Below are 53,292 nucleotides of genomic sequence, written 5' to 3'. Positions count from 1 at the left end.
AAAGCACAGGCGCCTGCGGCGGGTGTGCCCCGCGCCCCAGCGCGGCGACGAGAGCGCCGCAGGCGCGTATCGCGCGGCGCGTACGTGTTCTGGCTCGCGGCGCTTGTTCGAACGGAGAGTTTGGCGTGCGCGCCAAACTCGCAGTGAGTTGCGCCGCGGGGGCGCGGGGTCGCCCGGCGCAGGGAATCCGGTAGGGCTGCGCGAAGCGCAGCACGACGGACGCCGTAGCGCGCGCCGCGGCCCGCCCACACGCAGCTTTGCCGCGGGGTCGTGGCGAGCGAACGTACGAGATGTGCGGTGACGGGTAAAGGACGCCCTGGATTCCCGCTTTCGCGGGAATGACGGGAGGAGGATGGTGCGACGGGGGCTGCGAGGGGGGCTGCAACGGGGGCTGCGACGGGCATGCGACGGGCATGCGACGGACGTGTGACGGGCCTGCGACGGGCCTGCGACGGGGCTGCGACGGGGCTGCGACGGGGCTGCGACGGGGATGCGGCGAGGCTGCGACGGAGGTGCGACGACGAGAGGCCGACGGCCTCCCGGCATTGACAGCACGACCGGTTGCGACTATCGTTCGTCTGATAGCGCTAACACACCCCATCCCCACCGCCCCCTTCCGGCATGCCCTCTCCACTTCCCACTCGCCGAGCGGCTCTGGCCGCCCTCGCCTGCGTGGCGTTCGCCTCGCCCGCGTTCGCCCAGCAGCCCGCCTACCCGAACCACACGATCCGCATCGTCGTGCCCTTCCCCGCCGGCGGCAGCACGGACCCGCTCGCGCGCCTCATCGCACAGAAGATGACCGAGGACTTCGGCCAGCCCGCGATCGTGGACAACCGCCCCGGCGGCAACACCATCATCGGCACCGACGCGGTGGCCAAGGCGCCCGCGGACGGCCACACGCTGCTCTACACCGCAAGCACGCACATCATCAATCCGCTGCTGATGGCAAGCCTGCCCTACGACAGCGTCCGGGACTTCCAGCCCGTGGCGCACATCGTGCGCAGCGAATTCGTGCTCGTCGTCAACCCGGAAGTGCCCGCGCGCGATCTGCAGGAGTTCATCGCGCTTGCCAAGGCCAAGCCCGGCACGATCAACTACGCGACCTCCGGCAACGGCAACCCAAATCACCTCGCGGGCGAATACTTCGGAATGATCGCGGGCGTGAAGCTCAACAACGTGCCGTACAAGGGCGGCGGCCCCGCGATCACCGACCTGCTCGGCGGCCAGGTGCAGGCGATGTTCTCCGTGCCCACGGCCGTCGCGGGCCACATCAAGACTGGCAAGCTGCGCGCGCTCGCCTACACCGGCTCGAAGCCCCTGCCGGGCCTGAACGTGCCGACCTTCGCGCAGGCCGGTCTTCCCGCGTTCGACATCAATTCCTGGAACGGCATCTTCGTCGCGGCAGGCACGCCCAAGCCCATCGTCGAGAAGCTCTCCGCCGAGATCGCGAAGATCCTCGCCATGCCCGACGTGAAGGAGAAATTCGCGGCGCAGGGCCAGGAGCCGCACTACCTCGACGCCGACCGGTTCGGCGCCATGCTGGAGGCGGATCGCCGCAAGTACGCCGGCATCGTCAAAGCCGCGCACATTCGTCTGGAGTAGACCGATGAGTGCATCCGCACAGGCACCCGCCCGCATCAAGCTGTTCTGGAAACCCGGCTGCTCGTCGTGCCTGCGCACGAAGGAATTTCTCATCAAGCAGGGCATCGATTTCGTTTCCGTGAACGCCATCGCCGAGCCGGATGCTCTGGAGGAGCTGAAGGCGCTCGGCGCGCGCGGCCTGCCGGTGATCACGCTCGGCAACCGCTTCACACTCTGCCAATCGTTCGGCGACGTGCTGAAGTTCCTCGATCTCAAAGTGCGTCTCGGCGACCCGCTGCCGCCCGAGCAGCTGTTCGCGAAACTGCGCACGATCCTGGACGTCGCGGCACGCATCACGCGACAGTTCCCGCCCGCGCAGCTGAAAGAGACATTCCGCGAACGGCCGCGCACGAAAGGCGCGCTCGCCTTCCACATCTTCCGCGTGGTGGAGATGGGCATCGACGCGGCCGAAGGCAAGGGCATGAACGTCGAAGGCTTTTCCGACGTGCCGCCGGACGACTGGACGGGCGAAGACATCGTCGCCTGGGGCACGCGCATTCGCGACCGCGCCCTGGCGTGGTGGGACGCGCAGACCGATCGCGCGCTGAAGTACAAGGTTTCCACCTACTACGGTGACCGCGAGCTGCACGACGTGCTGGAGCGCATGGTGTGGCACGCCGCGCAGCACACGCGACAGCTCGCCCTGATGCTCGAAGACGGCGGCACGAAGGCCGATCGGCCGCTCACGGCCGAAGACCTGAAGGGCCTGCCGGTGCCGGACGAAGTGTGGGGCTGATTCCGCCGGAAGTCGCTGCGCTCGTCGGCGTCTGGACGCAAGCCGAGACGGCCTGCGATCCGGTGGAAGCCGGCGCGGTGCGCCGCTTCGCGCAGGCGATCATGGATGACGACCCCGCCTACGCGGCCGATGCCGGTGCCGATGTGCATTCCCGTTACGGCGGGCCGATCGCGCCACCGCTCTTTCCGAATCACATGCTGCGCCGGCCGTACGGCACGCCCGACCGCCTGCACGAGCGCGCCGGGGCGGACCCGGATTTCGACGGCGTTGTGCCCGCGACGGAATCGCTGCCGCCGCTTGCCGCGTTCGCGCATCTGCCGGTCTTGAATGGCGGCTCGGAGTTCGAGTTCTACCGCTATGCGCGACACGGCGAGTCGGTCGCCGTGCGGCAGCGTTATGCATCGATCGAGGAAAAGCAGACCTCCAAGGGCTCGCTCATCGTCGTCGTGATCGAAGCGGAGATCCGGACCGCGGCCGATGAATTGCTGCTGCGCTCGCGGCGGACTCTGCTGAGACGCGTGCCGTGAAGTTCGAGGACGTTCCGGTCGGCGAGGAGTTCTCGCTCTCCAAGGGCCCGCTCACGACGATGCACCTCATGCGCTGGTCCGCGGCGATGGAGAACTGGCACCGCATCCACTACGACCGCGACTTCGCGGTCGGCCGCGACAAGTTGCCGGACCTGCTCGTGAACGGTTCGCTCAAGCAGCAGTTCGTGCTGCAGCTGCTGAAGGACTGGGCGGGTCCGGAAGGCTGGGTGTGGAAGGCCGCGTTCCGCTTTCGCTCGATGAACCAGGTGGGCGAGACCTTGCGCGTGTGGGCACGCGTGACGGAAAAGCGCAAGGCCGCGGCGTACGGATTGATCGATCTCGCGCTCGGCATCACGAACGAACGCGGCGTGGAGTCGACGCCCGGAACGGCGGTGGTGGCGTTGCCGTTTCGTGAGGGCGCCGCCTTGCCCTATCCTTTCGTGGCACCGGTTTGACCGCGGGCGTGCCCTCGCCTACCGCACCGCGTCGCCGAAGCGAAACTCCCGGCTCATCTCGTCGAGCTTTCGCATCAGCTCGGCATCGATCCGCACCTCCACGGACGCGAGCGAATCCGCCAACTGCGACGCACGGCTCGCGCCGATGATCGCGCAAGTCACGCCGCGTTGCGCCAGCACCCACGCCACCGCGAGCCGCACGGGGGCGATTCCCGCTTCGTTCGCAAGCGCGACGAAGCGCGTCACCGCTTCGAACTCGCGTTCGTGCCAGTAGCGATCCCGGTACATCTGCGCCGCCCCGCCCACCGTGAAGCGCGTGCCGGCATCGGGCGCGGAGAGGTCGCGGTGCTTGCCGGTCAGCAACCCGCCCGCGAGCGGGTTGTAGCAAAGCGTCGCGAGCCCCTCTTCCTCGCACATCGGGAACAGGTCGCGCTCGAACTGCCGGAACAGGAGGTTGTAGCGCGGCTGCACGCTCACCGCATTCGCGATGCGAAGCGCCTCGCTGCGACCGAGCGCGCGCGCGGTGCGCCACGCCGACCAGTTCGACAGGCCGACATAGCGCGCGCGGCCGCTCTTCACGATCGTGTCGAGCGCTTCGAGCGTTTCATCGAGCGGCGTGGAAGCGTCGTCGCGATGAAGCTGATAGAGATCGACATAGTCCGTCTGCAGGCGCTTCAGCGAATCGTCGATCGCCGACAGCAGGTGCTTGCGAGACGTGCCGCCCTGCCACGGCAGGCGGCCCATGTCGGAGCCGCCCTTGGTGGCGACGATGAATCGCTCGCGCCGGTCCTTCAGCCATTTGCCGATGATGCGTTCGGTTTCGCCGCGCAGTTCGCCGCTCGAGCCGAGCGGATAGATGTCGGCCGAATCGATGAAGTCGACACCGGCCTCGGCGCACGCGTCGAGGATGGCGAACGCTTCGCCCTCGTTCGCCTGCGTGCCGAATGTCATCGTGCCGACGCACAACCGGGATACTTGCAGGCCGGTTCGGCCAAGGCGCACGCGTTGCATGGTTTACTCCTTCCTTTCGGACCAGGTTTCGATCGATTTCACGAGCTCCGTCATGTCGCGCTGCATGCCGTCGGTACGGCCGGCGAAATTCCAGAGCTGCCGCACCGTGTTGCCGACCCACATGGGCACGCCGAGCGCCTCGCATTCCTCGATCGCCAGCCCGATGTCCTTGCAGACGCTTCCCACCGGAAAGCCGAAGTCGAAGCTGCGCGGCAGCACCTGCTTCATGAACTTGTCCTGCGACGCGCCGCTCCTGCCGCTGCCCGCGTTGATGGCCGACATCATCACCTGCGGGTCCAGGCCGCCCTTCACTCCGGCCACGAACGCTTCGGACGTGATCGCGAAGGCGGTGGAGGAAAGCATGTTGTTCAGCAGCTTCAGCAACTGCGCCTGGCCGGCCTCGGGGCCCACCATGAAGAGTTTACCGAAGGCTTCCAGCAACTCCTTCACTTCGGCCACCGCCTGCTCGCGGCCGGCCACCATCACGGCCAGCGTGCCGGCCTTCGCGCCCGCGGCGCCGCCGCTCACCGGCGCGTCGACGAGGTCGATGCCCTTTTCGCGCAGCACGGCCGCGGCATGCTTCGTCGCGCGCGAGCCCACCGTGGAGAGGTCGACGACGATCTTCACGGCCCGGCCGTCCTTCAGCTCCCGCGTGAGCACGTTCGTGAATACCGCCGGGCTCGGCAGGCTCGTGAAGACCACCGGCGCGCTGTCCGCGACTTCCACGGCGCTCGAGGCGCCCTTCGCGCCCAGCGCGACCATCGCCGTCACGGCCGCGTCGCTGCGGTCGTAGACGATCAGTTCATGCCCCTTGGCGAGGAGATGCTTCGCGATGGGGTTGCCCATCACGCCCACGCCGACGAAGCCGACCGTTCGCTTGCTGTCCGTTCGCTTGCTGTCCGTCATCTTGCGGCCCTTCCTTCAGATACCCATGTCCTTGAAGACTTCCCGCGCGACCTTGAACGCGCCCAGGCCCGCCGGCATGCCGCAGTACACGGCCACCTGCAGGAAGCATTCCTTGATCTCGTCCTTGGTGAGGCCGTTGTTGATGGCACCGCGCACGTGCAGGGCCAGCTCTTCCGGTTTGCCCTGGGCCGCGATCATCCCGAGGTTGAGGATGCTGCGGTCGCGCCGCGCGAGGCCCGGACGCGTCCACACTTCGCCCCAGCAGAATTCGGTGACGAGCTCCTGCATCGCCATGCTGAATTCGTCGGCGTTCTTCAGCGACCGCTCGACGTGCGTCTCGCCGACGACGGCGCGGCGCACGGCGAGGCCTTTTTCGAATAGTTCCTTGTTCAAGTGAGACTCCTTGTTTGAAGTGATGGATGTGAGTGTGCGCGTCAATCCCGCCCCGCGGCAAGCGCGGCGACCGCGCCCGCGTCGCTCCTCCCGTCGAGCGACCACAGGGCGTCGATGAGCGGATCGGCCTCGCAGCCGCTCGCACCCCACCGGCAGAGTTCACGCAGCTTCGATTCGAGCTCGGCGTCGGTGAGCGGTACGGCCAGGCTTCCGCGAGCACTCGCGATGCCGCGAGCCACTTCCTTGCCGTTTGCGAGGATGAGCCTCACGGAGGCCGACTCCACGCCCAGACTCGCGTCGTCGACGAACGCGAGCTTCGGCGCGAACGCGCGCAGGTCATCGCGCGCGGCGCTCGCGGCGCTGAATTCGTCGAGACCGGCGCGGCCCGTGGCGAGCGCGACGGCGACGGCATGCTGCGCGCTCACCTGCGCTTCGCGTCCCGATTCGGGATGCGCACGGTCGGTGCGCTGGCGCAGCAGCGGGTGCCCGCGCAGTTCGGCGTGCGACACGTCGCGCAGACGCACGCCCTCGTCCGCGTAAAGCGCGAGGCACGCCTCGATCACCGGATTGAGCACGACGCCGCACGGATAGGGCTTGTACGTGTTGTTCGCGAGTTCCCAGCGCTCGCCAAGCCCCTCGGCGATGGAATCCGCATCGGCTTCGTGGCCCATCACCTTCAGGAACCCGCGCGGACCTTCGATCGGAAGCGCCGGCCCCTCGAAGCCTTCCTGTGCGAGCAGTGCCGAGAGCAATCCGTTGGCAGCCGAGTTGCCGACGCCGATGCTCTTGGCCATGCTGCCGAGCGTTTCGACGAGGCCCGACGACTGGGCCGACGCATTGCCGAGCGCCCAGCGCATCCTTTGCTCGTCCAGGCCGAGCAGGCGAGCGCATGCCGCCGCCGCGCCGAAGACGCCGCAGGTCGACGTGATGTGCCAGCCGCGCTGGTAGTGCCAGGGCGACACGGCGTTGGCGAGGCGGCCTTCGACCTCCACGCCGACCACGAAGGCGGCGAGCAGGTCGCCGCCGCTCACGCGCCGCGTCTGCGCGAGTGCGAACAACGCCGGCGCGACAGGCGCGCTCGGGTGGAGGATGGTCGGCAGGTGCGTGTCGTCGAAGTCGAACACGTTGCCGCTCATCGCGTTCAGGGATGCGGCATGCAGCGCATCGGTTCGCTGCGCGCGTCCGATCACGGTGCAGTCATCGCTGGAACGAAAGCCGTCGAAGACCTTCGATGCGGCGGCGAGCGCCGGGTCCTCGCAGCCGGCCAGCGCCGTGGCGAAGAAGTTGACGAGCGAGCGCTTCGCCTCGTGCCGCATCGCCGCGGGAATATCCCCGGTGCGCGTGCGCACGGCGAACCGCGCGAGTGCCTCGCTCGGTGCGGCCATCAGCTCGCGAGCCAGCCGCCCTCGATGGGCAGCATGGCGCCGGTGATGTCGCGTCCCGCGGGGCCGCAGAGGAACACGAGCAGGTCGGCCACGTGCTCCGAGTCGACGAAGCGCTGGATCGGCTGCTTGCCGGCCAGGAACTGCCTTTCGGCTTCGTCGCGCGGCAGGCCCTTTTCGTCCATCAGCGCGAGCACGCGCGATTCGATGTTCGGCGTGAGCACCGAGCCCGGGCAGATTGCATTGCACGTGATGCCGTGGTGGATGGTCTCGATGGCCACCGAGCGCGTCATGCCGAGCAGCGCCGCCTTGGACGTGATGTAGTCGACGCGGTTGGGCACGGCCCGCGAGCCGTACACGGAGGTCATGTTGAAGACGCGCCCCCAGGCGCGTTCGCGCATGGCCGGCAGCGCGAGCTGGATCAGGTGGAACGCCGCGCTGACGTTGACGGCCAGGGCCTTGTCCCACTGCGCCATGGGAAACGACTCGATGGGCGCGAAGTGGCGCGTGACCGCGTTGTTCACGAGCACGTCGGGCAATCGGTGGCGGCGGCGCACCTCCTCCATGAGCGAGGCGATCGCAGCCGGGTCCGCGAGATCGGCCCGCAGATAGGCGACCTTCACGCCGCACTCGCGCTCGAGCGCGGCCTGCGCCGGCCGGACCGTGTCCGCATCCTCGATGCCATGCAAGAGGATGTCGCAGCCGGCACGCGCGAGCCCCCGGGCCATCGCATGGCCGATGCCCGACGTGGAGCCGGTGATGAGCGCCGTCTTGCCCTTCAGGCCGGCCGAGGTGGTGTCCATGGAGTCCGATCGATGATCGCGGGATGATAGCGGTAACATTGTAGCGCCTGGCGGGGCCGGCAGGCAAGTGCCGGGCCGCGACGTGACAATGCCCGAGGATCGGCCGCCTTTCGACGGCCGACCGCGCGACGCCCTTCGCCTGGCGACTCGCGGCTCAGGTGCTCTCGCGCTGGATCACTTCGAACCCAAGGTCGAGCCGCACGCGTTCGTGGTTGCCGTGCATGCGCTCCAGCAGCGCTTCGGCGCTGCGGCGGCCGATCTCCAGCCGGGGCAGGCGAAGGCACGTGAGCTTCGGCACGGTGTGCTGGAGGATGTCGAGATCGTCGAAGCCCGCGATCGCGATGCGCCCCGGCACCTTCCAGCCTCGTCGCTGGGCCTCGAAAAGCGCGCCGATCGCGAGCACGTCGCCCGCGAAGAAGATCGCATCCACGTCCGGCGCGCGCTGGATCATGGCGACCATCGCGTGCGCGCCACCGGTGAGTCCGCCCGCGGTCTCGATCACGAGCCGCTCGTCCTTCCTGCGGCCGAGCGTCTTCAGGGCGGCGAGGTAGCCGCGCAGCCGCTCGCGCGAGCGGCGGTTGTTCTTCGTCTCCAGGCTCGCGAATCCGATGCGGCGGTAGCCTCGCGCCGCGAGATGCAGCGTCATGGCCTTGGCGGCTTCGGCATTGGAATAGCTCACGACCATGTCGACCGGATCGCGCGGCATGTCGCCCGTCTCGATCACCGGCACGCCGGCGCGTTCGATCATCTGCAGCGCCTTGGGCGTGTGGTCGGTGTTGTGCAGGATGAGCCCGGCCACGCGCTGGGCGAGGAAGGCGCCGATCAGCGCTTCTTCTTCCTGCAGAGAATAGCCGCTGTCGGCGATGAGCAGATGCAGGCCCGCGGTGCGCAGCACGTCGGCCGTGCCCTTCACGGTGTCGGCATAGAGCGAATTCTGGATGCTCGGCACGATCTGCCCGACGACGTTGGAGCGGTTCGACGCGAGGTGGGCCGCGATGCTGTTGGGCACGTAGCCGATCTTCTGCACGGCGTCGAGCACCAGCTTGCGGGTTTCCTCCGAGAGCTTGTGCGGCTCGCGCAAGGCGCGCGACACCGTCATCAGCGACACCCCCGCGGCGTGCGCCACGTCGCGCATGCGCGCACCCTGCCCGCCGGGCCGGGTGCGGCCTTCGGGCGCATCGTCCTTCTTCGAAGCCGTCTTGCCAAGTCCCATGAGGGCTCATGATATTCGACCCGGGCATGGTAGCGTTATCATCCCAGTGGCACAATCCGGGCTGTACGCTGTCGTTCGCGCGCTGTCGTTCGCGCTTTCCCGAGGTTCCCTTGCCATGACGAGTCCTGCCGAGACCTATCGCGTCTACGCGATCAAGTACGCCCACCACGAACGGCGCTCCAGCGCCAACTTCCTTGGCGGCGACACGCACGACGTGCCGATGCCGCTCGACTATTTCGTGTGGGCCGTGGTTGGCCGGGACCGCTCGTGGCTGGTGGACACCGGCTTCGACCAGGCCGGCGCCGACAAGCGCGGCCGCCGCATCACGCGCCCGATCGACGAGGGGCTGGCCTCGGTCGGCATCCAGGCGGCCGACGTGCAGGATGTGATCATCACGCACATGCATTACGACCACGCGGGCAACCGCGACCTGTTTCCCAATGCGCGCTATCACGTGCAGGACGAGGAGATGTCGTTTTGCACCGGCCGCTGCATGTGTCACCGGCCTCTCTCGGTGCACTTCGAGCCGGAAGATGTGGCGAGCATGGTGCACAAGGTGTTCAAGGGGCGCGTTGCCTTTCATGACGGCGACGACGAGATCGCGCCGGGCCTCACGGTGCATCGCATGGGTGGCCACACGGCCGGGTTGCAGGTGGTGCGCGTGAAGACGGAGAAGGGCTGGATGGTGCTGGCCTCCGATGCGTCGCACTTCTACGCCAACATCGAGCAGAAGCGGCCGTTTCCGGCCGTGTACAACGTGGGGGATACGCTGGAGGCGTATCGGCGGATCTATTCGCTCGCGGATTCGCCGCAGCTCGTGATTCCGGGGCACGATCCGATGGTGCTGGAACGGTTTCCGTCCGCGGGCGAGGAGATCGTGCGGCTCGCGTGAGAGGGGCCGCGCCGGTCAATCGCACACGTCGTCACCGACAGAGCCACTCGTCATCCCCGGCAGCCCCTCGTCATCCCCGGCAGCCCCTCGTCATCCCCGACAGCCCCTCGTCATCCCCGACAGCCCCTCGTCATCCCCGCGAACGCGGGGATCCCGCGGCTTCTCCACCGCACGACTCTGGATCCCCGCTTTCGCGGGGATGACGACGGAGCGGGGCGGCGGGGCGGTGCGACGGAGCGGGGCGGCGGGGCGGTGCGACGGAGCGGGGCGGCGGTGCGGCGGGACGGGACAACCGAAATACGAAGGGACGCCGCGAGGCGCCCCCTTCGCCATCCACATCCACCAAAGCTCAATCCAGCTTCACATTCGCTTCCTTGATGATCTTGCCGAACTTCTCCATGTCGACCTTCATCTGCTGAGCGAACTTGTCCGACGGCATCGTGAACTTCTCCATCCCCGCGGCATCGAGCTTCTCCTTCATCTCGGGCAGCGCCATGATGCGGTTCACCTCGTTGCCGATCTTCGCCACGACATCCTTCGGCGTGTTGGCCGGCGCCAGCATCGCATACCAGATCCTCACTTCATAACCCGGCAGGCCCGATTCCGCCATCGTCGGCACGTTCGGCAGGATCGCCATGCGCTGCGGGCTCGTCACGGCCAGCGCATTGAGCTTGCCGGCCTTGATGAAGGGCAGCACGATGATCGGGCTGCCGAAGCTGAACTGCACCTGCCCGCCCACCAGGTCCTGGATCGCGGGCGCGCCGCCCTTGTACGGCACGTGCGTCGTCTTCACGCCGGCCATCATGTTCATGAGCTCGCCGGCCAGGTGGTTCGGGTTGCCGCTGCCGGCCGAAGAGAAGTTGAGCGCGCCCGGCTTGGCCTTGGCGAGCGCGAGCAGCTCCTTCAGGTTGTGCGCGGGCACCGACGGATTCGTGACCAGGATCATGTCGGCCGTGCTCACGGTCGCCACCGGCACGAAGTCCTTCAGCGCGTCGTAGTTCGTCGGCACGAGCTGCGGATTCGTCACGTGCGACGAAGCCGTGAGCAGCAATGTGTAGCCGTCGGCGGGCGCCTTGGCGGCGTAGTCCGTGCCGATCACGGTATTGCCGCCGGGACGGTTGTCGACGACCACCTGCTGGTTGAACGTCTTGCTCATCTCCTGGCTGATGAGACGCGCGAGCGGGTCCACGCTGCCGCCCGGCGGGAACGGCACGACGATGCGGATCGGGTGATCGGGGAACCTGGCGGCGCCCTGCGCGAACGCCGAAGCGAACGGCGAAAGGGCGATGCCGGCGGCGGCCACAAGCAATGCGGCCCGGCGGGACGGCTTCATGAATCTGTCTCCTGGATGATAGCGCTAACTTAATTCGGTGAGTCTAGGCCGGACGATGCCTCGTGTCAATCCCGTAGACCCTTCGACAAGCGGATATTCGACGGCCCGGACGTTCAACGGCGGATGTTCGTGGTGGACATGACCGCGCAAAGCTGGCCGAACTGATTGCGGAATTCCCGGCGGCTGGTGACGAAGCCCATCAGTCCGGACTTGCCCTGCTTCACGGAGGTTTCGCTCACCGCCGCGGTCATGGTGATGGTGTCGCCCACGATCATGGGTTCGTGGAATTCGTACGCGTCCCCGCCATGCAGCGTCGCGCGTCCGAAGTCGAACTTCAGCGGCGACGTGCGGCAGTTGAAGAACACGAGCCACAGCAGCGGCCAGGGCGCCACGATGCCGCGGTAGCCGCGCGCCTTCGCGGCCGCCTCGTCGTAGTGGATGGCATCGAAATCCTCCACGCACAGGGCCATGCGGCGCACCGCCATCGATTCGACGGGCATCGTGTCGGGCTCGCCGATCGGGCCGTGCATCGCGCGCAGCGACGCTTCGATCGCCGCGACATCCGGTTGGGCGTTCCCGCTCATCCGCCGCTCCCGTTCGCGCGCAGCGGCAGCTCGGCCACCAGCCCGCCGGGCGTGGTCGACTTGCCGTCCTGGTTCACGATGTCGCATTCGATGTCGAGCACGCCCTTGCCGCCTTCGATCCGCGCCGATGTCACGCGCGCGCGGATGCGCGCGAGGTCGCCCGGCACGGTGCTGCCGCTGTTGCGGTCCCAGAACGAAGCGATGCGCGCGTCGCGCCCCAGCCAGTGCGTGATCTCGGTGAGCATGTAGCTCGCCATGAAGGGGCCCGAGAGCACGAGCCCCGGCAGGCCCACTTCCTTCGCCGCGCTGCTGCTGTGATGGAACTCCGAGGCATAGTTGTCGCAGGCGCCCGCCCAGCGCACCTGATGGCCGGCAGTCATCGGGCCCTTGACGACTTCGGGCATTTCGCTGCCCTCGGGAAAATCCTCGAAGCAGCGCGCCGCCGGCTGCCTCGTCTCGACCTTGTACATGGCTGGCTTCTCCTCAGCGCGGCTTGAACCGCGGGATGGTGATCTCCGGCGTGACGGGATCGAACGTGACTTCGACGGCGTCGCCGATCTTCACCGCGTCGTTGGGCACGCCGACCACGTTGCTGTACATGCGCGGCCCCTCTTCGAGCTGGATCAGCGCCGCGTTGTAGGGCAGCGCCGCCTTGAAGCCGGGGTGGTACGCGTTGTGGAACACGACGTAGGAAAACACGGTGCCGCGCCCCGACACCGGCGTCCACTCGAAGACCGAGGAGAGGCACCGCGGGCAGAAGCGCGCGATCGGGTAGCGCAGATGGCCGCATTCGCACTTCTGCAGCTTCAGCACGCCTGCGCGGCACGCTTCCCAGAAAGGCCGGTTCTCGTCGGTGAGTGCCGGCAGGGGTTTGTCGTAGTCGGCCATCGCTTCAGCCCTTGCGCAGCACGAGCGCATTCGCGCAGTTGAGCGTCATGCCGCGGCCGGTGACGAGGCAGACCTCGGCTTCCTTCACCTGCCGCTCGCCGCACGCGCCGCGCATCTGGCGCACGCCCTCGACGATGTGCAGCCAGCCTTCCATGAACGACTCCGACAGGTTGCCGCCCGCCGTGTTGACAGGCAGCTCGCCACCCAGCCGGATGCGCCCGCCTTCCACGAATGCCCCGCTCTCACCGGGCGCGCAGAAGCCGCCGTGCTCCAGCCACAGCAGCACGCTGATCGAAAAATTGTCGTAGAGCTGCGCGACGTCGATGTCGCGCGGGCCCACGCCCGCCATGCGATAGGCGTCCTGCACGGCGGCCTTCTGATGCGGGGCGTACCACCAGTCCTCCTTCTCGAGGATCTGTGTGGTGTGAGCCTGGCCCATGCCGGAGAGGAGGACGGTCGGCTGCCTCATGTCGCGCGCGCGGTCGGCCTTCGACACGATGATGCACACGCCGCCGTCGCTCACGAGGCAGCAGTCGAGCAGGTGCAGCGGCTCGACGATCCAGCGCGAGGCCTGGTGGTCCTCGATCGTGATCGGCTTGCGCATCACCGCATCGGGGTTGAGTGACGCGTGATACCGGCAGGCCACCGCGACTTCGCCGAGCTGGCGGCTCGTCGTGCCGTACACGTGCATGTGGCGCGCCGCGGTGACCGCGCTGTTCGCGGCCGCCGACATGAAGCCCCAGATCGCCGACGAATCGCCCCAGCCCTGCGCGCGGTTGAAGACGCCGCCGCCCGTGGCCGCCGCGTCGCCGTACACGCACGCCACGTGCGTGGCCATGCCCGCATCGATGGCGAGCGCCGCCTGCTGCACCAGCGCACCGGCGGTGGCGCCACCCATGTACATCGTGCCGGTCCAGCGCGGGTTGATGCCGAGCGTTTCGCCGACGCGCAGGTAGTTCTGCTGGCCTTCGGGCGCGGTCTGGCCCGAGAAGGTGAGCAGGCCGTCGATGTCGTCCTTCTTCAGGCCGCTGTCGTCGAGCGCGCGCTTGAAGGCATCGACCGCGAGCGTGAGCGCGGTCGACCCCGGCAGCTTGCCTTGCGGCGTCGCGCCGACGCCCGTGATCGCGCATCGGTCGCGCATGCTCATCGAAGGACCTGCTCCGCTTCGAGCCGGTCGATCTCCGCATCGGGGATCTCGAGCAGATCGTGCAGGATCTCGCGCGTGTGCTCGCCCAGAAGCGGCGCGGGACGCTGCGGCTTCACCTCGATGCCCGAGAACCGGAACGGCAGGTTGTTGTAGAGGGACTCGCCCATCTCGGCATGCGGCAGATGCACCCAGTGGCCCCGATGCGCGAGCTGCGGATCGACGCGCGTCACGTCGCGCGCGTCCTGCACCGCGCCCGCGGGGACGCCGTTGGCCTGAAGCTTCAGCATCAGCGCCTGCGCGTCCTGCGAAGCCGTCCAGGCCGCGATCGATGCATCGAGTTCCTTGCGGTCGCGATAGCGGGAAGGCATCGTGGCCCAGCGCTCCTCCAAGGCCCAGGGAGGCCGCCCCATCGCATCCACCAGCGCAGCCCACTGCGCGTCGTTCATCGCCGTGACCGCGATCCAGCGGTCGTCGCCGGCGCACGGGTACACCCCGTGCGGCGCGGCCCACGGATGATCGTTGCCGCGCCGGTCCTGCAATCGGCCGTTCACGGTGAGATCGAGAAAGGTCGGCCCCATCAGCGAGAGCATCGGCTCGGTCTGCGCGAAGTCGATGAACTGGCCCCGGCCGGTGCGGCGGCGGTGGCGCAATGCCGCGAGCAGCGCGAACGCGGCGTGACAAGGATTGGGCAGGTGATCCGGATAGTTCGTGCCCGTGCCGGCGGGGATGCGATCGGGCAGGCCGCTCAGCGCCTGGATGCCGGTCAGGGCCGCGATCGAACTGCCGGTACCGCGGAAGTCGCGCTGCGGTCCTTTGGAGCCTTGCATCGACATCGCGATGTAGATGATGTCCGGCCGGATCGCCGCGCAATCCTCTGGACCGAGCCCGAACTTCTCCATCACGCCCGCGGCGAAGTTGTTGGCGACGATGTCGCTTTTCGCGATCAGCTTCCTGATGAGCGGCACGGCTTTCGGATGCTTCATGTCCACCGTGATGCCGCGTTTGCTCGTGTTGCGGTCCGCGAAATAGCCGCTGCGGTTCACGCCCGGCTTGCCGTCCTTGTAGGGGCCCGCCTGGCGCAGCGAGTCGAGGCGCGTGGCGGTCTCGATCTTGATCACGTCGGCGCCCAGGTCGCCGAACACCTTGGTCGTGTACGAACCCGCGCCGATCCAGCAGAAGTCCGCGATGCGCAGCCCCGCGAGCGGAAGTTTCGAATTGCTCATCCCGCCACTCCCATCGCGTACAGCCGCGCGAGGTCGTCTCCTGCGATCCCGATTTCCGAGAGGACTTCGGCCGTGTGCTCGCCAAGCCGCGGCGCGGGACGCCGCACCTGCCACGGCGTCTCGTTCATCACGTAGGGCGCGCCGGGCATCTCCGCCGCCTGCTTCAGCAGCGGATGCGTGAATGGCACGAACACGCCGCGCGCGCGCAGTTGCGGGTTTTCGACGAGGTCCGCGGGCGTGCTCACGGGCGCGAGCGGAATGCCGCGCTTCTGCCCTTCGGTGTAGAGCCACGCCTTGGTGTGCTGCATCGCCCAGGCGATGAAGAGCTCGCCGAACACTTCGCGCGCTTCATCGCTTTTCAGGTAGTCGAGGTCCGACCACTCGGCGCCGTGCAGGCGATCGGCGCCTTGCATCCCCTCGTCCCTGAACCACTGGAGGCTGCGCGACCACGCGGGGCTCGTGCCGATGCCGCGCGAGCCGAGGAAGATGTAGCCGTCCTTGCAGGGGAACAGCCCGTAGCCCGCGAAGCGCTGGTCGCCCAGCGGCCGTTTGCGGACCACGCCTTCGAGGTCGTAGGTCTGCGCCGCGTTCTCCAGCGCCATCGTCACGCTCTCCTGCATGGAGATGTCGACGTGCTGGCCTTCGCCGCTCAGCTCCGCCGCGGTGACGGCGAGCATCGCCGCGACCGCGCCGTACATCGCCGCGCACTTGAACGCCTGGTCGCCATGCGCCTGCGTCGGGGCGGCATCGCGGTAGCCGCCCATGTAGAGCAATCCCCCGAGCGCGAGGCCCACGAGGTCGGTCGCCTGCAGGTGCGCGTACGGTCCGGTCTGGCCGAACGGCGTGATGCTCGCAACGCTGATGCGCGGATTGAGCGCCTTCAGCGCTTCGTAGCCGATGCCGCGCGCGGCCATCCAGCCGGGCGGCTGCGTTTCGATCACGAGGTCGGCCTTCGCCGCGAGCTCGCGGAAGATGCGCTGGCCGCTCGCGGTGTCGAGGTCCAGGACGATGCCGCGCTTGCTCGTGTTCTGGTAGGCGTAGTTGAGGCTGCGTTCGACGCCGGCCACGTCGCCGATGAAGGGCGGCTCGTGCCGCAGCGCCGTTCCGCCGGGCGGCTCGACGAGGATCACGTCCGCGCCCATGTCGGCGAAGAGCTTGCCCGAGTAGTTGCCCATCGGGCCGGAAATGTCGAGGACTCGCAGTCCTTCCAGGGCATTGGCGGTCATCTCATCTTCCAGACGGGATCGCGCTTTTCCGCGAAAGCCTTGCGGCCTTCCACGCGGTCTTCGGTGTCCTTCAGGATGCCGTACATGTACTTGTCCATCTGCAGCGCATGCGGCAGCGGCACGTCCATGCCGCGCGTGACGAGCTGCTTCACCGCGCGCACGGCAAGCGGCGCGTTGCTCGCGATGCGGCGCGCGATGGCGAGCGCCGTGGGCATCAGTTCTTCCGGCGCCACCACCTTGCTGCACAGGCCCATGCGAAGCGCCTCGTGCGCATCGACCATGTCGCCCGTGAGAAGCAGCAGCATCGCGTCGCTCTTGGAGATCGAGCGCGGCAGCCGCTGCAGGCTGCCGCCCCAGGGAATGCTGCCACGCCTCACTTCGCTGAGCCCGAACTTCGCGTTCGTGGAGGCGATGCAGATGTCGCAGATGGTGACGAGCTCCGTGCCGCCCGCGAGCGCGTAGCCGTTCACGGCGCAGATGAGCGGCTTGTCCGTCTCCAGGCCGAAGAACGCGCTGCCGGTTTCGCCGCGCGCGAGCAGCTGGTTCGCATAGCTGTCGTTCGGGTCCGGCATCGTCTTCTTCAGGTCGGCGCCGGTGCAAAACGCCTTGTCGCCCGCGCCGGTGAAGACGGCGACGTGGATGGCGTCGTCCTTCTTCAGGCGATCGTAGAACGCGTAAAGCTCCTGCCGCATCTCCGGGTCGATGGAGTTCATCGCGTGCGGGCGGTTGAATTCCACCACCGCAACTTTGTCTTCCACCGTGATGTTGAGGTTGGCCATGCTCGGCTCTCCTTGTCTTCGCCTAGGCGATGTTCAGTTTGCGCTTGTAGTCCGGGTCCACTTCGTGGATTGCCTTTTGCCGCTGCAGCTGCGCGAGGCCCATCGCGTCGAAGGGCTTCTTCACGGACGGCTCGGTACACACGACTTTCGCCGCGACGAGCGCCGCGATGCGAGCCTCATCCATGCCGAGCACGTCGCGCAGGATCGCGGGGCCATCTTCGCCGTAGCGCGGCGCGGGGTGGCGGATGCGCACTTTTCTGTTGGCGAGTTTCCACGGCCGGCCCATGATCGGACGCACGCCCATCGGCTGCGGCAATTCCACGCGCTCATGAAATCCGCGCGAGCGCAGGTGTTCGTCCAGCAGGATGTCGCGATTGTTCATCACGGGGCCGCAGGCGATGCCGGCCGACTGCAGCCTGTGCATCAATGCGAAGCCGTCCTGCTCGCGCACCCAGTTCGCGACGAGCGAGTCGACTTCCTCGCGCCGCGTGCGCCGCGCGGCTTCGCTCGCCAGGGCCGGGTCGGCGGTCACGCCGTCGTTGGCCATCCACCCCGCAAGCGTTCGCCACTGCGCATCCGTTTCGACCGTGATCGCGACCCAGCGGTCGTGACCCGCGCACGGATACACGTTGCTCGGCACGTGCAGTGCGTCCTCGTTGCCGATGCGTTCGGGCTGCGTGCCGTCGTGCTGGTACTGAAGGATCGCTTCCGGGATCAGCGCCGCGCCGACCTGGTACATGCCGAGGTCGATGAACTGGCCCTGCCCCGTGCGCCGCACGTGGCGCAGCGCCGCGAAGAGCGCGGCGAGCCCCGCCCAGCAGGCGAGGAAGTCGGGATACGACTGCCCCACCTTCCACGGCTTGTCGCCGCGGTAGCCGGTGTAGGCGGAGATGCCCATCGTCACTTCGAGCGTCGTGCCCTGGCTCGGGAAGTTGCGCCACGGGCCGGTGGAGCCGTAGCCCGTGTTGGAGAGCGTGATGAGCTTGGGGTTGATCTTGCGCAGGTCGTCTTCGCCGAATCCCCAGTTGGCCATCACGCGCGGCGTGAAGTTGTTGACGATGATGTCGGCCTTCGCGGCGAGCTCGCGGAAGACTTGCTTGCCTTCGTCGGTGCCCATGTCGAGTGCCATCGAACGCTTGCCGCGGTTCACGACGTTGAACATGCCCGAGCGGTTGATCGCGTCGACGCGCGTGTCGTTGTCGAGGTAGGTCGTGAGGACGCCCTGGCGGGTCGGGTCGAGCTTGAGAGGCGATTCGATCTTGATGACTTCCGCGCCGAGGTCGGAAAGGAGTCCGGCCATGTAGGGGACGGCGATGACGGTGGCCATGTCGAGGACGCGCAGGCCTTCGAGGGGGAGGCGGGCTCCTTCGTCACCCGCGCGTATGTCGTCGGCGTTCCGAAGTTCCCCGTCATCCCCGCGTACGCGGGGATCCAGTGGCTTTGCGTCCGGCGCGCGCTGCAAAGCCTCTGGATTCCCGCCTGCGCGGGAATGACGGTGGTGGGTCGCGTTGTGCTCGCCCAGCTTCGGCGCTGCAGAGCGCACACTTGTCGGTGTCGCCGACATCTTCACGAGCTCACCCGGATACGTCACCCCGCCCAGCTCCACCCAGAACCCTCGCGCCGCCAGCTGCTCGCACGCGAGCAGATCCGGCGCGGTCTGCACCACACCCATCAACGCCCGCTTCGACTGACCTTCGAGGAATATCTCCTTCGCCTCGCGATCCTTCACCGCATCTGCGATGATTTCCCGCGCTTCCTCCAGATGCTGCGACCGCTCCCGGTTGCTCGTGAACCTGGTTTCGCGCAAGCGTTCGTCGCGGAAGATCTCGGCAAAGGTCTCGTTCGGCACGGCCAGGCTCGCCTGGAACGAGAGATAGCCCTTCTTCGTCGCGATCGGTGCGCCGAGATACGGATCCTGCACCGCCGTCCGCCGCCCCTGGATCGCGCCCATGAACGTGTAGTACGTCTCGCACGTGACGAGCTCGGAGACGAGGCACTCCTGGATCGAGAGATCCACGTGATCGCCGATGCCGTCGCGCTCGGCTGCCGTCCACGCCGCGAGCGCCGCATACGCCGCATTCAATCCGCCGCAGAAATACGCCTGATTCAACCCGTGCTTGAGCGGCGCCCGATCGCTCGCGCCGCTGATCTGCATGATGCCGCCCATCGCCTGCAGCACGAGATCGCTGCCGCGGAAGTGCGCGTACGGCCCTTCGCAGCCGAAATCCGTGACGCTGCACACCACCACGCGCGGGTTCCATTCGAGCATCCGCTTCGGCGCGACGCCGAGCGCGCCCGAGTCGATCACGATGTCGCTCGCCTTGACGAGCGCTTCGACGTCGACCTGGTCCAGCGTGACGCCGCGCTTGTTCCAGTTGAGGTACTCGAAGAGGAGCGCGGGCTGCAGATTGCGCGCCGGGTCGCCCTCCGGCGGTTCCACCTTGATCACGTCCGCACCGAAATCCCCGAGGATGCGCGCCGCGAACGGCGCGGCGATGCCCTGCCCGAGGTCGAGCACGCGGATGCCGTCGAGCGCCCCCCGAATCATTTGCCGAGCAGCTTGCGCGCGATCAGCATGCGCTGGATCTCGCTCGTGCCGCCGCCGATCTGCGTGTGGCGCAGCACGCGGTACCAGAGCGTGAGCGGCAGGTCGAGCGATTCGCCCATCGCGCCGTGCACCTGGATCGCATGGTCGAGGCAGCGCGTGCCCCACTCGCTCGAGCAGAGCTTCACGAGCGCGGCTTCGGAGCGCACGTCTTCGCCGGCATCGGCGCGCGCGGCCATTTCGTAGGTCATCGAGCGCAGCGCCTGGATGTCGATGTACATGTCGACGAGCCGCCACTGGATCGCCTGCCGCTCGGAGATCGGCTTGCCGAAGGTGACGCGCTGCTTCGCCCATTCGACGGACATGTCGAGCGCGCGCTGCATCTTGCCGAGCGCGTAGGGTCCTCGCAGCAGCCGGTCGTGGATCGTGAGCCAGCGCTGGCCGAGCGTGAAGCCCTTGCCGACTTCGCCCAGCACGTCCTCGTCGGGCACGAAGACGTCGTCGAAGTGGACGACGTGCTGCTTCGCCTCCGTGGAAAGCCACGTGCGGATGCCGGGCACTTCCACGCGCAGGCCGGGGTTCTGCCGGTCGACGAGGAACATCGTGATGCCGCCGCGCTGGCGCTTCTCGGCGTCGGTCACGGCCTGCACCATGAGGAAGTCGCATTCGTTCGCGTTGGAAATCCACATCTTCGTGCCGTTGAGCACCCAGCCGTTGCCCTTGCGCACGGCGCGCGTCTGCATCATGCCGCCGGGGTCGGAGCCGGCATTGGGTTCGGTCTGCGCGAAGGCCGTGACCTTCGTGCCTTCGATCACGGGCTTCAGGTAGCGCTCGACCTGATCGCCCTGGCATTCGTAGAGGATGTTGGGCACGTTCGCGATCGGCAGCATGATCGGCGTGGTGTAGAGCTGCTCGAGAATCGCCACCTGCGCGAGCATGCCGAGCCCGGGGCCGCCGTATTCCTCGGGCACCATGAGATAGAAGAGCCCGGTGTCGCGCGCGACCTTCTCGATGCGATTGGCGGTCTCCGCGTCGAACACGGCGCGGATCGCCGGCAGCTCGCGCATGCCGTAGGCGTGGTTCGGGCTCGAGAGCCACTTCGGCTCGAGCGGCACCAGTTCCTCGCGCACGATGCGCCGCGCGACGTCGCAGAACTCCTGGATCTCGGCCGGCAGGGAATACGAGGTCGCCGCGTCGGTGTCGGGTGTGTGCATTTCGGTGTCTCTCTCTATCTGAACTGTCTCGGATCGATGATGGGCGGATCGGGCGCGGTCACCGCTCGATCGATGCATAAAGCGCGCGGGTGCCGGGCAGGCTGTCGATCCGCATGAGCGCATCGAACAGCTTCTGGGCATCGGCTGCGAGGCGGCCGTAGGCGAGGCAGCTCTCGAATTTTCCGAAGAGCTCGCCCGGCGACAGGGGATGCTCGGGGCCGCCGCGGACGTACTGCACTTCGCGCGTGAAGCGGCGCCCATCGGCGGTCTCGATGCACACGACATCCTGCGGCGCTTCGCCCGGCCGGCGCGGGTCCTCGCGGTCTTCCGGCTGCACTTCCACGCGGGTCATCAGCTCGCGCAGATCGTCGCGCCGCACGAAGCCGTCCTCGAGTTCCATGAGGCTCAGGCGACGCGCGAGCAGCGCGGCGGCCAGCGCGAACTGCATGCTGAACTTGGCCTGCAGGCCGTCTTCGGGACGTTCGAAACGCAGCGTCGACTTGTTGCGGCGACTGGTGGTCGCCACGATGCGCTTCACCTGCGCCGGGCGAAGATCGTGTTCCTGCACCAGCCACAACATCGCATCGAGCGCGCGGTGGGTTGCGAAGCAGGTCGGGTACTTCTTCGTGTTCACGCCGCCCACGGGCAGTTGCCAGTCGCCTCGCGCGAGCAGCGGCGAAGCCACGTCTGCCTTCCGATTCGGCGAGATGCCCATGAGCAATCCCTTCGGGTGCTCGAGCGCTTCGGGATTGCCCGTGAAGCCGTTGGCGGCAAGGCGCGCCGCGAGCACGCCCGCGCGAGCAGCCTGCCCGGCGACGAAGGGCTTGGCCATGCTGCCGAAATTCGCGATCAGCCCCGCGCATTCCGAAGCGGCGATCGCGATGGCGTGCGTCGTGCGCTCCTGATCGAGGTGCAGGAGCGAAGCGCAGGCGACCGCGGCGGCAATGGGTCCGAACACGCCCGTCGGGTGCCAGCTGAAGTTGTGGTGTAGGTCCGGCTCGCGCCGGAACAGCTCGGCCCACGCCTCGTAGCCGGCCGCGTATGCGGTGGCCATCGCGCCACCCGTGCTTCCGACCACTTCCGCCTCAGCGAGGATGGCGGGCACGATCGCCGCGCTGATGTGGCCCTTCTGCGCGGCGTCGTCGAAGTCGAGCGCGTGCGCGGCCGTGCCGTTCAGGAGCGCGGCGTCGGCGGCGCCCGCCATGCCCTGGTCGACGAACACGCGGCTCGTGCCCGCGCCGGGTTGCAGGCTCTCCCGCAGGATTCGCGCGGGGTCGCTGAAGCGGCCCGCGACGAGTGTGGCGAAGCAATCCGTGAAGGCGATGCGGATGAAGGGAAACGCGGCCGTGGGAACGTCGTCGCAGCGAAGCGATGAGCAGAAGCCGGCGAGCTCGCGGGTCAGGGCCATTCACGGCATTATACGCCAAGTCATGTTAGCGCTAACGCTGATTCAGCCGGACGAGGCCGAATGGCGCGCTTGTTCCACCCGACGTCATCTCCGCGAAGGCGGGATGCAAGGCTTCCGCAGCCCTGGATTCCCGCCTTCGCGGGAATGACGAAGAGGTCGGCATGCTCGGCCGAATGTCCCTCTCTCCGCCGCCGCCGTCAGCTCACGATGGTTTGTCCGGCTGCAGCCGGTAGTCCTCGCGCGCGGCCCGCTCGCTGATCAGCCCGTTGCGCAGGTCCTCGGCGACGGCTGCGCGATCCCGCGCCGCCGCATCGCCGATGCCGCCGCCGCCCGGCGTGCGAAGCACCACGCGGTCGCCGGCCGGCACGAGTTGCCGCCCCTTGCCGCGCAGCACCGCGCCCGAAGCGAGATGCGCGCTCCCCGCGCCGCCCGCGGCCCCGCCCGCCGCGCCGCGCGCCGGATGCACGATGCGATCGAACGTGGCACCGATCACCATCGGCGCGCCATGCGCATGCGCGACTTCCACCGTCTGGCCGAGACCGCCGCGCAGGCGCCCCGCCCCGCCGCTGTCGCACGTGAATTCCTTGCGCCAGAAAACGAGCGGGGCCATCGTCTCGATGATCTCCACGGCCGTGTTCTTCACGCCGCTCGGAAACGAGGTGGCCGAGAGACCGTCCTTGCCCGGCCGCGCGCCCGTGCCGCCGGAGGTGAAGCTCACGATCGTGAATCGCTCGGACCGCACGAACTCCGCGGGGTCGGCGCCGGCGATCGGCTGCCCGCCCGCGAGCCGGATGTTCCAGAGGTTCGACGCGCCTTCCGCGGGCACTTCGTCCGGCCGCACCTGGCGCAGGCAGCCGAACACCACGTCGGGCAGCATCGTGCCCACGATGGCGCGCGACTGCACCGCGTAGGGCGCATGCGCGTTCAGAATGCAGTTGACGGGCGCCGCGATACGCACCACGCCGAGCGATCCGGCGTTGTTCGGGATGTCGGCGCCGATGATGCAGCGCACGCCGAAGGAGCTGTACGCATCGGTGTAGTTCTTCGGCACGTTGATGCCGCGCGCCACCGCCGCCGACGTGCCCGCGAAGTCGAGTTCGACGCCGTCGTCGGAGATCGTGAGCGCCGCGGCGAGGTCGATCGGATGATCGTAGCCGTCCACCCGCATCGTGTGCCGCCAGGTGCCGCGCGGCCAGCGGCGCACGGCTTCGAGCATGGCGGCGCGCGAGCGCCCGATGATGTGTTCGCCGAGCGCCTCCAGGTCCTCCAGCCGGTATTCGTCCATCATCGCCGCAAGCCGCCGCGCGCCGATGTCGTTGCACACCATGAGCGCGTGCAGATCGCCTTCCACCTGGATCGGCTCGCGCACGTTGGCGCGGATGAGGCGCATCAGCGTGGCATCGACGACGCCTCGCGCAGCGAACCGGACGATGGGCACGTAAAGGCCTTCGTGAAAGATCTCCGTCGCATCCGGCCCCGAGCCGAGTCCGCCGATGTCGACCACGTGCAGCGTCGACGCGAACAGCGCGATCGCGCGGCCGCGCCGGAACACCGGCGTGACGAACGTGAAGTCGTTCAGGTGGCCCGTGCCCTTCCACGGGTCGTTGGTGGCGAATACGTCGCCGGGATGCATGGCCTCGAGCGGGAACTCCGCGAGGAAGTGCCGCACCGAGTCCGCCATCGAATTCACGTGGCCCGGCGTGCCCGTCACCGCCTGAGCCATCATGCGGCCGTCGGGCAGGAACACGCCCGCGGAGAGGTCGCCCGCTTCGCGCGTGGACGCGCCGAACGCCGTGCGCACGAGCGTCTGCGCCTGCTCTTCGACGACGGAAAGCAGCCGGTTCCACATCACCTGCAGGTGAATGTCCTTCACGGTTTTCACGCAGCCTCCCCTTCGCGCTCGACGACGAGATGCCCGAGCGAGTTCACCCGCGCGACGAACGCCAGCGGCACGACGGTGGTCGTCTGGTCCTCGGCGACGAGTGCCGGTCCCGCGACGGCTGCGCCGGGTTCGAGCGACGCCCTGTCGTAGACACCCGCGTCCACCCACTGCGACACGGTCGTGTCGAAGACCTGCCTGTGCGAGGCTGCGCGCGCGGGCCCCGCGCCCTGCGGCATCGTGGCCGCGGCGAGATCGTCCTGCAGCGTGCCCACCGTCACCGACCAGCTCATCGCCTCCACCACGAGATGCGGGATCACGCGGCCATAGAGCGCGATGTAGCTGGCTTCGAAGCGGCGGCGCAATTCACCCGTCGCGTCCTGCGCGAACGAACCCTCGGGCAGCTCGACGGCGATCTCGTGTCCTTGCCCCACGTAGCGCATGTAAGCGATGCGCTTGCGCTGCAGCGGCACGTCGCCGCCCGCGGCACGCACGACCGCGTCGCGCGCCTGCGCCTCCATCTGCTGCAGCAGCCGGTCGACCGATGCGCCGTCGAACGCGTCCAGCCGCTGGTGCAGGCTGCGCAGCGACTGCCATGCGACCGGCGCCCAGAGAAAGCCGAGCGCGGAGCCGACGCTCGCCGCCACCGGCACGATCACGCGGGCAATGCCCAGCTTCGCTGCGAGCTGCGCGGCGTGCAGCGGCGCAGCGCCGCCGAACGCGATCATCGTGTAGTCCTCCACCGTCTTTCCGAGCTCGGCCGCATGCACGCGCGCCGCGTTCGCCATGTTCTCCGCGACGACTTCCTGGATCGCGGTCGCGCCTTCGATCGCGCTCACGCCGAGCGCATCGCCCACGTCGCGCGCGATGGCCTCTTCGCCCATCGCGGGACGCAGCCTCACCTTGCCCGAGGCGAAGCGCTGCGCATCAAGCAGGCCCGAGAGGCAATCGGCATCGGTCACGGTCGCGCGCGCTCCGCCACGGCCGAAGCACGCAGGGCCCGGATCGGACACCGCACTCTCCGGGCCTACCTGCACGCGGCCCATCGCGTCGACGCGCGCGATCGAGCCGCCGCCCGCGCCGATCTCCACCATCTCGATCACGGGGATGCGCACCGGAATGCCCGAGCCCTTCATGAAGCGGTACATGCGGCCCACTTCGAACGTGCGCGAGAGCTCGGGTTCGTAGTCGTCGATGAAGCAGATCTTGGCCGTCGTTCCGCCCATGTCGAACGAGAGCGCCTTGTGCACGCCGCACTGTTTCGCGACCTGCGCCGCGAGGATCGCGCCGCCCGCCGGCCCCGACTCCACCAGCTTGATCGGCTCCGCGGCACCGCTTTCGACGGTGGTGATCGCGCCGCCCGAGGTCATCAGGTAGAACGGACAGCCAAGGCCGGCCGCGGCCAGCCGCTCGCGCAGGCGGCCGAGGTAGCCCGCCACCACGGGTTGCACGTACGCGTTCGCACAGGCCGTCGACGTGCGCTCGTATTCGCGCACCTCGGGGCACACGTCGGAAGAAAGCGTGACACAGACGCCGGGGAGCTCCGCGGCCAGCAGTTCGCGCACGCGCACTTCGTGCGCGGGATTCGCATAGCTGTGCAGGAACGCGACGGCCACACTTTCCACGTTGTGCGACCGCAACTGCGGGATGAGCGCGCGCACAGCATCTTCGTCGAGCGGCAGAAGCACCTCGCCACGCACGTTCACGCGCTCGGGAACACCGAAGCGCAGGAACCGCGGCACGAGCGGCGGCGGCTTGTCCTGCGCGATGTCGTACTGCGCGTAGCGGTTCTCGTGGCCGATCTCCAGCACGTCCCGAAAGCCTTCGGTCGCGAGGAGCGCGGTGCGGGCGCCTTTGCGTTCGATGAGGGCGTTGGTCGCGAGCGTCGTGCCGAGGATGAAGAGCGACACCTCGCCCGCGCCGAGCGACGCCTGCGCGAGGATCTCGGCGATGCCCGCCATCACGCCCTCTTCGGGCGCGTGCGGCGTCGTGAGCGCCTTGGCTGTGAAGCGTCGCCCCGACGCCTGCAGCACGACGTCGGTGAACGAGCCGCCGATGTCGACCGCCAGCAGGTTGCGCCGCGCGCCGTTCATTCCGGCTTGATGCCGAGCGCGCGGATCACCGCCGCGCTCTGCGCGATCTCGCTGTGCACGAATGCATTGAATTGCTCCGCGCTGCCGGTCATCGGCTCGAAATTCTGCTTCGCGTAGAAGTCGCGCATCTCGGCGGTGGACATCACCTTGTTGATCGCCTCGTTCAGCTTCGCGATCACGGGCTTGGGCGTCGCGGCGGGCGCGGCCACGCCGAACCACGTCGTGCGGTCATAGCCGGGCACGCCCGATTCGGCGACCGTGGGCACGTTCGGCAGCGACGGCGAGCGCTTCGCGCCGGTGACGGCGAGCAGCCGCAGCTTGCCGCTTTCGACGAGCGGCAGCGCATTGGACAGCACGGGAAAGCAGACGTCGACCTGGCCCGCGACGGTCGCCGTGATCGCTTCGGCCGCGCCCTTGAAGGGCACGTGCAGCATGTCGGTCTTCGTCGCGAGCTTGAACTGTTCGCCCGCGATGTGCAGCGAATTGCCCACGCCGGGCGAGCCGTAGTTGAGCTTGCCGGGCTTCGATTGCGCGAGCGCGATCAGATCCTTCACGTTCTTCACCGGCAGCGACGGATTCACCACCAGCGCGAGCGGGCCGCCCACGACGGGCGCCACACCGACGATGTCCTTCTCCAGGTCGTACGGCAGCTTCGCGCGCAACGCGGGCACGACCGTGTCCGCGATGGAAATGAGAAGCAGCGTGTAGCCATCGGGCGCGGCGGTCGCGACTTTCTCGACCGCGATGGCGCCGGTGGCGCCCGGCTGATTCACGATCACGATCTGCTGGCCGAGGAGTTCGGAGAGCTTCTGCCCGACGAGGCGCGCGACCTGGTCGGTGCCGCCGCCGGCCGAATAGCCGACGAAGAGACGGATCGGGCGATCCGGGTAGGTTTGTGCTTGTGCCAATGCGCTGGTGAAGGGCACTACCCCGGACGCTGCCCCGAGCGCGGACGCGATCGCGGCGACGGCCCGCCGGCGGGTGGGCTGAAAATGCTTCATGGATTGTCTTCCTCCGATGCGGGACGGGCCCGCCTTTTGCGACGCTTGTCAGGTCTCGATTCCGGATTATGATAGCGCTATCAGATTTCAAGTCAATCAGCTCGACCGCACGGCGGTTCAGGTCTTCACGTCGACAGCAAGAAGGAGCAAGCAATGCGCGACCCCATAGAAACACAATGGATCGACCTCGCCACGGGAAGTGACCAGGGAAGTGGAAAGTTCCAGGGTCTGCTGGCCTTGCCGCCGGCACGCAAGGGGCCCGGGATCGTTCTCTTCCAGGAGATCTTCGGCGTGAACTCGCACATCCAGGGGGTCGCTCGGCAGTACGCGCTCGACGGCTTCGTGGTGCTCGCGCCCGATCTCTTCTGGCGCAGCGCGCACCGCGTCGAGCTCGGCTACGAGGGAGATGACCGAAACCGCGGCATCGAGATGATGAAGCAGCTGCAGCAGCCCGAGCTCGAAGCCGACATCGCGGCGACCTGCTCGGCGCTGCGCGGCCGCGCGGAAACCGAGGGGCAGTCGATCGGCGCGGTCGGCTACTGCCTGGGCGGACGCCTTGCCTACTTCGCCGCGTCGATGAACCAGGTGGACGCCGCGGTCTCGTACTACGGCGGCGGCATCCACGACCATCTGGCGCGGGCGGCGTCCATCACCTGCCCCATGCAGTTCCACTACGCCGAGAACGATGGCGGCATTCCGCTGGAGGCGGTGGAGAAGGTGCGCAAGACGATGGAAGGCCGCGCCGACGTGTTCGTCTACGCGAAAGCCCAGCACGGCTTCAACTGCTGGGACCGCGCTTCGTACGATCCGCCGAGCGCCGCGCTCGCGCATGGGCGCACGCTGCAGTTCTTCGCCAAGGAGCTGTTCGACGCGCACTGAGCGCGCTCATGCCGGCCGCTGGGGCTTCACGAAATCAGCTGGGTGCCGTCGTCGGGCAGCTCGAAGTTGCCCGGGAAGACCTCGCGCTCGGTGAGCTCGACCAGCACGCGGATCACGGCCGCGTGCAGCTCGTGCGAAGGCGCCGTCGCCTCTCCCGTGCCCGCGCCGATGCCGACGTCGGCCAGCAACTGCAGCTCCGATGAGGGGGCCGAGGTCACGGCCAGCACCGTCATGCCGCGCTCCTTGGCCGACACGGCCGCGTTGAGCACGCTCGCGTTCTTGCCGGTGGCACTGAAGGCGACCAGGCAATCCCCCGGCAGGCACTGCGAGAGCACGTAACGCGAATAGATGCGGTCGTACCCCAGCGTGTCGGCGAGGCTGCCGGTCTGCACGATGTCGCTCACCGCCTGCACCGGCAGCCCGTGCATCGCGCCGCCCTGGCGGCGCGCGAGTTCGTCGGCGAAGTGCATGGCCGCGAGGATGGCGGCGCCGCTGCCGCACGCGTGCACGCGGCCCCCGCGAGCGAATGTCTGCGCAAGCAGCTGCGCTCCATGCTCGATGCTCGCGAGCGCTTCCTTGTTGTAGATGAGGGCGTCGAGCGCGTCGCGCACCGCGTAGAGGGACGCGAGCAGTTGCTTGCGGGCAGTGGCGGGCGCGGCGGGGGTCGCGGAAGCGGCGGGAGTGGGCATGGCGCGTTCCTCCTGGACTTGCCGGCGCCGCGCTGCGGCCCCGGCATTGACGCAATGCTAGTCCAGGAAGAGGTCCGGGATGAAGTCCCTGTTGCCCGGCAGCACCGCATAGCGATCGAGGTCCGTCACGCCGTGCGCGGCGAGCACTTCCTCGTCGAGGTGGAAGTTGCCGCTCGCGCCCGCGTCGCGCGCATCCCTCGTGAGGATGAAGTGCGCGGCATCGGCCAGGATGTCCGGCTTGCGGCTTCTCATCGTGTCGATGCCCGGGATCATCTGCAGCGCGGCGGTGGCGATCGTCGTGCGCGGCCAGAGGCTGTTCACCGCGATGCCGTGCTTGCGAAACTCCATCGCGTGGCCGAGCGTGCACATGCTCATGCCGTACTTCGCCATCGTGTAGGCCACGTGCGGTCCGAACCAGCGCGGGTGGAGCGACAGCGGCGGGGACATCGTGAGCACCTGGGCGTTGCGCCCGGCCGCGGCCGATGCCTTGAGCGCGGGCAGGCACGCTTGGGTGCAGAGGAACGTGCCACGCGCGTTGATGCCGTTCATGAGGTCGTAGCGCTTCATCGGCGTGTGCTCGGTGTCCGTGAGGCTGATCGCGCTCGCGTTGTTCACGAGGATGTCGATGCCGCCGAAGGTCTCGACGGCCTGACGCACCGCGTCGAGCACCGCTTCCTCGTCGCGGATGTCCACGGCCAGAGGCAGCGCCTGGCCGCCCGCGGCGCGAATCTCGTCGGCGGCGGTGTAGATCGTGCCGGGGAGTTTCGGATGCGGCTCGGTCGTCTTCGCGATGACGACGATGTTGGCGCCGTCTGCCGCCGCGCGCTTCGCGATGGCCAGGCCGATGCCGCGCGACGCGCCGGTGATGAAGAGGGTCTTGCCGGTCAGTTTCCGATCTCCGTTCATATCAAGTCGCAAACGCGATCCCCTTTCATGATGACGGTGATTTTCTTCAGCGCCAGACGGCGGCTCAGCTCACCGTAGAGTGCAAACGGCGTGATTCCCTTCGTGGGCGCGACGAAAAGCGACCGGCCCCCGATTTCGGCCCAACCGAGAGAGGCTATCTTCTCGCGCAGCCATTGTGCTTTGGCCATGAGACAAACCAGTTCCGCCTCACTGACTTCATGCACCTCGAAGTAAAGCGCCCCGTTCCTGCCGAGGCCGATGTAGTAGTCCCAGCGATTCGCATGCGGCTCGACTGCCTTGAAGCAGGCATCGACTTCGCAGGACTCCCGCGGATCGAGTCCCTCGAGATTGATCTTGTTTCGATCCCCTTTCTTCAGAGCGGTCACTCCGGGACTTAGCGGACAATTGCAGCCCGGCATTGCCTTTGCCTTCCTCGCTGCCATGCGCCTACAAGCCGCGTGAGACTGCTCTGGAGACGATGCTGCTGAGGCTCGTGACACCGCCCCATCCGGCCTGAACCGGGTCGGGACTTTCCAGATCGAACTCCGATATGTCGGTGCACCGGTGCCGGCCCGTGTCGGAGAAGGTCATCGCGTAGGCCCTGACACTTTTTTCCAGCAAGGTCTTGGCAAGCGGTCTCAACGAATTGCCCTGCACGTTGATCGCCTCCAGGACTGCAGAGACCTTGTTTCTGGACTGACTGCGCTGCAGGACGTGGATCGCCCAGACCAGCTCGAGCACATACGGCGAATGCGTCGACATGCACACCTTGTATCCACGGGAGAGGAGTTCGAACACGAGCAGCATGACGGAGTTGATCGCCTGCGGATGCAATCCCATCTCGGGTTCTTCGATGACTGCCCACCTGTAGGAGCGATGGGACGATATCTTTCCTGCCGGCAGCAGTTGGTACAAGCCAAGAAGAAGGGGCGAGAACTCCCGCTGGCCCGCGGACCATTCGAAAAATGGAAGCTCGATCGGGGCGCCGGCTCGTCCAGGGTAGCGGATGATCAGGCGCTTCTGCCTGCCGGCCGACTTCAGAAGAAGCTCTCCACCATGAAAGATGGACATTTCGATGCTTCGCCGCACGTGTGCGTTGAGCCGCTTCGGTTGCGGAAATACCGGTCCGGCCCGTCCTACGCCGCGGGAGAACTGTTCGAGTATTTCCTGGCTGAATTGCTTCACCACATAGGGGTCCCCCGGCTCGAAACTCATGAAGGGCTTGGGCCACCCGTTGGCAATCGTCATCACCCGCTGCGCAGGCACGAAGAACACGGCCGGCTCCCGCCCAGACGACCGCTGGGACTTTTCTCCGAACAAGGCCCGATGGTTGAACTGGATCGACGTCTTCTTCGTGAATGCGTTCTCGTAGCCTTCGCCCAGAAACGCCGCAAGCAGAGACTCGGGGTTGCTCTTGTCCCAGTCCAGACCGTATCGAGCGAAATCGGAAGCGATCACGGGACGATCGATCGCGTACTTCAGCATCTGCAAAACGAGGCTCTTCCCCGTTGCTTGCGGCCCGACCAGGACGGTGAGATCGCCGAACTGGATGTCGACGTCTTCCAGTTGCGCGAAACCCTTGATGCTCAACGTCGCCACGATCGACCCTCCGAAGTGTGGGCGGATTGTGCAACAAGATCGACATCAGACTTTCGAAAAGTCGGGCTTGCGCTTTTCCATGAACGCGCTGAACGCCTCACGCGCCGCGGGCTCGCGCAGCATCCGCGCGAACGTCCGGCCCTCCTCGTCCATCTGCTTCAGCACCGCGGCCTCCCGGCCCTGCTTCATCAGCCGCTTGGTCTCCACGAGGCTTGCGAGCGGCTTGGCCGCGAGCTTCCTCGCCTGCGCCTGCGCATACGCATTCACCTCGGTCGGCGGCAACACGCGGTTCACCAGCCCGACTTCGAGCGCGGCTTCGGCCATGAAGGGCTCGCCGAGCATCAAAGCCTCGGCCGCGCGGTGGTAGCCGAACATGCGCGGCAGCAAGAGGCTCGATGCGGCTTCCGGCACCAGGCCGAGGTTCACGAACGGCAGCGAGAACGCTGCGTTATCGCCCGCGTACACGAGATCGCAATGCAGCAGCATGGTGGTTCCGACGCCGACGGCCGGTCCGCACACCGCCGCGAGCAGCGGCTTCGGAAACGTCGCGATGCCCCGCAGGAAGCGCGACACGGGCGAGCCCTCGCCCGCGGGCGGCTTGTGCAGGAAGTCGCCGATGTCGTTGCCCGCGGAGAAGATGGTCTCGTGGCCCTGCAACAGCACGACACGCGCCGCGGCGTCTTCGGCCGCCGTCGCAAGTGCATCGGCGAGCACACCATACATCGCGGCGGTGATCGAGTTCTTGCGCTCGAGCCGGTTGAACGTGAGCGTGGTGACAGCGCCTTCGGCGTGCACCAGGATGTCGGTCGTCATTGCAGTGCCTCTTTCACGAAATCGAGCCGGTCCTGGCCCCAGTACATCGCCTCGCCGACGAAGAACGTGGGCGCGCCGAATACGCCGCGCGCGACGGCCTCCTGCGTCACGGTCTTCAGACGTTCCTTCACTTCCGGGTCCTGCGTGATCGCGAGCAGCGACTGCGGATCGAACCCCGCCGCGTGCAGGACCGCGCCCACGGCGGCAGGATCGTTCATGTTGCGGCCCTCGACCCAGATCGCGCGGTACACCGCGTCGACATAGTCGTGCATGCGCGCGGGCTCGCGCATCTGCAAGCCGATCGCGCCGCGCATGAGAGTCAGCGTGTTGATGGGGAAGTGGGGATTCAGCCGATACGGCACGCCATAGCGGCTCGCGAACCGCGCGAGGTCCGCGTTCATGTAGCGGCCCTTCGCCGGCACGTCCATCGGCGACTTGTTCGCCGTCGCCTGGAACACGCCGCCCAGCAGCATCGGCCGGTAATCGATCGCGGCGCCCGCTTCGCTCGCGAGCCGCGGCAGCTGCGTCCAGGCGAGATAGGCGGCGGGGCTGCCCACGTCGAACCAGAATTCCACCGTCTTGCCCATCAGAATTTCTCCATCCACGGTCTGATGTCGAGTTCGTGCGTCCACGCGTCGCGCGGCTGCAGGTGAAGCGTCCAGTAAGTCTCCGCGATGTGCTCGGGTTCGACGATGCCGTCGCTTTCCTTCAGCGCGTAGCGCTCGGGAAACGTGGTCTTGATGAACTCCGTGTCGATGGCGGCATCCACCACGAGGTGCGCGACGTGGATGCCCTGGGGCCCCAGCTCGCGCGCGAGGCTTTGCGCAAGCGCGCGCAGCGCGTGCTTCGCGCCCGCGAATGCGGCGAAGCCCGCGGAGCCGCGCAGCGACGCCGTCGCGCCGGTGAAGATCATCGTGCCCTTGCCGCGCGGCACCATCCGCTTCGCCACTTCGCGCGCGGTGAGGAAACCCGCGAAGCAGCCCATCTCCCAGATCTTGAAGAACTTGCGCGCGGTCTCCTCGAGGATGCCCGCGCGCACGTTGGCGCCGATGTTGAACACGTACGCCTCGATCGGGCCGATCTCGCTTTCGATGCGCTCCACGAGCGCCGTGACTTCCTCTTCCTTGCGCGCATCGGAGGCGAAGCCGTGCGCGCGGCCGCCTGCCTGCCGGATGCCGTCGATGAGCGGCTGCAGCTTGTCGACGCTGCGCCGTGTCGCGCACACGGTGAACCCGCCGCGCGCGAAGCGCCGGGCGATCGCGCCGCCGGTGGCGTCGCCGGCGCCGATGATGAGAGCCACAGGTTCGGCCATCGCTGTCTACTCCTTGAAGTACATGAGCTGGTGCGTGGTCGCGAGCAGCTCGCCCGACTCGTTCCACAGCTGCCCGAAGTGGTCGAAGAAGCCATTGCGAAATCCCTGGCCGCGCACCTGCCCGAGCAGCCAGCCGTCCCCCGTTGCACGAAGCAGGTCGGCATCGGCATGGAAGTACACGGTCATCGTGACGGTGCCGAGCGGCGTCTGCGTTGCGCGGCGCAGCCAGATGCGCGGAAAGAAGATGTCGCTCATCGCGCAAAGCGACGCGAAGTCCACCGGCCGCGGCGGCTCGTCGCGCAGCCAGAGTTGCGTGAGGCTGTCCTCGTCGCCCTGGCCCTGCCATTCGTGCGGGATGCGACCTTCGATGAAGCGCATGTCGTAGCGCTTCACCCACTCGACGGCACGCCGGGTCGTGCGGGCCACCTCCTGCGGTCGTGGAACGGCGGGCGGCGCAACCTCGTGGCTGCTCCAGGTCTCGCGCCGTGCCGCGGTGAGGAGCGTTGCCGTCGCGACGGTCGCGCCCGCCTGCTTCAGCTCGATGATCCAGTGCTGCGTCGAACGATTGGTCCGCGCCACCCGCGCCTGCGCCTCGAATTCACCGTCGGCGAGCGCGGCCGCGAAGTTGACCGTGAAGGCCACCGGGTCGCCGAGCCGATCGGGGTGCAGCAGCGCGGCATTGAGCGCCTGCGCCGCAGTCATCCCGCCGAAGGGACCGATGAAGTTCGCGTAGGCCGGATTCGTACGGCCGCGAAACTCGCCGTCGCCGATCGGCTCGAGCGCCACGGCCGCATCGAACACGTGCAGGGTCATGCGTCAGCCGCTCCCTCGGCCGTGAACGAACGCAGGCCCTGCGCCATGCGCGCCCAGAGTTTGTCTTTCTGCTCACGGCGAACCGCCGACGCGATCTTCACCAGTTGCACGTTCAGACCCTCTCGAAGATGCCTGCGGCGCCCTGCCCCATGCCGACGCACATGGTGACCATGCCGTATTTCAGATTCTTGCGCCGCAGCGCGTGGACGACTGTCGCCGACCGGATAGCCCCCGTCGCGCCGAGGGGATGGCCGAGCGCGATCGCGCCGCCCATCGGGTTCACCCGCGCCGGATCGAGGCCGAGCGTGCCGATGACCGCGAGCGACTGCGCGGCGAAGGCTTCGTTGAGTTCGATCCAGCCGATGTCGTCCAGCTTCAGGCCCGCGGCCTTCAGCGCGGCCGGAATCGCTTCCACCGGGCCAATGCCCATGATGTGCGGCGGCACGCCGCGGCTTGCGAAGCTCACGAAGCGCGCGAGCGGCTTCAGGTTGAAGCGCTTCAGCGCCGCTTCGCTCACCACGATGAGCGCGCCCGCGCCGTCGGAGGTCTGCGAGCTGTTGCCGGCGGTCACGCTGCCGCGCGCGGCGAAGACCGGCCTCAGCTTGCCGAGCGCCTGCACCGTCGTGTCGGGGCGGGCGCCTTCGTCGAGGCTCACCGTGCGCGTCGCGATCGAGACTTCCGCGGAGTCCAGGTCCACGGCGCGGTCGGCGACTTCGACTTCGGTCATCTCGCCCGCGAACTCGCCCGCCTTCATCGCGGCCACGGCCTTCATGTGCGACGCGTACGCGAATTCGTCCTGCGCGTCGCGGCTCACCTTCCATTGCTGCGCGACCTTCTCCGCGGTGAGGCCCATGCCGTAGGCGATGCCGTAGCTTTCGATGTCGTCGGGGTTCGAGAAGATCGTGGGCGAGAGCGACGGCGAGTTGCCCATCATCGGCACCATCGACATGCTTTCGGTGCCGGCCGCGATCATGACGTCGGCCTCGCCCACGCGGATGCGGTCGGCGGCCATCTGCACGGCGGAGAGTCCCGAAGCGCAGAAGCGGTTGACGGTGATGCCGCCCACGCTCTTCGGCAGGCCCGCGAGGACGGCGCCGATGCGCGCGACGTTGAGACCCTGCTGCGCCTCGGGAATGGCGCAGCCGCAGATCACGTCTTCGATGGCGGCGGGGTCGAGCCCCTCGGCCTGCTTCAGGGCGGACTTCAGCACCGTGGCGAGCAGGTCGTCGGGGCGCGTGTTGCGGAAGTAGCCTTTGTGCGAGCGGCCGATCGGGGTGCGGGTGGCCGCGACGATGTAGGCGTCGTGCAGGGGTCGGGTCATGGTGTTGTGCCTTTGTCTTGCTCCCTCTCCCGCTGGCGGGAGAGGGCTGGGGTGAGGGTGATGGCGACTTGCCGGATCCTTTCCATCACCGCTTCCGTCTCGTTCAGCACCTCGTGATTCCAGAAGCGAAGCGTCCGGTATCCATGGGCGGTCATTGCTGTTTCGCGACACATGTCGTGGGGCTCGGCGTCGGCGTGTTGTCCGCCGTCGATCTCGATGACGAGGCCGATCTCGATGCAGGCGAAGTCCGCGAAGCAGGGGCCAACGGCGTGCTGCCTGCGGAACTTCAGATCGAGCAGGCGGCGATTGCGCAAGTGGTGCCACATCACCTGCTCGGCTTGCGTCTGGCGCTGCCGCAGGCCGCGAGCCCTCACCCTGGCCCTCTCCCGCAAGCGGGAGAGGGAATCGTCCGGCTCCATCGCGGCATCTTGCTCCCTCTCCCGCTCGCGGGAGAGGGCTGGGGTGAGGGTCTCCTTGCTTGTCACGTCAGTTGCGAACAGGTTTACCCGTATTCAGCATCCCCAGAATCCGCTCGTGCGTCTTCGGGTTCTGCACCAGCTCGCAGAACGCCCGCCGCTCGAGCGTCATCAGATACTCCTCCGTCACCAGCGTGTTCGCATCCACGTCCCCGCCGGTCACCACGTTCGCGATCAGCGACGCGATGTGAAAGTCGTGCCGGCTGATGAATCCGCCGTCGCGCATGTTCACGAGCTGACCCTGGATCGTCGCCTTCGCGCTGCGGCCCGCCACCGGGAACCGCCGTCGATGCGGCGGGCGATACCCCGCCTCATCCATCGACTTCACCGTCTGCAAAGCCACGTACAGCAGCTCGTCCTTGTTCGGCACGACGACGTCGCTCTCCAGCAGCCAGCCGAGTTGTCGCGACTCGATGGCGCTCGTCCCGACCTTGGCCATCGCCGCGGCCGTGAAGCCTTCCGTCACGAACTTGAGCAAGTCCTTGTCCGTGCTCGCGGCCGAGTTCTCCGCCGCGCGCCGCGCGATGTACGTGAGCCCGCCCGCTCCCGGCACGAGCCCGACGCCCACCTCGACCAAGCCGACATAACTCTCCATCGCGACCACGCGCCTGGCCGAATACAGCGCGAGCTCGCAGCCGCCGCCCAGTGCGAGCCCCCGCACGGCCGACACCACCGGCACCGCCGCATAGCGCAGCCGCAGCATCGTCTGCTGCATGAACCCTTCCGCATCCTCGATCGCGCTCACGCCCACCGCGATGTATGCGGGCAGCATCGCCTGCAGGTCCGCACCGGCACTGAAGGGCTCGTCGCCCGACCAGATCACCAGTCCGCGATAGTCGCTCTCGGCCGATTCGATCGCGAACATCAGCCCTTCGCACACCTCCGGGCTGATCGCATGCATCTTCGTCCTGATGCTCGCGATCACGACCTCGCCGTCGTGCGTCCACACGCGCACGCTGTCGTTTTCCATCAGGGTCTTGCCCGCGGTCTCGAACCGCGGACCCGCTTCGCCTCGCAGCAGTTCGGGGAAGAGCTGGCGCTCATAGACCGGCAGCACCCGGCGCGGCTCGAACTTTCGCGTGGTCGGGTTCCACGACCCTTCGGCCGTGTGCACGCCACCCGCATTCACCACCGGCCCGCTGAAAACCCAGTCCGGCAGCGGCGCCTTCACGAGCGTCTCGCCTCTTTCGATGTCTTCCTGCAGCCACTGCGCCACCTGCAGCCAGCCCGCTTCCTGCCACAGCTCGAACGGGCCCTGCTTCATGCCGAAGCCCCATCGCATCGCCAGGTCGACGTCGCGCGCGGTCTGCGCGATCGTCGCGAGGTGCACCGCGGCGTAGTGGAAGCTGTTGCGCAGGATCGCCCAGAGGAAGCGGCCTTGCGCGCCTTCGCTTTCGCGCAGCAGCTTCAGCCGTTCGCCCGCCGGCTTCCTCAGCATGCGCGCATAGACCTCGTCCGACTTCTCGCCGGAGGGGACATAGTCCTTGCTGTCGAGATCGAACCGCAGGATGTCGCGTCCGACCTTCTTGTAGAAACCGGCGCCGGATTTCTGGCCGAGATGGCCCATCTTCAGAAGCGCCTCGAGCTCGGGCGGCGTCGCGAACGCGGGATAGAACGGATCGCTCTTCTCGTCCAGGTTGTCCTGCAGGGTCTTGATGACGTGCGCCATCGTGTCCAGACCCACGACGTCCGCCGTGCGAAACGTTCCGCTCGATGCGCGCCCGAGCTTCCTGCCCGTGAGGTCGTCGACCACGTCGTAGGTGAGGCCGAACTTGCGCACCTCGTGCATCGTGGCGAGCATGCCGGCGATGCCCACGCGGTTGGCGATGAAGTTCGGCGTGTCCTTCGCGCGCACCACGCCCTTGCCGAGTCCGCTCGTGACGAAAGTCTCGAGGTCGTCCAGGATCTTCGCTTGCGTCGAAGGCGTCGCGATCAGCTCCACGAGGTACATGTACCTCGGCGGATTGAAGAAGTGGATGCCGCAAAAGCGCGGCTTGAGCGCATCGGGCAGCGCTTCGGAAAGCTTCGTGATCGACAGGCCGGAGGTGTTGGAGGCGACGATCGCGTGCTCGGCCACGTGCGGCGCGATCTTGCGATACAGATCGAGCTTCCAGTCCATCCGCTCGGCGATCGCCTCGATGACAAGATCGCATTCGCGCAATCGCTCCAGATCGTCTTCGTAGTTCGCCTGCGCGATCAGCGATGCGTCTTCGGCAACGCCGAGCGGCGAAGGCTTCAGCTTCTTCAGGTTGTCGACCGCCTTGCCGACGATGCCGTTCTTGCCGCCTTCCTTCGCGGGCAGATCGAACAGCACCACCGGCACCTTCACGTTCACGAGATGGGCCGCGATCTGCGCGCCCATGACACCCGCGCCCAGCACGGCCACTTTCTTCACGAGGAATCGGCTCATCAGATGTTCCTTCGTCGCTTCAATTCACGCGGACCCACGTCTGCGTGCGCCCGAACGGGCCGATCGAGCCTCGCACTTCGAGCTTGCGTCCGCCCTCCATCGGCGTGAGGCGCAGCGTGTACTCGCGGCCGTTTTCCGGATCGAGTATCTTGCCGCCGCGCCACACGTCCTCACTGTCGACCCTGCGCGCGCCGCGGATGATTTCGAGCCCGTCCATCGGCTTGCCCTTGCGGTCGTCGGAGCATTCGTCGCACACGGCGTCCGGTTTGGCGGTCTTCGTGAGGCGGCGTTCGATGCGGCCGCTCAGAACGCCCGAGTTGTCCGTGATGCGGATTTCCGCCTTCACTTCGCCCGTCTTGTCGTCGATGTTGCGCCAGAGGCCGACGGGCGAGGATTGTGCGAAGGCGGATTGTGCGAAGACGATTCCCGCCGCGAGCGCCGCGGCGCGTCCGAAGTGCAATGGGAAACTCTTCATGCCAGCGCCGCATCCGTATCGAGCAGATTGGCCACGCCCGAGCGCGCTGTGCGCATGAGCGTCGCCGTCTCCGGGAAGAGCCGCGCGAAGTAGAACCGCGCCGTCTGCAGCTTGGCCTGATAGAACGGATCGGCGTTGCCGTTCGCGATCTCGCGCAGCGCCACCTGCGCCATGCGGGCCCACAGATAGCCGAAGACCAGGTGCCCCGCGACTCGCAGGTAGTCCACGGCGGCGCCGCCCACCTCGTCGGCGTTCTGGAACGCCTTGAAGCCCAGCTCGGTCGTGAACTTCGTCATCTGCTCGCCGAGGTAGGCGATCGGGTTGATGAACTCGGCCATCTTCTCGTTCACGCCCTCTTCTTCCACGAGCTGCGCCACGAGCTTGCCGAACTTCCTGAGCGTGGCGCCGTTGTTCGCGAGCACCTTGCGCCCGAGCAGGTCCAGCGACTGCACGGTGTTCGTGCCTTCGTAGATCATGTTGATGCGCGAATCGCGCACGAACTGCTCCATGCCCCATTCCTTGATGTAGCCGTGCCCGCCGAACACCTGCATGCAGGCCGACGCGGCGGTCCACGCGTTGTCCGTGAGAAACGCTTTCACGATCGGCGTGAGGAGCGCCACGAGATCGGCGGCCTCCGCGCGCACCTTCTCGTCGGGGTGATGCAGTTCCTTGTCGAGCAGCAGCGCGCACCAGTTCGCGAGGGCCCGGCCGCCTTCCGCATAGGCCTTCGCCGTGAGCAGCATCTTGCGCACGTCCGGATGCACGATGATCGGATCGGCCGGCTTGTCCTTGGCCTTCGGCCCCGAGAGCGAGCGCATCTGGATGCGGTCCTTCGCATACGCGAGCGCGTTCTGGAACGCGACTTCGGTGAGTCCGAGCGACTGGTTGCCCACGCCCAGGCGCGCCGCGTTCATCATCACGAACATCGCGGGCAGGCCCTTGTTCGGCTCGCCGACGAGCGTGCCGACCGCGCCTTCCAGCACGAGCTGCGCCGTCGCGTTGCCGTGGATGCCCATCTTGTGTTCGAGCCCGCCGCAGTAGATGCCGTTGCGCTCGCCGAGCGAGCCGTCGGCCTTCACGAGGATCTTCGGCACGAGAAAGAGGCTGATGCCCTTGCTGCCCTGCGGCGCATCCGGCAGCCGCGCGAGCACCAGGTGCAGGATGTTGGGCGCCATGTCGTGTTCGCCCGCGCTGATGAAGATCTTGTTGCCGGTGATGCGGTAGGTGCCGTCCGCCTGCGGCTCCGCCTTCGTGCGAAGCAGCCCCAGGTCGGTCCCGCAATGCGGCTCGGTGAGGCACATGGTGCCCGTCCACTCGCCGCTCACGAGCCGCGGCAGGTACATCCGCTTCTGCTCGGGAGTGCCGTGCGCGTGCAGGCACTCGTACGCGCCGTGCGACAGGCCGGGGTACATCGTCCACGCCTGGTTCGCGCTGTTGAGCATCTCGAAGAAGTTCTGGTTGACGGTGAAGGGCAGGCCCTGGCCGCCGTAGTCCGGATCGCACGAGAGCGCGGGCCAGCCCCCTTCGATGTACTTGGCGTAGGCTTGCCTGAAGCCCTTGGGCGTCGTGACGGCGTGCGTCTCCTTGTCGAGTCTGCAGCCCTCTTCGTCGCCGCTCACGTTGAGCGGGAAGGTGACTTCGGCTGCGAACTTGCCGCCTTCTTCGAGGACGGCGTTGATGGTGTCGGCATCGAATTCGGCGTGCTTCGGCATCGCCTTGTATTCGTCCGTGACCTTCAGGAGCTCATGGAGCACGAACTGCATGTCTCGCAGGGGCGGGGTGTAGGTGGGCATGTGTGACTACTCCTTCGCAGTCTTGGGTGTGCGGGTTGTCCTGGCCGTCGTACGCGCGGGAGCCGGCTCGGCGGCTTGCCTCGCGGCGTACTGCCCGAGGATGTTGTCGAATCCGGCGTTCGCGCGTTCCACGGAGCCGGGGTACTTCAGGAAACGCGCTTCGTAATGCAGCGCGAGGATGAGACCGTGGATTTCGAAGAGCATCTGGTCGGGGTCGATGTCCTTGCGCAGATGCCCTTCATCGATCGCCGACACGACGGCGCGCCGCATCGCCGCGAGCCAGGCCTTCACCGAGCCGACCAGCGCGTCGCGCACGGGGCCGGTGCGGTCGTCGAACTCCACCGCGCCGCTGATGTAGATGCAGCCCGAGTCGATCTCGAACGAGGTGCGCTTCATCCAGTTCGCGAAGAGCGCGCGCAGGCGCGGCAAGCCCCGCGGCTCGCGCATCGCGGGATAGAACACTTCTTCCTCGAAGCGCGTGTGGTACTCGCGGATCACGGAGATCTGCAGCTCCTCGCGCGAGCCGAAGTGCGCGAAGACGCCCGACTTCGACATCTGCGTGACCTCGGCCAGCGCACCGATGGAAAGGCCTTCGAGGCCGATCTGCGTGGCCAGGCCGAGCGCCGCATCCACGATGGCGGCCTTGGTCTGTTGTCCCTTCTGAAGGGCGCGGCCTTCCCTGGCGCGCTTCGAAGGCAGTTCGGTGACGGACATCGCTGGATTCACCTGGAATAAGAACGAACGGTCGTGCTATTCTGCACGAGTTCGCGGGACCTTGCCAGCGGGCATCACGGCAGGTGGGCGGCGGATGGGCGCGGCAGGTGGGTGCCGGCGGTCACGACGCCGGCGACTGCCTGAGCGCGAGGCTGCGATAGAGCGCGCGGATGCCGAACGTCCACGGCGGGATGCGCGTGCAATCGCCGACCGTGTTGACGAGCGCGCCGAGCGGCGGCGCGGCGATGGTCACGCGGTCGCCCGGCTTGTGCGTGAAGCCGAGGCCCGGGCCGTCGCGGTCTTTCACCGGCGAGAACATCGTCCCCAGGAACAGCATGAAGCCGTCGGGGTATTGATGATGCGCGCCCGCGGCCTGCCGCACGAGGTCGGCCGGGTCGCGGCTGATCTCGCGCATGTCGCTCACGCCGTCGAGTTCGAAGCCGTCCTGCGCCCCCTCGATGCGCAACTGCACGCGGCAGGCACGCACGGTGTCGAGCGTGAACCGCTCGTCGAACACGCGGATGAAGGGGCCGATGGCGCACGATCCGTTGTTGTCCTTCGCCCGGCCGAGCAGGAGGGCACTGCGGCCTTCCACGTCGCGCAGGTTCACGTCGTTGCCAAGCGTCGCGCCCGCGATCTCGAGCCGGCTGTTGACCGCGAGCACGATCTCCGGCTCGGGGTTGTTCCAGGTCGAATCCGGCAGCAGCCCGAGCACCGCGCCGTGGCCGATGGCCGACATCGGCGCGGCCTTCGTGAACACTTCCGCATCGGGCCCGATGCCCACTTCGAGATACTGCGACCAGACGCCTCGGCGCATCAGCTCCTCCTTCAGCCGGCTCGCGCCTTCGGAGCCGGGCGCGACCGATCGCAGGTCGCCGCCGATCGTGCGCTGCAGATCGGCGCGGACCGCTTCGGCCCGCCGCGGATCGCCGCCCGATTGTTCCTCGATCACACGTTCCAGCAGGCTCACCGCGAACGTCACGCCGCAGGCCTTGATCGGCTGCAGGTCGCAAGGCGCGAGCAGCCGCTCCTGCCGGGCCGGGTCCTGCGAACGCGCCATCCACTCGCGCGCGCTTCCGAGCGGCGTGCCCTCGCACTGCCGAAGAAACGCCGCGAGGTCGGGGCGATCGAGCAGGTCGGCCATGGTGGGTGCGTGGTCCGTGATGTCGAAGGTCTGCCCCTCGCGCACGGCGACGACGCAAGGCCCTTGCTGGCCGGTGTGCCAGACCCGGCCGGCCAGGAGGGCGTGATCGAGATCGGAAGGCAACGGATCGATGGCCATGGCTGTGTCGCTTCCCTTCGGTGTTGGCGTACCTTATACCCGCACCCGAAAGAAACGACCTGGCCGCTCATGCTCGGGGGCGTTCACGCTGTCCGCGAAACGCCGTTGCGTGGATGCCCGGGGTGGATCATGCCGATGACCGGCCGTTGCCGCAGGCCGGCGCGGTCATGCCGCGTCCGGCTACAGCACACGCCGGCCGCTGATCACGCGCAACAGCACGACCACGATGGCGATGACGAGCAGCACGTGGATCAAGCCGCCCATGGTGACTGAAGTGACGAGTCCGAGCGCCCACAGGAGGACGAGAACGATGGCGATGGTGTAGAGCATGGCTGATTACCGCTTCGGGGCGCCGCGAGGCGGCATGAAGTGAAAGGCGACGCTCGTGGCGGCGGCGGATGCGCCGGCGGCCGGCGCGATCTGAAGTTGTCGATTCATGGATGAACTCCGGTTGAAAGCACCGCAGAGTGCCTGCGCTTTCGCGGCATCGTCTGTGCGATGGCCAACATATCGAAGGACGGCGCCTTGTCCTCACGCGAATGCGGACGGCTGAGTGCGGCAGCGCACAGACCGCGCGGTGCGGGTGCTGCACATTGCATGGGTTGACGCCGTCATCCGCCCAGTGAAGCTCTTTGCCGGGTCGTTCATTCGAGATCCAGGAGATTCACCATGACCCGATTCACCGCCACTTCCGTTCTGTTCGCCGCAGTGGCGCTCACCGCCGTGGCCGGCTGCGCATCCACGCAGAAGCACGAGAGCACCGGCCAGTACATCGACGACACCGCCATCACCACGTCGGTGAAGGCCGCCATCTTCAACGATCCGAGCCTGAAGTCCGCCGAGATCAACGTCGAGACCTACAAGGGCCGCGTGCAACTGAGCGGCTTCGTGAGCAGCCGCGAGAAGATCGAACGAGCCGTGACCGTTGCGCAAGCCGTCAACGGCGTGACGTCCGTGGCCAACGACATGCGGGTCAAGTGATCGGCAGGGGCACGGAGGCCGCTCTCGATGAAGCCGCCGCCCGCGGCGAGGTCCGCCTTCATGGCGGCGATGCGGGGCCGACCACAAGCAACCATCGGGAACTTGCCCATCAAGGTGACCGGCGCCAGATCCCTCTGCGGATCGCGCCGCGATCGCCGATGGCGGCCCCGCCGGCCTGGCCAGGCTAGGAACGCTCCGCGGGTCGCGCGAGGCCTGCGAGACGGTCGAGACGGGCGAGCGCCTCCTCGACCGGCACCACGTCCGCATACTTGCTGTTCATGTCGAAGAGGTTCACCGCATGCGACACCTGCGAGCGGTCGAACACGCACTCCTGCGGCACGATGACGCGGAAGCCGAACGACGACGCGTCCACGGCCGTTGCGCGCACGCAGCCGCTCGTCGTCGTGCCCGTCACGAACAGGGTCGACACGCCGAGGTTCACCAGGTAGCTGGCAAGCGGCGTGCCGAAGAAGGCGCTCGCGTGCTGCTTCGGCAGCAGGATCTCGTTGTCGCGCGGCGCGACTTCCTCGACGAAGTCGTAGCCGCGCGCCGGAATGCCCATGACAGCGGGCGCCTTGTCGGCCCAGCGTCCGCCGTCGTAGGACTTCTTGGGCGCCACGTGCGCAAAGACAACCGGCATGCCCGCCTCGCGAAAGGCTTCGAGCACCGCGCGGATGTGCGGTACGGCGCGCCAGCCGTATTCGCCGCAGCTCGTCGGGTATTCGCGGATCGCTTCGCGAATCGGCGCGGGCCGATGACCGACGGAGCGGTACTGCACGTCGATCACGAGCAGGCCCGCCAGGCCGCCACCCGGCAGCGTGGCGCCCAGCCCGATCTCACGGTACAGCTCGATCTCTTCGCGAGGGATGATCCCTTCCCATGGGGGCGCGGCGGTGCTCATGGCTCGATGGCTTCCTGGTCGAAATTCGAAACGGGCTTCTGCGGTGAGAGTGCCACGATCGTCGGTTGCGATCAGGCGAAACACGAGGTGGAATGCCCGAACGCAGCAGCGATGCGAAAGAGAACGGGCTCCTGCCATGCGCCCCCCGCAAGCTGCACGCCCAGCGGAACGCCGTCTTCGCCGAGTCCGACGGGCATCGCCATCGCGGGCGTGCCGGTGACGCTGAAGGGTGCGCGCAGGTGCCGCTCGTACGTCGCGGCGACCGCATGCGCATCGTCCAGCTCGCAGGGCGGCTCGAGCGCGGAAGGCAGCACGAGCGCGTCGAATGAACGCAGAGTCTCGGCGAAGCCGCGGCACAGCACGGCGCGCGCCTGCATCGCGCGGATGTAGTCGCGGGCGGGAACGAACGCGCCCGCGAGCAGCTTCCTGCGGCTGATTTCGCAGTAGTCGCCGGGCCGCGACTGCAGCCATTTCTCGTGCACCGCATACTGTTCCGCCTGCTGGATGACGCGGCAGCACGCGTTCCATTGGTCGAGCGGCGCGAGCCTCGCCGTGCGCACGTCGGCGCCGAGTTCGCGCAGTTTCGCGACCGCCGCCTCGAAGCCCGCGACGATCGAAGGATGCGCTTTCGCGTCTTCGGTGTGCAGGTGTTCGACCACGCCGATGCGCATGCCCGCGATGCCGCGCTCGGCTCCCTCGCGCGCGGCTCGCGCATTCGCTCCCGCGTGCGCGTGCGCGTGCGCTGGGTCGATCATCGCATCGAGCAGGTGGGCGCAATCCAGTGCATCGCGCGCCATGGGCCCGATGTGGTCCAGCGAGAACGCGAGCGGGAAGACGCCGCGGCGGCTCACGAGATCGTAAGTCGGCTTGATCGAGACGATCCCGCAGCAGGTCGCGGGGTTGCGCACCGAGCCGCTCGTGTCCGTTCCGACCGCGCCCGGCACGAAGCCCGCCGCGACGGCCGCGGCCGATCCGCTGGACGAGCCGCCGGGGTGCAGCGCCAGGTTCCACGGGTTGCGTGCCGCGGGCCAGGGCAACTCGTTGGTCGGGCCGCCGATCGCGAACTCGTGCAGCGCGGTCTTGCCGACGACGACCGCTCCCGCCGCGCGCAGCTGCGCGACAACGTCGGCGTCGGCTTGCGCGGGCGGGGCGTCACGCAGGATCGCCGAGTGGCACGTCGTGCGCATGCCGGCCACGTCGATGTTGTCCTTGATGGCGATGGGAATGCCGTGCATCGGGCCGCGCCATGCACCGCGCGCGATCTCCGCCTCCGCCGCGCTCGCGTCGCGAAGCAGGGTTTGCGGATCGACGTGGATGAAAGCGTGCACGGCGCCGTCATGCGCCTCGATGCGCGCCAGCACGCGCTGCGCGAGCGCCACGGGGGACATCTCCCCGGCGCGTAGTTGCTCCGCCAGCTGCGCGATGCCCGGCTCGCGTGCCGGCTTCACGTGTCCCCCCGCACGGGCTGGAAGACATGCGCGGGTTCGGTCGTCGGCGTCACGATGTCCTCCAGCACGCGAGCGGCGGACGCGGCGCGGCTCGCGGCGGCTTCGACGCTTGCCGGGAACGCCGCGAACGCCTTGTGCAGGCCCATCGAGCGCGCACGCTCCTCGACGGAAGGCAGCGGATCAGCGGCTGGCAAGGAATCCTTCGACGGGTGCAAGAAATGCCTCCAGATCATCGAACGGCATCATGTGGCCGGTGGCGACCTTGCGGATCGTCATCCGCGGCTGGATGCGGGCGAGCTCCTCGAGCTCCGGCTCGTCGATCACGTTGCCGCGCTCGGCGACGAGGAGCATCGCCGCAACCGCGATGGCGCCGATGTTGCCGTGAATCTCTTCTTCATGGAAGCTGCGCCAGCTCTGCGCCACCGCCGGCGGATCGCACGTGTGCAACCACTCGGCGCGCGAGAGCAGCTGCTCCTCGGTCCATGCGGGATAGGTGGCGCGCACGCCCTGTGCGTCGAGCAGGCCCGAACGCGCCTGCTCGATCGCCTCCAGGTAGAACGCGAGCGGCTTTCCGTAGGGGCGCCTTCCCGGGCCACTCACCGGCGGGTCCGCGAGGATCACGCGTTCGAGCGGCGTCTGCGGCCTGGCGGCGAATCGCGCGGCGATGCGGCCGCCCATCGAATGCCCGAGCACGGCGAAGCGTTCGAGTGAAAGCGCGCGCGCGAATTCGCGCACGTCGGCCGCGCAGGCGTCGAGGCCGTAGTCCAGGTGCGGGCCCGACTCCGAGAGGCCGCGGCCGCGGATGTCGAGAATGTAGACATCGCTGAAGGCCGCGAGCCTTCGGCCCACGAAGGCCCAGGTGGCCGCCGGGCTCGTGATGCCGGGCAGAACGATGAGAGGCGCCCCCTCGCCCGGGAAGCGCAGGTAATGCTGGCGGATGCCGTTCGCTCGGACGTGCGCGCCCCAGCCCTCACTCGACATGGATGTTCGCCGACTTGATGATCTTCGCGTAGTTCTCGCGCGTCGTGCGCAGGAATGTCGCGAACTCCGCGGGCGTGTCGGCGACGGGCACGATGCCGACACCGGCGAGCTTGGCCTTGGTCTCCGGCTTGAAGAGCACGGCGTGCACCGCTTCGGCGAACTTGGAAATGACTTCGGGCGGCGTGCCGGCCGGCGCGAGAAAGCCGTACCAGGAATCCCATTCGGGCCCCGGGTAGCCCTGCTCGGCCAGCGTCGGAATCTCGGGCGCGAGCGGCGAGCGCCTGGCCGTCGAGATGCCGAGCGCCTTCAGCTTGCCGGCGCGCACCTGCGGCAAAACGTCCGGGAGGTTTCCGAACACGAGCTTGATCTGCCCGGCCAGCAGATCGGCCTGGGCCTGCGACTGGCCGCGGTACGGCGCGAAAAGCAGCTTCACCTTGGCCGCCGATTCGAACCACGCCATGGCCATGTGCGGCGAAGCGCCGACGGCTGCACCGTAGGGCACCGTGCCGGGTTGCTGCTTCGCCATGTCGACGAGGCCCGCGAGGTTCGCGACCGGCAGCGACTGGTGCGCGACGAGCACGAGCGGCGTCGAGCCGATGAGCGTGATCGGTGCGAAATCCTTGTCGGTGTTGTAGGGCAGGTCGTTGCGCAGCGTCGGGTTGGCCGCGAAGCTGTTGGCCACCGCCAGTATCGTGTAGCCGTCGGCGGGAGCCTTCGCGCCGGCATCGGTGCCGATCACGCCCGCGCCGCCGGTGCGGTTTTCCACGACGACCGACTTGCCCCATTGCTCGGACAGGTTCTGCGCGATCAGGCGCACCACGAAATCCATCGTCGCGCCCGGCGGGAAGGGCACGATGATGCGCACCGGCTTCTCGGGATAGGCACGGGCCTCCCCTTGCGCGAAGGCGGGCACCGCGGCGACGCATGCAAGCGCTGCGATGGCGGCGAGTCGTTGCAGCAGTTTTCTCATGGAAGGGGTCCTTTCGCGGCAAGCCGCTTCGAATTACCGATGAAAAGAGGTGTCGCCGCGGCAAGCCGCGTGCCGGTCACAAGGGCGCCTTCACGGCGTCGTAGCCGTAGATCCAGTCGTACCGCTCACCGACGCTTTGCGGGCTCCATTGCGCTTCGATGTACCGCACGGCGGAGTCGTTGTCCGCGAGCTGCTCGTTGTGGAACGTGCGCGCCATCGCGGCGGATTCGTGCACGATGCGCGTCGTGCGCTCGACGCGCGCGCCTTCGTAGCGGCGCAGCGCTTCCTGCGGCTGCGAGGGCCAGCGTTCGATGCAGCGCGCAAGGACGAGCGCGTCTTCCATCGCGCTGTTCGCGCCTTGGCCGAGGTAGGGCAGCATCGCGTGGCAGGCGTCGCCCATGAGCGCGACGCGTCCCTGCGTCCAGCGTGCAAGCGGCTCGCGCAGGAAGAGCGCCCACTTGTAGAGCCGGTCGCAGCTCGCGATCATCTGCTGCACCTCGGCGTGCCAGCCGGGAAAATCCGCGAGGCATTCCTGCACGCTGCCCTGGGTCACCCACGACTCGACTCGCCAGTCGTCGCGGTCCACCTGCCCGACGAAATTGAACAGCTCGCCGCGCTGCACCGGATAGCAGGTCACGTGCGCCTTCGGCCCGATCCAGTTCGTCCCCACGAGGCGGCGCTGCTGCGCACTCAGCCGTTCGATCGGCGCGAGACCGCGCCAGGCGAGCTGCCCCGTGAACTGCGCACTGCCCGCACCGAAAAGCTGGCGGCGCACGACCGAGTGCAGGCCGTCGGCGCCCACGAGGATGTCGCCCGTCGCCCGCTCGCCCGATTCGAACGAGAGCGTGACACCGTCGGCGTGCTGCTCGAAGCCCGTCGCCTTGCAGCCGAGGTGGATCGCATCCGGCTTCCTGCCGCGCACCGCCTCCACGAGCATCGCGTGGAGGTCCTTGCGATGGAGCATGAACATCGGATAGCCGTAGCGATCCGTCGAGCCCGTGCCTTCGCGCCTGAAGAGCGACCAGGTCCGCCCGTCGTTCCACAGGCGAATCTCCTTGTCCGGTGTGTTCACGCCGTGCGTGCGCACCGGGGCTTCGAGTCCGAGCTCGAAGAGCACACGAGTGCCGTTGGCCGAGATCTGCACACCCGCGCCCACTTCGCCGAGCGACGGTGCCTGCTCGTAGATGTCGACGTCGATGCCGCGCCGCAGGAGCGCGAGGCCCGCGGCGAGCCCGCCCAGCCCCGCGCCGGCGACGAGCACGTGCGGCGCGCGCTCAGCCACGAGCGATTGCCTGCACGAGCTTGCCCTCGACGACGACGGGCTCGCCGTCGAGCGAGACGCTGCACCCGATCATCGGAACATCGAGATGGCATGCGGGGTTGCGCGTGCCGCCTCCTTCGGTGTTGGGGCCGGTGGAGAACATGAAGTTGCCCGCGAAGGAGCGCGCTTCCATCGCGTTCGTCTGGCGCTTGTCGTACATGCCGAGCGCCGTCCAGTGCGCCTTGGGCTGCAGCCCCCAGCCGAGGTGCGAGACCGCGTAGCCTTCGCGGTCGCCGAACTTGCCCATGTAGTCGCGCAGGTACAGGGCGTCGAACTCGCCTTCGATGCGCGTGATGTAGCCCGCCTCGATTTCGAGCCGCACCGGCGTGCGAAGGTATTCCTTGATCGGCAGCAGCGTCGTTCCCGGAGCGAGGACCACCGTGCCGTTCGCCGAACCCTCGTTCGGCCAGGCGGCGACGAAGGTGCTGGGCGCATGGTCCCATCGGCCCGGCTCGTCCGCGAGGCCGTACTGGATCAGCAACTGGTACTCGCCCAGCGCCACCTCGAAGTCGGTTCCCGCCGCCGACGTCACGTGCATCGTCTTCGCCTTGCGCAGTTTCCCGGCGGCCGCGAGCACACGTTCGCGATCCTCGGGCGTGGGCACGAGGCGGATGAAGATCTCGGGCGGCTCCTTCACGAGCAGGATGCGCGTGCCCGCGGCGAGAATTTCCTGCTGCTCGCTGCCGCGGTCGATGCCCATCAGATCGATCACGAAGTCGCACGCCTTCATCGCCGCGATCGCGGCGGTGTTGCCCGTGAGGGCGGTTACGCCGGTGACACCGGTCGTCTCGCCGGCCATGCGCAGCGCTGCGGCGGACGACTCGCCGAGTTCGAGCACGACACTGCGCGTGCCGAGCAGCGTGGCCGCGGCCTTGGCGGCCGCGACGTGATCGGGGTGCGAATGTTCGGCGACCAGCACGACCACCGATTCGCCGCTTTCGAGGCGCGACAGCCCGAGCACGCGCTTCCACGCGTCGAGCAGCTTCATCGTCAGCGACATGGGTGCCCCTGTGATTCTGTTTAAAGGAATCACATTCTGTTGAACAGAATCCCGGCCGTCAACTAGAATTTTTGCATGCCGACTCCCCCACTCATGCAGGCGAGCGAGACGGGCGTGGCGGCCGTCGAGCGCGCGCTCTTGCTGCTGGACGCGTTCACGCACGAGCGCAGCCGGCTCACGCTGCACGAGCTGGCCGAGCACACCGGCCTCTACAAGAGCACGATCCTCAGGCTGCTTGCATCGCTGATGCGCCGCGAATGCATCGTGCGGCTGGAAGACGGCAGCTACGCGCCCGGCCCGGTGCTGCTGCGCTGGGGCAGCGCCTATCTGAGCTCCGTGCGGGTGGACACGCACATCACGCCCGTCCTCGCGCAGCTCGTGCAGCAGACGGGCGAAAGTGCGACGTTCTACGTGCGGCAGCAGGACGTGCGCGTGTGCCTCGCGCGGGTCGATTCGGCGCATTCGGTGCGCGATCACGTGCACGTGGGCGACGTGCTGCCCCTCGACCGCGGCGCGGGCGGCAAGGTGCTGCTCGCGTTCGAGGCGGACGGCGGCGCCCGCCGCGCGCGCGCAGCTTCGTCCATGGTGTTCTCGAGCTTTCGGGAGCGCGACGCCGATGGCGCTGCCATCGCCGCGCCCGTCTTCGGGCCCGGCGGCACGCTGAAAGGCGCGATCTCGCTGTCGGGTTCCGTCGCGCGGTTTTCCGATGCGGCGCTGCCGCGCTACTCGCGCGCACTGCTCACCGCGGCTGCCGAAGCCACGCGCCGGATGGGTGGCGACGCTTCCGTGTTCGAAGAGAATTCCGCTCGCGCGGCGCGTTCCACGACGAGGCGCAAGGCGCTCGTGGGCGATTGAAGTGACACGCTTCGCCTTGATCCGCGCGCTCCCGGTTGCGTGGGTCGCGATACTGCTCGTCCTCATGGCCACCACGGCAACGGGTGACCCGGTGTGGCCGCATCGGTTCGCGCTCGCCGCGCTCGCGGGCTGGCTCATCGCCTTCGCGTGCGAACGCGAGATGCTGCGCGAAGTGCTCACGCGCCATCGCCTGCTCATCGCTTCGGCCACGCTCGTCGTCTTCGCGATGCTCGCAAGCGGCCTCGCGCTGCAATTGAAGTTTCCGCGGCAGCCGTGGCTTGCCCAGCCTCCGCAGGCCGCCTTGCTGCTGGCCATCGCGCCGCTCGCGGCGCTGCTTGCCGATCGCGCGCGCATGCGGCTCGCGGCCGTCTTCCTTGCCGCGCTCGCCGTCGCGAACTTCTTCGCGTTGCCGCTCGAAGCCGTGGCCGGCATCCAATGGAGCGGGTTCGCGCATGAGCTGATTCCGCGCGAGATGGGGCCGCTCAGGTTCCAGGCCTCCGGCCTCGCGGCCGCGGCGCCGCTCTTCGGCGGCCTCATGCTCGGCGCGTTCTACCTCGCGGCCGGCGCGCTCGGCGAGGAACGTCTTTTCGGCGAGCGCGCGTTCACCGCGCGCAACTGGCTCGCGCTCGCCTTGCCGTGGACGCTCGCGGTCGCCTGCGTGCAGTCGCGCAGCGTGCTTGCCGGCGCGCTGGCGGCGTGCCTCATCGGGCTCTTCGCCTTCGCGCACCTTCGCGGCACGCGCCTGCGAGTCGTCGCCGTGCTGGTCGCCGTGCTGGTCGCCGTCGCCGGCGTCGCGCTCTTCTGGTTCCTCTTCTCGCACAACAAGAGCGGACCCGGCCTGCGCTGGGCCTACCTCATGCTCTACCTTCGCCATTCGTTCGACCCCGAGTGGCTCTGGAGCGGACGCGGCTACACGGCCACGGTCGACGCCTCGATGCAAGTCCCCGGCATGCAGATGATCAGTCACTCGCACAACGATTTCGTGCAGACGTTCTTCACCTGGGGACTCCCCGCCGCGGCCGCGTACGCGGTCTTCTGGTTCGCGCTCGGGCGACTCGCTGTGCGGTTCTGGCGGCAGCGGAGGTACTGGCCCGTGCTCGCCATCGTGGCGGTCGGCCCGAGCCTTCTCACCGACCTCGGACTGCATCACGTGGAGAAGACGGCCTTCATCGCGCTCTTCGCGGCCATGGCGATCGCCTTCGATGCGAGCAGGCGCGGGACCGGCGCAAAGGACGGTTCGAGAGAGATGGCCGCCATCGTGGCCGCGCGGAGTGTCCCGCCGAACGCATCCTAGACTTTCGTCTCGACCACAGGCAAAGGCACGCCGCAGCGCGCGGCGTCATGCACACGCCTTCGAAGCAAGCCGTCAAGTAAGCGCATACCGACGCGCTCCCCTGACCCGTCTCGTGCCCGCGCATGACCCTACATGCTGCGGGCCTTTGACCGCTTTTCGCTAAACAAATCCGCTGGCGTGGGGATGTATTGGTTATGAGCGGTGCCTATTCCGGGCGGCCGCCGCAGACCCACAGGAAGAAGAACCCACATGGTTGCAATCGTCAGCGGCAACACGCTCGGCCTGGGCTTGACATCGCTTGGCACGCTCGGTGAGGCGGGCGTGACGGGGCAGGCGGCCTCGGGCTCGAGCAGCGAGCGGGCGTACGTGAACGTGGCCAACGGCAACCTGGTCGTGCAGGACGAGGACGAGCGGCTGAAGGGGGTGGGGATCGACGGGGTGGCCTTGCGCACGTACAACAGCCTGGGGGCGCTGGACGACGACAACGCAGACAACTGGTCCACCGGCACGTACACGCGCAACCTCACAGCCGCCGGCCCCCCCAATACGGCAGGCAGCACGGTGATGCGCACCGCGCCTGACGGCGCGCAGGCGCTCTACGCGTGGGATGCGACAGCGCAGCTTTACCGCAGCACGGCAGGCGCAGGCGCCTACGACACGATCGCCTACGACGCGCCGAGCGCCACCTACAGCTGGAGCGACGGTGCGAGCGGCGCCACCGAGAAGTATCGTGCTGTGGACGGCCGGCTGCTGTGGGCCAGCGACGCGCGGGGCAACACC

At 67.8% G+C, this 53,292-nt stretch carries 53 protein-coding genes; 10 read left to right on the top strand and 43 right to left on the bottom strand.

Going from position 1 to position 53,292, the window contains the following annotated elements:
• Positions 1–621: 621 nt before the first annotated feature.
• Genes VHA82_RS07295 through VHA82_RS07280 form a run of 4 tightly spaced genes read left to right on the top strand, consistent with a single transcriptional unit; the run spans position 622 to position 3,359 of the window.
• Positions 622–1,602, top strand: a complete 981-nt coding sequence (locus VHA82_RS07295) for a tripartite tricarboxylate transporter substrate binding protein (protein WP_325541971.1) — start codon at positions 622–624, stop codon at positions 1,600–1,602.
• Positions 1,603–1,606: 4 nt separating this feature from the next.
• Positions 1,607–2,377, top strand: coding sequence for a glutaredoxin domain-containing protein (locus VHA82_RS07290; RefSeq protein WP_325541969.1), 771 nt, complete (start codon positions 1,607–1,609; stop codon positions 2,375–2,377).
• Positions 2,368–2,904, top strand: coding sequence for an FAS1-like dehydratase domain-containing protein (locus VHA82_RS07285; RefSeq protein ID WP_325541967.1), 537 nt, complete (start codon positions 2,368–2,370; stop codon positions 2,902–2,904). Before VHA82_RS07290 ends, VHA82_RS07285 begins: the two co-directional genes overlap by 10 nt.
• On the top strand, positions 2,901–3,359 hold the full coding sequence (locus VHA82_RS07280) for an acyl dehydratase (RefSeq protein ID WP_325541965.1): 459 nt from the start codon (positions 2,901–2,903) through the stop codon (positions 3,357–3,359). The genes VHA82_RS07285 and VHA82_RS07280 overlap by 4 nt, the downstream gene beginning before the upstream one ends.
• An 18-nt stretch (positions 3,360–3,377) precedes the next feature.
• On the opposite strand, the gene VHA82_RS07275 is transcribed toward VHA82_RS07280, so the two are convergent.
• The 6 genes from VHA82_RS07275 to VHA82_RS07250 all read right to left on the bottom strand — a co-directional run bounded on the left by VHA82_RS07275 (position 3,378) and on the right by VHA82_RS07250 (position 9,067).
• Positions 3,378–4,370 carry an aldo/keto reductase gene (locus tag VHA82_RS07275; protein WP_325541963.1) on the bottom strand — a complete coding sequence of 331 codons (993 nt, stop codon included), beginning with the start codon at positions 4,368–4,370 and terminating at the stop codon, positions 3,378–3,380.
• Between the two features lie 3 nt (positions 4,371–4,373).
• Positions 4,374–5,276: an NAD(P)-dependent oxidoreductase gene (locus tag VHA82_RS07270; protein ID WP_325541961.1), complete on the bottom strand. Its 903-nt coding sequence runs from the start codon at positions 5,274–5,276 to the stop codon at positions 4,374–4,376.
• A gap of 15 nt (positions 5,277–5,291) precedes the next feature.
• On the bottom strand, positions 5,292–5,669 hold the full coding sequence (locus VHA82_RS07265) for a carboxymuconolactone decarboxylase family protein (RefSeq protein ID WP_325541959.1): 378 nt from the start codon (positions 5,667–5,669) through the stop codon (positions 5,292–5,294).
• Between the two features lie 41 nt (positions 5,670–5,710).
• Positions 5,711–7,054, bottom strand: a complete 1,344-nt coding sequence (locus VHA82_RS07260) for an MmgE/PrpD family protein (RefSeq protein WP_325541957.1) — start codon at positions 7,052–7,054, stop codon at positions 5,711–5,713.
• Complete coding sequence (locus VHA82_RS07255; protein WP_325541955.1) at positions 7,054–7,854, bottom strand: SDR family oxidoreductase; 801 nt, start codon at positions 7,852–7,854, stop codon at positions 7,054–7,056. The genes VHA82_RS07260 and VHA82_RS07255 overlap by 1 nt, the downstream gene beginning before the upstream one ends.
• Before the next feature lie 154 nt (positions 7,855–8,008).
• A complete protein-coding gene (locus VHA82_RS07250; RefSeq protein WP_325541953.1) occupies positions 8,009–9,067 on the bottom strand; it encodes a LacI family DNA-binding transcriptional regulator in 1,059 nt (352 codons plus the stop codon).
• A 115-nt stretch (positions 9,068–9,182) separates the two neighbouring features.
• On the opposite strand from VHA82_RS07250, the gene VHA82_RS07245 reads away from it, so the two are divergent.
• Entirely contained in the window at positions 9,183–9,959 is a 777-nt protein-coding gene (locus VHA82_RS07245; RefSeq protein WP_325541951.1) for an N-acyl homoserine lactonase family protein, read from the top strand.
• Between the two features lie 349 nt (positions 9,960–10,308).
• Here VHA82_RS07245 and VHA82_RS07240 read toward each other — a convergent pair whose 3' ends face one another.
• The 14 genes from VHA82_RS07240 to VHA82_RS07175 all read right to left on the bottom strand — a co-directional run bounded on the left by VHA82_RS07240 (position 10,309) and on the right by VHA82_RS07175 (position 27,279).
• The gene (locus VHA82_RS07240) at positions 10,309–11,292 is read right to left on the bottom strand and encodes a tripartite tricarboxylate transporter substrate binding protein (protein ID WP_325541948.1); all 984 of its coding nucleotides are present in this window, start codon (positions 11,290–11,292) and stop codon (positions 10,309–10,311) included.
• Positions 11,293–11,405: 113 nt separating this feature from the next.
• Complete coding sequence (locus VHA82_RS07235) at positions 11,406–11,876, bottom strand: FAS1-like dehydratase domain-containing protein (RefSeq protein WP_325541946.1); 471 nt, start codon at positions 11,874–11,876, stop codon at positions 11,406–11,408.
• Entirely contained in the window at positions 11,873–12,346 is a 474-nt protein-coding gene (locus tag VHA82_RS07230; protein ID WP_325541944.1) for a hypothetical protein, read from the bottom strand. Before VHA82_RS07230 ends, VHA82_RS07235 begins: the two co-directional genes overlap by 4 nt.
• A gap of 13 nt (positions 12,347–12,359) precedes the next feature.
• Entirely contained in the window at positions 12,360–12,764 is a 405-nt protein-coding gene (locus VHA82_RS07225) for a Zn-ribbon domain-containing OB-fold protein (protein WP_325541942.1), read from the bottom strand.
• Positions 12,765–12,768: 4 nt separating this feature from the next.
• Positions 12,769–13,911, bottom strand: a complete 1,143-nt coding sequence (locus tag VHA82_RS07220) for a thiolase family protein (RefSeq protein WP_325541940.1) — start codon at positions 13,909–13,911, stop codon at positions 12,769–12,771.
• Entirely contained in the window at positions 13,908–15,134 is a 1,227-nt protein-coding gene (locus VHA82_RS07215) for a CoA transferase (protein ID WP_325541937.1), read from the bottom strand. The genes VHA82_RS07220 and VHA82_RS07215 overlap by 4 nt, the downstream gene beginning before the upstream one ends.
• Positions 15,131–16,360, bottom strand: a complete 1,230-nt coding sequence (locus tag VHA82_RS07210; RefSeq protein WP_325541935.1) for a CoA transferase — start codon at positions 16,358–16,360, stop codon at positions 15,131–15,133. Before VHA82_RS07210 ends, VHA82_RS07215 begins: the two co-directional genes overlap by 4 nt.
• On the bottom strand, positions 16,357–17,139 hold the full coding sequence (locus tag VHA82_RS07205) for an enoyl-CoA hydratase/isomerase family protein (protein WP_325541933.1): 783 nt from the start codon (positions 17,137–17,139) through the stop codon (positions 16,357–16,359). The genes VHA82_RS07210 and VHA82_RS07205 overlap by 4 nt, the downstream gene beginning before the upstream one ends.
• A gap of 22 nt (positions 17,140–17,161) precedes the next feature.
• Entirely contained in the window at positions 17,162–19,687 is a 2,526-nt protein-coding gene (locus VHA82_RS07200) for a CoA transferase (protein WP_325541931.1), read from the bottom strand.
• Entirely contained in the window at positions 19,684–20,898 is a 1,215-nt protein-coding gene (locus tag VHA82_RS07195) for an acyl-CoA dehydrogenase family protein (protein WP_325541929.1), read from the bottom strand. The genes VHA82_RS07200 and VHA82_RS07195 overlap by 4 nt, the downstream gene beginning before the upstream one ends.
• A gap of 58 nt (positions 20,899–20,956) precedes the next feature.
• Positions 20,957–22,306, bottom strand: coding sequence for an MmgE/PrpD family protein (locus tag VHA82_RS07190; protein WP_325541927.1), 1,350 nt, complete (start codon positions 22,304–22,306; stop codon positions 20,957–20,959).
• 202 nt (positions 22,307–22,508) lie between these two features.
• Positions 22,509–24,188 carry a hydantoinase B/oxoprolinase family protein gene (locus VHA82_RS07185; protein WP_325541925.1) on the bottom strand — a complete coding sequence of 560 codons (1,680 nt, stop codon included), beginning with the start codon at positions 24,186–24,188 and terminating at the stop codon, positions 22,509–22,511.
• On the bottom strand, positions 24,185–26,278 hold the full coding sequence (locus tag VHA82_RS07180; protein ID WP_325541923.1) for a hydantoinase/oxoprolinase family protein: 2,094 nt from the start codon (positions 26,276–26,278) through the stop codon (positions 24,185–24,187). Before VHA82_RS07180 ends, VHA82_RS07185 begins: the two co-directional genes overlap by 4 nt.
• Positions 26,275–27,279 carry a tripartite tricarboxylate transporter substrate binding protein gene (locus tag VHA82_RS07175; protein ID WP_325541921.1) on the bottom strand — a complete coding sequence of 335 codons (1,005 nt, stop codon included), beginning with the start codon at positions 27,277–27,279 and terminating at the stop codon, positions 26,275–26,277. The genes VHA82_RS07180 and VHA82_RS07175 overlap by 4 nt, the downstream gene beginning before the upstream one ends.
• A gap of 165 nt (positions 27,280–27,444) precedes the next feature.
• Here VHA82_RS07175 and VHA82_RS07170 point away from each other — a divergent pair, with 165 nt between their 5' ends.
• Positions 27,445–28,158, top strand: coding sequence for a dienelactone hydrolase family protein (locus tag VHA82_RS07170; protein ID WP_325541973.1), 714 nt, complete (start codon positions 27,445–27,447; stop codon positions 28,156–28,158).
• A gap of 26 nt (positions 28,159–28,184) precedes the next feature.
• Here the strand turns inward: VHA82_RS07170 and VHA82_RS07165 are convergent, their stop codons facing one another.
• The 16 genes from VHA82_RS07165 to VHA82_RS07090 form a co-directional block, all read right to left on the bottom strand.
• Positions 28,185–28,847 carry an SIS domain-containing protein gene (locus VHA82_RS07165; RefSeq protein WP_325541918.1) on the bottom strand — a complete coding sequence of 221 codons (663 nt, stop codon included), beginning with the start codon at positions 28,845–28,847 and terminating at the stop codon, positions 28,185–28,187.
• A 57-nt stretch (positions 28,848–28,904) separates the two neighbouring features.
• The gene (locus VHA82_RS07160; protein ID WP_325541916.1) at positions 28,905–29,753 is read right to left on the bottom strand and encodes an NAD(P)-dependent oxidoreductase; all 849 of its coding nucleotides are present in this window, start codon (positions 29,751–29,753) and stop codon (positions 28,905–28,907) included.
• The gene (locus VHA82_RS07155; RefSeq protein ID WP_325541914.1) at positions 29,750–30,139 is read right to left on the bottom strand and encodes a hypothetical protein; all 390 of its coding nucleotides are present in this window, start codon (positions 30,137–30,139) and stop codon (positions 29,750–29,752) included. The genes VHA82_RS07160 and VHA82_RS07155 overlap by 4 nt, the downstream gene beginning before the upstream one ends.
• Positions 30,140–30,200: 61 nt before the next feature.
• On the bottom strand, positions 30,201–31,352 hold the full coding sequence (locus VHA82_RS07150) for an AAA family ATPase (protein WP_325541912.1): 1,152 nt from the start codon (positions 31,350–31,352) through the stop codon (positions 30,201–30,203).
• A gap of 45 nt (positions 31,353–31,397) precedes the next feature.
• The gene (locus tag VHA82_RS07145) at positions 31,398–32,165 is read right to left on the bottom strand and encodes an enoyl-CoA hydratase (RefSeq protein ID WP_325541910.1); all 768 of its coding nucleotides are present in this window, start codon (positions 32,163–32,165) and stop codon (positions 31,398–31,400) included.
• Entirely contained in the window at positions 32,162–32,752 is a 591-nt protein-coding gene (locus VHA82_RS07140; protein ID WP_325541908.1) for a 2-hydroxychromene-2-carboxylate isomerase, read from the bottom strand. Before VHA82_RS07140 ends, VHA82_RS07145 begins: the two co-directional genes overlap by 4 nt.
• Complete coding sequence (locus tag VHA82_RS07135; protein ID WP_325541907.1) at positions 32,752–33,477, bottom strand: SDR family oxidoreductase; 726 nt, start codon at positions 33,475–33,477, stop codon at positions 32,752–32,754. The genes VHA82_RS07140 and VHA82_RS07135 overlap by 1 nt, the downstream gene beginning before the upstream one ends.
• 6 nt (positions 33,478–33,483) lie before the next feature.
• A complete protein-coding gene (locus tag VHA82_RS07130; RefSeq protein WP_325541905.1) occupies positions 33,484–34,290 on the bottom strand; it encodes a thioesterase family protein in 807 nt (268 codons plus the stop codon).
• A gap of 112 nt (positions 34,291–34,402) precedes the next feature.
• Positions 34,403–35,611, bottom strand: a complete 1,209-nt coding sequence (locus tag VHA82_RS07125; RefSeq protein WP_325541903.1) for an acetyl-CoA C-acyltransferase — start codon at positions 35,609–35,611, stop codon at positions 34,403–34,405.
• Entirely contained in the window at positions 35,608–36,030 is a 423-nt protein-coding gene (locus VHA82_RS07120; protein WP_325541901.1) for an endonuclease domain-containing protein, read from the bottom strand. The genes VHA82_RS07125 and VHA82_RS07120 overlap by 4 nt, the downstream gene beginning before the upstream one ends.
• Positions 36,031–36,097: 67 nt before the next feature.
• The gene (locus VHA82_RS07115) at positions 36,098–38,497 is read right to left on the bottom strand and encodes a 3-hydroxyacyl-CoA dehydrogenase/enoyl-CoA hydratase family protein (protein ID WP_325541899.1); all 2,400 of its coding nucleotides are present in this window, start codon (positions 38,495–38,497) and stop codon (positions 36,098–36,100) included.
• 19 nt (positions 38,498–38,516) lie between these two features.
• The gene (locus VHA82_RS07110; RefSeq protein WP_325541897.1) at positions 38,517–38,972 is read right to left on the bottom strand and encodes a DUF2147 domain-containing protein; all 456 of its coding nucleotides are present in this window, start codon (positions 38,970–38,972) and stop codon (positions 38,517–38,519) included.
• Positions 38,969–40,765: an acyl-CoA dehydrogenase C-terminal domain-containing protein gene (locus VHA82_RS07105; protein ID WP_325541895.1), complete on the bottom strand. Its 1,797-nt coding sequence runs from the start codon at positions 40,763–40,765 to the stop codon at positions 38,969–38,971. Before VHA82_RS07105 ends, VHA82_RS07110 begins: the two co-directional genes overlap by 4 nt.
• Before the next feature lie 6 nt (positions 40,766–40,771).
• The gene (locus tag VHA82_RS07100; protein ID WP_325541893.1) at positions 40,772–41,479 is read right to left on the bottom strand and encodes a TetR/AcrR family transcriptional regulator; all 708 of its coding nucleotides are present in this window, start codon (positions 41,477–41,479) and stop codon (positions 40,772–40,774) included.
• 121 nt (positions 41,480–41,600) lie between these two features.
• Positions 41,601–42,761, bottom strand: a complete 1,161-nt coding sequence (locus VHA82_RS07095; RefSeq protein WP_325541891.1) for a fumarylacetoacetate hydrolase family protein — start codon at positions 42,759–42,761, stop codon at positions 41,601–41,603.
• A gap of 180 nt (positions 42,762–42,941) precedes the next feature.
• Positions 42,942–43,091 carry a lmo0937 family membrane protein gene (locus VHA82_RS07090; RefSeq protein ID WP_325541889.1) on the bottom strand — a complete coding sequence of 50 codons (150 nt, stop codon included), beginning with the start codon at positions 43,089–43,091 and terminating at the stop codon, positions 42,942–42,944.
• A 339-nt stretch (positions 43,092–43,430) separates the two neighbouring features.
• Here VHA82_RS07090 and VHA82_RS07085 point away from each other — a divergent pair, with 339 nt between their 5' ends.
• Positions 43,431–43,742 carry a BON domain-containing protein gene (locus VHA82_RS07085; RefSeq protein ID WP_325541887.1) on the top strand — a complete coding sequence of 104 codons (312 nt, stop codon included), beginning with the start codon at positions 43,431–43,433 and terminating at the stop codon, positions 43,740–43,742.
• Positions 43,743–43,926: 184 nt separating this feature from the next.
• On the opposite strand, the gene VHA82_RS07080 is transcribed toward VHA82_RS07085, so the two are convergent.
• From VHA82_RS07080 to VHA82_RS07050, 7 genes are all read right to left on the bottom strand, one after another.
• On the bottom strand, positions 43,927–44,643 hold the full coding sequence (locus VHA82_RS07080) for an isochorismatase family protein (RefSeq protein ID WP_325541885.1): 717 nt from the start codon (positions 44,641–44,643) through the stop codon (positions 43,927–43,929).
• A gap of 71 nt (positions 44,644–44,714) precedes the next feature.
• The gene (locus tag VHA82_RS07075) at positions 44,715–46,091 is read right to left on the bottom strand and encodes an amidase (RefSeq protein WP_325541883.1); all 1,377 of its coding nucleotides are present in this window, start codon (positions 46,089–46,091) and stop codon (positions 44,715–44,717) included.
• A complete protein-coding gene (locus VHA82_RS07070) occupies positions 46,088–46,285 on the bottom strand; it encodes a hypothetical protein (RefSeq protein WP_325541881.1) in 198 nt (65 codons plus the stop codon). The genes VHA82_RS07075 and VHA82_RS07070 overlap by 4 nt, the downstream gene beginning before the upstream one ends.
• Positions 46,272–47,072: an alpha/beta hydrolase gene (locus VHA82_RS07065; RefSeq protein ID WP_325541879.1), complete on the bottom strand. Its 801-nt coding sequence runs from the start codon at positions 47,070–47,072 to the stop codon at positions 46,272–46,274. Before VHA82_RS07065 ends, VHA82_RS07070 begins: the two co-directional genes overlap by 14 nt.
• Positions 47,062–48,042, bottom strand: a complete 981-nt coding sequence (locus VHA82_RS07060; RefSeq protein WP_325541877.1) for a tripartite tricarboxylate transporter substrate binding protein — start codon at positions 48,040–48,042, stop codon at positions 47,062–47,064. Before VHA82_RS07060 ends, VHA82_RS07065 begins: the two co-directional genes overlap by 11 nt.
• A gap of 76 nt (positions 48,043–48,118) precedes the next feature.
• Positions 48,119–49,324: an FAD-dependent monooxygenase gene (locus VHA82_RS07055; protein ID WP_325541875.1), complete on the bottom strand. Its 1,206-nt coding sequence runs from the start codon at positions 49,322–49,324 to the stop codon at positions 48,119–48,121.
• On the bottom strand, positions 49,317–50,363 hold the full coding sequence (locus VHA82_RS07050; RefSeq protein WP_325541873.1) for a 2,5-dihydroxypyridine 5,6-dioxygenase: 1,047 nt from the start codon (positions 50,361–50,363) through the stop codon (positions 49,317–49,319). Before VHA82_RS07050 ends, VHA82_RS07055 begins: the two co-directional genes overlap by 8 nt.
• A 75-nt stretch (positions 50,364–50,438) precedes the next feature.
• Here VHA82_RS07050 and VHA82_RS07045 point away from each other — a divergent pair, with 75 nt between their 5' ends.
• The 3 genes from VHA82_RS07045 to VHA82_RS07035 form a co-directional block, all read left to right on the top strand.
• Positions 50,439–51,218 carry an IclR family transcriptional regulator gene (locus VHA82_RS07045; protein ID WP_325541870.1) on the top strand — a complete coding sequence of 260 codons (780 nt, stop codon included), beginning with the start codon at positions 50,439–50,441 and terminating at the stop codon, positions 51,216–51,218.
• 64 nt (positions 51,219–51,282) lie between these two features.
• On the top strand, positions 51,283–52,512 hold the full coding sequence (locus tag VHA82_RS07040; protein WP_325541868.1) for a hypothetical protein: 1,230 nt from the start codon (positions 51,283–51,285) through the stop codon (positions 52,510–52,512).
• Positions 52,513–52,761: 249 nt separating this feature from the next.
• Positions 52,762–53,292, top strand: a 531-nt coding sequence (locus VHA82_RS07035; protein ID WP_325541867.1) for a hypothetical protein, incomplete at its 3' end; no start/stop codon positions are given.

It is taken from the genome of Ramlibacter sp. (assembly GCF_035548915.1).
Taxonomy (GTDB): Bacteria; Pseudomonadota; Gammaproteobacteria; order Burkholderiales; family Burkholderiaceae_C; genus Ramlibacter.
Note: the sequence above shows the minus strand (reverse complement) of the source record. Positions and strands in the feature narration are given on the sequence as shown.

Excerpts from the sequence above, each read along its gene's own strand:
- VHA82_RS07295 (WP_325541971.1), top strand. The coding sequence starts at position 622 with ATGCCCTCTCCACTTCCCACTCGCCGAGCGGCTCTGGCCGCCCTCGCC.
- VHA82_RS07290 (WP_325541969.1), top strand. The coding sequence starts at position 1,607 with ATGAGTGCATCCGCACAGGCACCCGCCCGCATCAAGCTGTTCTGGAAA.
- VHA82_RS07275 (WP_325541963.1), bottom strand. The coding sequence starts at position 4,370 with ATGCAACGCGTGCGCCTTGGCCGAACCGGCCTGCAAGTATCCCGGTTG.
- VHA82_RS07270 (WP_325541961.1), bottom strand. The coding sequence starts at position 5,276 with ATGACGGACAGCAAGCGAACGGACAGCAAGCGAACGGTCGGCTTCGTC.
- VHA82_RS07260 (WP_325541957.1), bottom strand. The coding sequence starts at position 7,054 with ATGGCCGCACCGAGCGAGGCACTCGCGCGGTTCGCCGTGCGCACGCGC.
- VHA82_RS07255 (WP_325541955.1), bottom strand. The coding sequence starts at position 7,854 with ATGGACACCACCTCGGCCGGCCTGAAGGGCAAGACGGCGCTCATCACC.
- VHA82_RS07250 (WP_325541953.1), bottom strand. The coding sequence starts at position 9,067 with ATGGGACTTGGCAAGACGGCTTCGAAGAAGGACGATGCGCCCGAAGGC.
- VHA82_RS07245 (WP_325541951.1), top strand. The coding sequence starts at position 9,183 with ATGACGAGTCCTGCCGAGACCTATCGCGTCTACGCGATCAAGTACGCC.
- VHA82_RS07240 (WP_325541948.1), bottom strand. The coding sequence starts at position 11,292 with ATGAAGCCGTCCCGCCGGGCCGCATTGCTTGTGGCCGCCGCCGGCATC.
- VHA82_RS07235 (WP_325541946.1), bottom strand. The coding sequence starts at position 11,876 with ATGAGCGGGAACGCCCAACCGGATGTCGCGGCGATCGAAGCGTCGCTG.
- VHA82_RS07230 (WP_325541944.1), bottom strand. The coding sequence starts at position 12,346 with ATGTACAAGGTCGAGACGAGGCAGCCGGCGGCGCGCTGCTTCGAGGAT.
- VHA82_RS07225 (WP_325541942.1), bottom strand. The coding sequence starts at position 12,764 with ATGGCCGACTACGACAAACCCCTGCCGGCACTCACCGACGAGAACCGG.
- VHA82_RS07220 (WP_325541940.1), bottom strand. The coding sequence starts at position 13,911 with ATGAGCATGCGCGACCGATGCGCGATCACGGGCGTCGGCGCGACGCCG.
- VHA82_RS07215 (WP_325541937.1), bottom strand. The coding sequence starts at position 15,134 with ATGAGCAATTCGAAACTTCCGCTCGCGGGGCTGCGCATCGCGGACTTC.
- VHA82_RS07210 (WP_325541935.1), bottom strand. The coding sequence starts at position 16,360 with ATGACCGCCAATGCCCTGGAAGGACTGCGAGTCCTCGACATTTCCGGC.
- VHA82_RS07205 (WP_325541933.1), bottom strand. The coding sequence starts at position 17,139 with ATGGCCAACCTCAACATCACGGTGGAAGACAAAGTTGCGGTGGTGGAA.
- VHA82_RS07200 (WP_325541931.1), bottom strand. The coding sequence starts at position 19,687 with ATGATTCGGGGGGCGCTCGACGGCATCCGCGTGCTCGACCTCGGGCAG.
- VHA82_RS07195 (WP_325541929.1), bottom strand. The coding sequence starts at position 20,898 with ATGCACACACCCGACACCGACGCGGCGACCTCGTATTCCCTGCCGGCC.
- VHA82_RS07190 (WP_325541927.1), bottom strand. The coding sequence starts at position 22,306 with ATGGCCCTGACCCGCGAGCTCGCCGGCTTCTGCTCATCGCTTCGCTGC.
- VHA82_RS07180 (WP_325541923.1), bottom strand. The coding sequence starts at position 26,278 with ATGAACGGCGCGCGGCGCAACCTGCTGGCGGTCGACATCGGCGGCTCG.
- VHA82_RS07175 (WP_325541921.1), bottom strand. The coding sequence starts at position 27,279 with ATGAAGCATTTTCAGCCCACCCGCCGGCGGGCCGTCGCCGCGATCGCG.
- VHA82_RS07165 (WP_325541918.1), bottom strand. The coding sequence starts at position 28,847 with ATGCCCACTCCCGCCGCTTCCGCGACCCCCGCCGCGCCCGCCACTGCC.
- VHA82_RS07160 (WP_325541916.1), bottom strand. The coding sequence starts at position 29,753 with ATGAACGGAGATCGGAAACTGACCGGCAAGACCCTCTTCATCACCGGC.
- VHA82_RS07145 (WP_325541910.1), bottom strand. The coding sequence starts at position 32,165 with ATGACGACCGACATCCTGGTGCACGCCGAAGGCGCTGTCACCACGCTC.
- VHA82_RS07140 (WP_325541908.1), bottom strand. The coding sequence starts at position 32,752 with ATGGGCAAGACGGTGGAATTCTGGTTCGACGTGGGCAGCCCCGCCGCC.
- VHA82_RS07135 (WP_325541907.1), bottom strand. The coding sequence starts at position 33,477 with ATGGCCGAACCTGTGGCTCTCATCATCGGCGCCGGCGACGCCACCGGC.
- VHA82_RS07130 (WP_325541905.1), bottom strand. The coding sequence starts at position 34,290 with ATGACCCTGCACGTGTTCGATGCGGCCGTGGCGCTCGAGCCGATCGGC.
- VHA82_RS07125 (WP_325541903.1), bottom strand. The coding sequence starts at position 35,611 with ATGACCCGACCCCTGCACGACGCCTACATCGTCGCGGCCACCCGCACC.
- VHA82_RS07120 (WP_325541901.1), bottom strand. The coding sequence starts at position 36,030 with ATGGAGCCGGACGATTCCCTCTCCCGCTTGCGGGAGAGGGCCAGGGTG.
- VHA82_RS07115 (WP_325541899.1), bottom strand. The coding sequence starts at position 38,497 with ATGAGCCGATTCCTCGTGAAGAAAGTGGCCGTGCTGGGCGCGGGTGTC.
- VHA82_RS07110 (WP_325541897.1), bottom strand. The coding sequence starts at position 38,972 with ATGAAGAGTTTCCCATTGCACTTCGGACGCGCCGCGGCGCTCGCGGCG.
- VHA82_RS07105 (WP_325541895.1), bottom strand. The coding sequence starts at position 40,765 with ATGCCCACCTACACCCCGCCCCTGCGAGACATGCAGTTCGTGCTCCAT.
- VHA82_RS07100 (WP_325541893.1), bottom strand. The coding sequence starts at position 41,479 with ATGTCCGTCACCGAACTGCCTTCGAAGCGCGCCAGGGAAGGCCGCGCC.
- VHA82_RS07095 (WP_325541891.1), bottom strand. The coding sequence starts at position 42,761 with ATGGCCATCGATCCGTTGCCTTCCGATCTCGATCACGCCCTCCTGGCC.
- VHA82_RS07090 (WP_325541889.1), bottom strand. The coding sequence starts at position 43,091 with ATGCTCTACACCATCGCCATCGTTCTCGTCCTCCTGTGGGCGCTCGGA.
- VHA82_RS07085 (WP_325541887.1), top strand. The coding sequence starts at position 43,431 with ATGACCCGATTCACCGCCACTTCCGTTCTGTTCGCCGCAGTGGCGCTC.
- VHA82_RS07080 (WP_325541885.1), bottom strand. The coding sequence starts at position 44,643 with ATGAGCACCGCCGCGCCCCCATGGGAAGGGATCATCCCTCGCGAAGAG.
- VHA82_RS07065 (WP_325541879.1), bottom strand. The coding sequence starts at position 47,072 with ATGTCGAGTGAGGGCTGGGGCGCGCACGTCCGAGCGAACGGCATCCGC.
- VHA82_RS07060 (WP_325541877.1), bottom strand. The coding sequence starts at position 48,042 with ATGAGAAAACTGCTGCAACGACTCGCCGCCATCGCAGCGCTTGCATGC.
- VHA82_RS07050 (WP_325541873.1), bottom strand. The coding sequence starts at position 50,363 with ATGTCGCTGACGATGAAGCTGCTCGACGCGTGGAAGCGCGTGCTCGGG.
- VHA82_RS07045 (WP_325541870.1), top strand. The coding sequence starts at position 50,439 with ATGCCGACTCCCCCACTCATGCAGGCGAGCGAGACGGGCGTGGCGGCC.
- VHA82_RS07040 (WP_325541868.1), top strand. The coding sequence starts at position 51,283 with ATGGCCACCACGGCAACGGGTGACCCGGTGTGGCCGCATCGGTTCGCG.